Annotated in this window: 48 protein-coding genes and 1 tRNA gene (2 of these 49 running past the window's edge); 23 read left to right on the top strand and 26 right to left on the bottom strand. The window is 67.8% G+C overall.

The window, feature by feature from the left end:
• The 8 genes from L0966_RS09280 to smc form a co-directional block, all read right to left on the bottom strand.
• Nucleotides 1–822, bottom strand: the 5' portion of a protein-coding gene (locus tag L0966_RS09280) for a hypothetical protein (RefSeq protein WP_234051606.1). Its footprint begins 342 nt before the window's first position; the window shows 822 of its 1,164 coding nt (coding positions 1–822); its start codon is at nt 820–822; its stop codon lies beyond the left edge, outside the window.
• Between the two features lie 78 nt (nt 823–900).
• Complete coding sequence (locus L0966_RS22240) at nt 901–1,035, bottom strand: hypothetical protein (protein WP_255684255.1); 135 nt, start codon at nt 1,033–1,035, stop codon at nt 901–903.
• Nucleotides 1,035–1,526, bottom strand: a complete 492-nt coding sequence (locus tag L0966_RS09275) for an ATP F0F1 synthase subunit B (protein WP_234051605.1) — start codon at nt 1,524–1,526, stop codon at nt 1,035–1,037. Before L0966_RS09275 ends, L0966_RS22240 begins: the two co-directional genes overlap by 1 nt.
• Before the next feature lie 223 nt (nt 1,527–1,749).
• On the bottom strand, nt 1,750–2,466 hold the full coding sequence (locus L0966_RS09270) for a F0F1 ATP synthase subunit B (protein WP_370640680.1): 717 nt from the start codon (nt 2,464–2,466) through the stop codon (nt 1,750–1,752).
• A 75-nt stretch (nt 2,467–2,541) separates the two neighbouring features.
• A complete protein-coding gene (locus L0966_RS09265) occupies nt 2,542–2,769 on the bottom strand; it encodes a F0F1 ATP synthase subunit C (RefSeq protein ID WP_234051604.1) in 228 nt (75 codons plus the stop codon).
• Between the two features lie 75 nt (nt 2,770–2,844).
• Complete coding sequence (locus L0966_RS09260; RefSeq protein ID WP_234051603.1) at nt 2,845–3,597, bottom strand: F0F1 ATP synthase subunit A; 753 nt, start codon at nt 3,595–3,597, stop codon at nt 2,845–2,847.
• A 244-nt stretch (nt 3,598–3,841) separates the two neighbouring features.
• Nucleotides 3,842–4,231, bottom strand: coding sequence for an AtpZ/AtpI family protein (locus L0966_RS09255; protein ID WP_234051602.1), 390 nt, complete (start codon nt 4,229–4,231; stop codon nt 3,842–3,844).
• A gap of 269 nt (nt 4,232–4,500) precedes the next feature.
• Nucleotides 4,501–7,953: a chromosome segregation protein SMC gene (smc, locus tag L0966_RS09250; RefSeq protein ID WP_234051601.1), complete on the bottom strand. Its 3,453-nt coding sequence runs from the start codon at nt 7,951–7,953 to the stop codon at nt 4,501–4,503.
• 537 nt (nt 7,954–8,490) lie between these two features.
• On the opposite strand from smc, the gene L0966_RS09245 reads away from it, so the two are divergent.
• The 5 genes from L0966_RS09245 to L0966_RS09225 all read left to right on the top strand — a co-directional run bounded on the left by L0966_RS09245 (nt 8,491) and on the right by L0966_RS09225 (nt 13,258).
• Entirely contained in the window at nt 8,491–10,290 is a 1,800-nt protein-coding gene (locus tag L0966_RS09245) for an acetolactate synthase 3 large subunit (protein ID WP_234051600.1), read from the top strand.
• 90 nt (nt 10,291–10,380) lie between these two features.
• Nucleotides 10,381–10,896 (top strand): acetolactate synthase small subunit, encoded by a 516-nt coding sequence (gene ilvN, locus L0966_RS09240; protein ID WP_234051599.1) that lies wholly within the window; start codon nt 10,381–10,383, stop codon nt 10,894–10,896.
• Nucleotides 10,897–10,993: 97 nt separating this feature from the next.
• Nucleotides 10,994–12,013 (top strand): ketol-acid reductoisomerase, encoded by a 1,020-nt coding sequence (ilvC, locus tag L0966_RS09235; RefSeq protein WP_234051598.1) that lies wholly within the window; start codon nt 10,994–10,996, stop codon nt 12,011–12,013.
• A gap of 397 nt (nt 12,014–12,410) precedes the next feature.
• On the top strand, nt 12,411–12,893 hold the full coding sequence (gene fldA, locus L0966_RS09230; RefSeq protein ID WP_234051597.1) for a flavodoxin FldA: 483 nt from the start codon (nt 12,411–12,413) through the stop codon (nt 12,891–12,893).
• Complete coding sequence (locus L0966_RS09225) at nt 12,872–13,258, top strand: DUF2023 family protein (RefSeq protein ID WP_234051596.1); 387 nt, start codon at nt 12,872–12,874, stop codon at nt 13,256–13,258. Before fldA ends, L0966_RS09225 begins: the two co-directional genes overlap by 22 nt.
• Before the next feature lie 114 nt (nt 13,259–13,372).
• Here L0966_RS09225 and L0966_RS09220 read toward each other — a convergent pair whose 3' ends face one another.
• Nucleotides 13,373–13,732: a hypothetical protein gene (locus L0966_RS09220; protein WP_234051595.1), complete on the bottom strand. Its 360-nt coding sequence runs from the start codon at nt 13,730–13,732 to the stop codon at nt 13,373–13,375.
• A gap of 226 nt (nt 13,733–13,958) precedes the next feature.
• On the opposite strand from L0966_RS09220, the gene L0966_RS09215 reads away from it, so the two are divergent.
• The 3 genes from L0966_RS09215 (at nt 13,959) to L0966_RS09205 (ending at nt 16,779) form a co-directional block, all read left to right on the top strand.
• Entirely contained in the window at nt 13,959–14,708 is a 750-nt protein-coding gene (locus L0966_RS09215; RefSeq protein ID WP_234051594.1) for a transaldolase, read from the top strand.
• A 227-nt stretch (nt 14,709–14,935) separates the two neighbouring features.
• Nucleotides 14,936–16,030 carry a Ppx/GppA phosphatase family protein gene (locus L0966_RS09210; protein ID WP_370640679.1) on the top strand — a complete coding sequence of 365 codons (1,095 nt, stop codon included), beginning with the start codon at nt 14,936–14,938 and terminating at the stop codon, nt 16,028–16,030.
• Nucleotides 16,027–16,779 (top strand): RlmE family RNA methyltransferase, encoded by a 753-nt coding sequence (locus L0966_RS09205; RefSeq protein WP_234051592.1) that lies wholly within the window; start codon nt 16,027–16,029, stop codon nt 16,777–16,779. Before L0966_RS09210 ends, L0966_RS09205 begins: the two co-directional genes overlap by 4 nt.
• A 295-nt stretch (nt 16,780–17,074) precedes the next feature.
• Here the strand turns inward: L0966_RS09205 and L0966_RS09200 are convergent, their stop codons facing one another.
• The gene (locus L0966_RS09200) at nt 17,075–18,511 is read right to left on the bottom strand and encodes an MFS transporter (RefSeq protein ID WP_234051591.1); all 1,437 of its coding nucleotides are present in this window, start codon (nt 18,509–18,511) and stop codon (nt 17,075–17,077) included.
• A 295-nt stretch (nt 18,512–18,806) separates the two neighbouring features.
• On the opposite strand from L0966_RS09200, the gene L0966_RS09195 reads away from it, so the two are divergent.
• Complete coding sequence (locus tag L0966_RS09195) at nt 18,807–19,055, top strand: hypothetical protein (RefSeq protein WP_234051590.1); 249 nt, start codon at nt 18,807–18,809, stop codon at nt 19,053–19,055.
• 344 nt (nt 19,056–19,399) lie between these two features.
• On the opposite strand, the gene L0966_RS09190 is transcribed toward L0966_RS09195, so the two are convergent.
• The 5 genes from L0966_RS09190 to uvrC form a co-directional block, all read right to left on the bottom strand.
• Complete coding sequence (locus L0966_RS09190) at nt 19,400–19,948, bottom strand: hypothetical protein (RefSeq protein ID WP_234051589.1); 549 nt, start codon at nt 19,946–19,948, stop codon at nt 19,400–19,402.
• Between the two features lie 335 nt (nt 19,949–20,283).
• Nucleotides 20,284–20,778 carry a molybdenum cofactor biosynthesis protein MoaE gene (locus tag L0966_RS09185; RefSeq protein ID WP_234051588.1) on the bottom strand — a complete coding sequence of 165 codons (495 nt, stop codon included), beginning with the start codon at nt 20,776–20,778 and terminating at the stop codon, nt 20,284–20,286.
• A gap of 3 nt (nt 20,779–20,781) precedes the next feature.
• On the bottom strand, nt 20,782–21,033 hold the full coding sequence (gene moaD / locus L0966_RS09180) for a molybdopterin converting factor subunit 1 (RefSeq protein WP_234051587.1): 252 nt from the start codon (nt 21,031–21,033) through the stop codon (nt 20,782–20,784).
• The gene (gene pgsA, locus L0966_RS09175) at nt 21,030–21,656 is read right to left on the bottom strand and encodes a CDP-diacylglycerol--glycerol-3-phosphate 3-phosphatidyltransferase (RefSeq protein ID WP_234051586.1); all 627 of its coding nucleotides are present in this window, start codon (nt 21,654–21,656) and stop codon (nt 21,030–21,032) included. Before pgsA ends, moaD begins: the two co-directional genes overlap by 4 nt.
• Nucleotides 21,657–21,749: 93 nt before the next feature.
• Complete coding sequence (uvrC, locus tag L0966_RS09170) at nt 21,750–23,993, bottom strand: excinuclease ABC subunit UvrC (RefSeq protein ID WP_234051585.1); 2,244 nt, start codon at nt 23,991–23,993, stop codon at nt 21,750–21,752.
• 763 nt (nt 23,994–24,756) lie between these two features.
• On the opposite strand from uvrC, the gene L0966_RS09165 reads away from it, so the two are divergent.
• Nucleotides 24,757–25,455 carry an outer membrane protein gene (locus L0966_RS09165; protein ID WP_234051584.1) on the top strand — a complete coding sequence of 233 codons (699 nt, stop codon included), beginning with the start codon at nt 24,757–24,759 and terminating at the stop codon, nt 25,453–25,455.
• A gap of 253 nt (nt 25,456–25,708) precedes the next feature.
• On the opposite strand, the gene panD is transcribed toward L0966_RS09165, so the two are convergent.
• The gene (panD, locus tag L0966_RS09160; protein ID WP_234051583.1) at nt 25,709–26,164 is read right to left on the bottom strand and encodes an aspartate 1-decarboxylase; all 456 of its coding nucleotides are present in this window, start codon (nt 26,162–26,164) and stop codon (nt 25,709–25,711) included.
• Between the two features lie 300 nt (nt 26,165–26,464).
• Here panD and L0966_RS09155 point away from each other — a divergent pair, with 300 nt between their 5' ends.
• The 9 genes from L0966_RS09155 to L0966_RS09115 all read left to right on the top strand — a co-directional run bounded on the left by L0966_RS09155 (nt 26,465) and on the right by L0966_RS09115 (nt 40,159).
• Nucleotides 26,465–27,445 (top strand): Gfo/Idh/MocA family protein, encoded by a 981-nt coding sequence (locus tag L0966_RS09155; protein ID WP_234051582.1) that lies wholly within the window; start codon nt 26,465–26,467, stop codon nt 27,443–27,445.
• Between the two features lie 50 nt (nt 27,446–27,495).
• Complete coding sequence (locus L0966_RS09150; protein WP_234051581.1) at nt 27,496–28,644, top strand: DegT/DnrJ/EryC1/StrS aminotransferase family protein; 1,149 nt, start codon at nt 27,496–27,498, stop codon at nt 28,642–28,644.
• Nucleotides 28,645–28,831: 187 nt separating this feature from the next.
• Nucleotides 28,832–30,382 (top strand): murein biosynthesis integral membrane protein MurJ, encoded by a 1,551-nt coding sequence (gene murJ / locus L0966_RS09145; RefSeq protein WP_234051580.1) that lies wholly within the window; start codon nt 28,832–28,834, stop codon nt 30,380–30,382.
• A gap of 265 nt (nt 30,383–30,647) precedes the next feature.
• A complete protein-coding gene (locus L0966_RS09140) occupies nt 30,648–31,922 on the top strand; it encodes an efflux RND transporter periplasmic adaptor subunit (protein WP_234051579.1) in 1,275 nt (424 codons plus the stop codon).
• 13 nt (nt 31,923–31,935) lie between these two features.
• Nucleotides 31,936–35,115 carry an efflux RND transporter permease subunit gene (locus L0966_RS09135; RefSeq protein ID WP_234051578.1) on the top strand — a complete coding sequence of 1,060 codons (3,180 nt, stop codon included), beginning with the start codon at nt 31,936–31,938 and terminating at the stop codon, nt 35,113–35,115.
• Nucleotides 35,116–36,436: 1,321 nt separating this feature from the next.
• Nucleotides 36,437–37,036, top strand: a complete 600-nt coding sequence (locus L0966_RS09130) for a TetR/AcrR family transcriptional regulator (RefSeq protein ID WP_234051577.1) — start codon at nt 36,437–36,439, stop codon at nt 37,034–37,036.
• Nucleotides 37,036–38,016, top strand: coding sequence for an HlyD family secretion protein (locus L0966_RS09125; RefSeq protein WP_234051576.1), 981 nt, complete (start codon nt 37,036–37,038; stop codon nt 38,014–38,016). The genes L0966_RS09130 and L0966_RS09125 overlap by 1 nt, the downstream gene beginning before the upstream one ends.
• Nucleotides 38,016–38,999 carry an ABC transporter ATP-binding protein gene (locus tag L0966_RS09120; protein WP_234051688.1) on the top strand — a complete coding sequence of 328 codons (984 nt, stop codon included), beginning with the start codon at nt 38,016–38,018 and terminating at the stop codon, nt 38,997–38,999. The genes L0966_RS09125 and L0966_RS09120 overlap by 1 nt, the downstream gene beginning before the upstream one ends.
• Nucleotides 38,996–40,159, top strand: a complete 1,164-nt coding sequence (locus L0966_RS09115; RefSeq protein WP_234051575.1) for an ABC transporter permease — start codon at nt 38,996–38,998, stop codon at nt 40,157–40,159. The genes L0966_RS09120 and L0966_RS09115 overlap by 4 nt, the downstream gene beginning before the upstream one ends.
• Nucleotides 40,160–40,255: 96 nt before the next feature.
• On the opposite strand, the gene L0966_RS09110 is transcribed toward L0966_RS09115, so the two are convergent.
• Nucleotides 40,256–40,792: a L,D-transpeptidase gene (locus L0966_RS09110; RefSeq protein ID WP_234051574.1), complete on the bottom strand. Its 537-nt coding sequence runs from the start codon at nt 40,790–40,792 to the stop codon at nt 40,256–40,258.
• Nucleotides 40,793–40,909: 117 nt separating this feature from the next.
• On the opposite strand from L0966_RS09110, the gene L0966_RS09105 reads away from it, so the two are divergent.
• Together L0966_RS09105 and L0966_RS09100 are read left to right on the top strand one after the other, a co-directional pair.
• Nucleotides 40,910–41,596 carry a response regulator transcription factor gene (locus L0966_RS09105; RefSeq protein WP_234051573.1) on the top strand — a complete coding sequence of 229 codons (687 nt, stop codon included), beginning with the start codon at nt 40,910–40,912 and terminating at the stop codon, nt 41,594–41,596.
• Between the two features lie 231 nt (nt 41,597–41,827).
• Entirely contained in the window at nt 41,828–42,334 is a 507-nt protein-coding gene (locus L0966_RS09100) for a cyclic nucleotide-binding domain-containing protein (RefSeq protein ID WP_234051572.1), read from the top strand.
• A gap of 129 nt (nt 42,335–42,463) precedes the next feature.
• Here L0966_RS09100 and L0966_RS09095 read toward each other — a convergent pair whose 3' ends face one another.
• The 9 genes from L0966_RS09095 to L0966_RS09055 all read right to left on the bottom strand — a co-directional run bounded on the left by L0966_RS09095 (nt 42,464) and on the right by L0966_RS09055 (nt 52,881).
• Entirely contained in the window at nt 42,464–43,285 is an 822-nt protein-coding gene (locus L0966_RS09095; RefSeq protein ID WP_234051571.1) for an exodeoxyribonuclease III, read from the bottom strand.
• 140 nt (nt 43,286–43,425) lie between these two features.
• Nucleotides 43,426–43,926: a GNAT family N-acetyltransferase gene (locus tag L0966_RS09090; RefSeq protein ID WP_234051570.1), complete on the bottom strand. Its 501-nt coding sequence runs from the start codon at nt 43,924–43,926 to the stop codon at nt 43,426–43,428.
• Between the two features lies 1 nt (nt 43,927).
• On the bottom strand, nt 43,928–44,191 hold the full coding sequence (locus L0966_RS09085; protein WP_234051569.1) for a YjhX family toxin: 264 nt from the start codon (nt 44,189–44,191) through the stop codon (nt 43,928–43,930).
• A gap of 221 nt (nt 44,192–44,412) precedes the next feature.
• Nucleotides 44,413–45,123, bottom strand: a complete 711-nt coding sequence (locus L0966_RS09080) for a L,D-transpeptidase (protein WP_234051568.1) — start codon at nt 45,121–45,123, stop codon at nt 44,413–44,415.
• 194 nt (nt 45,124–45,317) lie between these two features.
• Nucleotides 45,318–46,151 carry an outer-membrane lipoprotein carrier protein LolA gene (locus tag L0966_RS09075; RefSeq protein WP_234051567.1) on the bottom strand — a complete coding sequence of 278 codons (834 nt, stop codon included), beginning with the start codon at nt 46,149–46,151 and terminating at the stop codon, nt 45,318–45,320.
• Nucleotides 46,152–46,410: 259 nt separating this feature from the next.
• The gene (locus L0966_RS09070) at nt 46,411–48,846 is read right to left on the bottom strand and encodes a DNA translocase FtsK (protein ID WP_234051687.1); all 2,436 of its coding nucleotides are present in this window, start codon (nt 48,844–48,846) and stop codon (nt 46,411–46,413) included.
• 72 nt (nt 48,847–48,918) lie between these two features.
• Entirely contained in the window at nt 48,919–50,160 is a 1,242-nt protein-coding gene (locus L0966_RS09065; protein WP_234051566.1) for an aminotransferase class I/II-fold pyridoxal phosphate-dependent enzyme, read from the bottom strand.
• Nucleotides 50,161–50,847: 687 nt separating this feature from the next.
• Complete coding sequence (locus L0966_RS09060; RefSeq protein WP_234051565.1) at nt 50,848–51,801, bottom strand: bifunctional riboflavin kinase/FAD synthetase; 954 nt, start codon at nt 51,799–51,801, stop codon at nt 50,848–50,850.
• 183 nt (nt 51,802–51,984) lie between these two features.
• Nucleotides 51,985–52,881 (bottom strand): TIGR01459 family HAD-type hydrolase, encoded by an 897-nt coding sequence (locus tag L0966_RS09055; RefSeq protein WP_234051564.1) that lies wholly within the window; start codon nt 52,879–52,881, stop codon nt 51,985–51,987.
• Between the two features lie 252 nt (nt 52,882–53,133).
• Between L0966_RS09055 and L0966_RS09050 the strand changes: the two genes are divergently transcribed.
• Nucleotides 53,134–53,208: transfer RNA gene (locus tag L0966_RS09050), tRNA-Gly, on the top strand.
• 1,058 nt (nt 53,209–54,266) lie between these two features.
• Nucleotides 54,267–56,986: the 5' end (the start) of an autotransporter outer membrane beta-barrel domain-containing protein gene (locus L0966_RS09045; protein WP_234051563.1), read on the top strand. Its footprint extends 7,549 nt past the window's final position; the window shows 2,720 of its 10,269 coding nt (coding positions 1–2,720); its start codon is at nt 54,267–54,269; its stop codon lies beyond the right edge, outside the window.

Below are 56,986 nucleotides of genomic sequence, written 5' to 3'. Positions count from 1 at the left end.
GTCCACCGCGGGGCCGGTGACCAGATACTTGCCATCTTCTTCCACGAACCCGTCCCAGACGCTGACGAAGGGCAGGCCCGCACGGGCGGCGCGCGCGCGCAGGATTTCATTCAGCCGCTCGTAATCGGCGGAAACGCTGGAATTGGCCACGGGGGCGATGCCGACGACGATCACGCGGCCGGCCTTATCGCGCAGGAACGCAAGAACCTCATCCACGCGGCGGCTATAGAGCTCGATCCAGCGGTCGGTCAGCGGCTCCAGCAGGAGCTCCCCGTCCTTGATGGGCTTCAGGTCCTCCGCCCCCAGAGCGAGGACGGTGACATTGGGGCGTCCGTTGGCGATGGCGGGGGGAGCCTTGGCGATCCAATCCACGGGGGTGGACAGGAAGCCGCTGTCGTCCACCGTGTATTCAACGATGGCGAGCCGGCCGCGATCGGGCACATAGGCATCGGCGAGGCCCTGCGCGAGCTGACCGCCCATGCGGTCGCCGAGCACGAGGGCGAATTGGCTGGGCGGCTGGCGCTTGTTCTGGGTTGCGGCGTCCGCGCTCGCATAGACGGTGCCTTCAGGCTCCGGCGGCGGCTCGCGCTTTTTCGGAGCAGCCGGGGCCTGCGGAACCGGCTCCACCTGCCGCTGCTGCGGCCCAAAGCCGGGCCACCACCCATTATTGCGGTTGTTCCGCGGGGCCTGGGGCACGGGCGCCGGCGGGCGCAGGAAGAAGAAAAGGTCGGGCTGAGCCCGTGCCGGCGCCGGCACAATGACCAGCCCAAGGGCGACGGCAAAAAGGGCAAGCAGGTGGGGCAGCAGGCCTCGGGCAGACATGCGGCGAGCCAGCCTAGACCCGCCTTCAAGCAGGGCTGGGAACGGGGCAAAGGAAAGGGCAGCAACCATCCGCATGTATCAGGTGTCGCTCAGGCTGGCGGCGATTTCAAGGAGTAGCGCGCGTGCGGATGCGCCCTTGAAACGAACAAAGCCGCCCGGGATGCGGGCGGCTTTGAGATGCGTGACTGAAACAGGTGACGGCTGCGCTGCCATCAGTTGAGCTTGGACTTGACCTCTGACAGCGCGTTGGTCACCAGCCGCTCGGCGGCGGCGCCCTTGGCTGCAGCGCTCAGCAAGCCTTCGGCTGCGCGGCTGGCGGTGTCCGCGGCGATGGCCCGAACATCGGCAATGGCCTGCTTCTCGGCCTGGGCGATCTTTTCTTCCGCCATCTTGGTGCGGCGGGAAACGAAGTCCTCAAGCTTGGTCTTGGCCTCTGCGGCGAGACGCTCGGCTTCCGCCTTGGCGGCGGTGACGATCGATTCGGCTTCGGCCTCGGCCTCGCGCTGCTTGCGCTTGAACTCGGCCACGAGCTTCTGCGCCTCTTCCTTCAGCCGGCGGGCTTCCTCGAGCTCCGCTGCGATGCGGGCACCGCGCTTGTCGAGAGCCGCGGTAAGCGAACGATGCGCGCCCGCATAGATCAGGATGCCCACGAACACCAGGAAGGCGATGGCGACCCAGAGTTCCGCCAGTTCCATCTCGTGCATGTCACGGTCCTCAAAATGGTCGGAACCTGGCTGTCGCGCCCTTCGGCGGCGGTCCCCCGATTCTCACACCTGGGTTCTTTAGTGTCTCACCTTCCTCCGCCTGCCGAGACGAAATGTGCGCGGCGCGAAGGAAGGCGTCGTTGGTACGCGATGCGTTTGCCATTTGGCATCCGCGTTACTCCGAAACGAAAGCCGATCGGAGCGGTAATTCAGCCGGCGACGGTCAGGCGGCGGTCCGCGCGGCAAGCGCGGAATCAACAGCCTTCTCAACGTCAGCACGCGGAGCGGAGCTGCCGATGAGCGTGGACACGATGGTGTCCGCAGTGTCGACGGCGATGCCGCGGACGTGGCTCATGGCGTCGGTCTTGGTGGTGGCGATGCGCTGTTCCGCGGCGACCAGCTTGGCAGCGAGGTCGGCTTCGAGCGCCTTGCGATTAGCATCCGAATCAGCCGCAAGCCGATTACGGGTTTCCCCGGCGATGGCATTGGCCTTGGCGCGCGCCTCGGTCAGAGCCTTCTCGTAGGCGGTCTGCGCGGCGTGGCTCTCGGCCTTGTGCTTGTTGGCTTCCTCGAGATCGTCGGCGATGCGGTCGTGACGCTCTTCAAGGATGCGGCCGATGCGCGGCAGGGTCACGCGGCTCATCAGCAGATAGAGAATGCCGAAGGTGATCGCCAGCCAGAGAAGCTGGGACGGAAAGGTCGTGGCATCGAACGGGGGAAACTTCACCGCGTGCGCGTCCACGGGATTGTGCTCGGCCGCGCCGTTGGCATGCTCGCCAGCGGCGGCGTGGCCGGAAACGGGCTTGGCGGGCGCCGCCGCCTTGTCCGCCGGGGCCGCGGTTTCAGCATGCGCGACCTGCGGAGCAAGGGCGAGGGGGGCGGCCATGAGGCACGCACCGGTCATCGCCACCGCGACAGTCAACTTCCACGTCTTCATCATGGCTGGCCCGCCTGACTTGAACTTGTGCCAAAAGCCCCGCGCGATGGCGCGAGGCTCTTTTTCAGCAAACCTCGATCAGGCCACGAAGAGCAGAACGAGGGCCACGACCAGCGAGAAGATGCCGAGACCTTCCGCGAGGGCCGCGCCGATGAAGGCGCGAGCGAACTGGCCATCGGCGGCCGACGGGTTGCGCAGCGCACCCGAGAGGAAGTTGCCGAAGATGTTACCGACGCCGACGCCGGCGAGACCCATGCCGAGGCAGGCGAGGCCGGCACCGACGAACTTTCCAGCTTCCGCTTCCATTGGACTGCTCCTTGAGAACCTGTTGGATTAACGAAACGGGTGGGAACTTGCTCGCGAACGCTTACGCGACCCCGGTCAGTGACCGGGGTGGATGGCGTCGTTGAGGTAGATTGAGGTGAGCACCGCGAACACGTAGGCCTGCAGCACAGCCACCAGCAGCTCGAGCGCGGTGAGCGCCACGATCATGAAGAAGGGCAGCGTGGCGCCGAACCAGCCCACGACACCCGCCGAAGCAAGGCCCACCACGAAGAAGGCGAAGACCTTGAGCGCGATGTGGCCCGCCAGCATGTTCGCGAAAAGACGAAGCGAGAGGCTGATGGGCCGCGACAGGAAGGACACCACCTCGATCACCACCAGGAACGGCAGCAGGAAGGCCGGCACGCCCGAGGGCACGAACAGGTGGAGGAAGTGGGTGCCGTGCTTGAAGAAGCCGTAGACGATCACGGTGCCGATCACCAGCAGCGCCAGAGCGGCGGTGACGATGAGGTGGGCGGTGACGGTGAAGGTGTAGGGGATGAGCCCCACCAGATTGGCCACCAGCACGAAGGTGAAGAGCGTGAACACGAAGGGGAAGAACACCATCCCCTGGCTGCCCGCCGAATCACGAACCATCTTGGCGATGAATTCGTAGCTCATCTCCGCCACCGACTGCGCCCGGCCCGGCACCAGGGTGCGGCCACGGGTGGCATAGGTGAGGAAGAAGAAGATGATGGCCACGATGCCGAACATGAACACGGCGGCGTTGGTGAAAGAGAACTGCACGCCGCTGATGTTCAGCAGGTCCACAAAGCGCTTGATCTCGAACTGATGGATCGGATCGACGGTCATCCGAACGCGCCCCCTGCCACGCGGCGCGAGCGCCGCAATTTTAAGACAAGCGGCGCGAGCGCCGCAATTCCAAGCCACGCGGCGCGAGCGCCGCAATTTCAACTCCACGACGTGTCCGCCGTGGCCGATACCCGGCGGCCGAAGCCGCCTTCAAGAACGCTGCGGCCGGGGCCGCCTTAAAAACCCGCCGGCGGCCGCGACCGCCTACCGTTCCCCCTGGATCCGAGCCGCCGCAACGGGCGCATCAGGACTTCGGGCGGTGGCGCGAGGGGCCTTCGCCCGCCGCGCGCATCATGTTCAGCACCCCGGCGCCGAAGCCGATCAGGGTGAAGACGATCAGTCCCCAGGGGGCGATCGCCAAAAACGTGTCGATCCCGTAGCCGATGGCCGCTCCCACCAGCACACCCGACACAAATTCCGCGCCCAGGCGGAAAGCGAGAGCCACGCCCGAGCGGGATGAGGTGTCGCTGGCGCCCTTGGGCGCAGGGACTTCCCGCTTCGAGCGCGCCTGGCTCAACGAAGTGTCGAGCTGCTCCAGCCGCGCGCCGAGCTCGGAATCGTCGGAACCGGGCGCCTGCGACTTGCCAGCGGCCCGGTGGCGCTCTCCAGAGGGAGAATGTTCAGGCTCAGACATGGCGCAAACCTCGGCTCCGGGGCGAAGCGGACGCTCCACCCCTCGAAACCGGGCCGCACCATAGTTGTGTCAAAATTGGGTGTCAAGGCACACGCAAAGTGACTTAAGTCTATGAAAATACGAATTAAAAATAAGGCTGCGACAACGTGGAATGCCCCTTTTTGCGCGCTGTGCGACGTCGCGGCAACAGGGGGGTAGGCGGGCACGCTGCCTGTTTGGTGTGCCGCAAGGGACTTTGCGCGGTGCGCGGGTGTGGTTTGCGCGGCGTTTCAGCTCGCTTCGCGCAGGCGTTCGGCGCTCTGGAGATCCACCGAAACCAAGCGGGAGATGCCGCGCTCGGCCATGGTGACGCCAAACAGGCGATTCTGGTGCGCCATGGTGATGGGGTTGTGGGTGATGGTGAGGAAGCGCGTGTCGGTGCGGCGCGTCATTTCCTCAAGCAGGGTGCAGAAGCGCTCCACATTGGCGTCGTCCAGGGGCGCGTCCACCTCGTCCAGCACGCAGATGGGCGCCGGATTGGTGAGAAAGACGGCGAAGATGAGCGCCATGGCGGTCAGCGCCTGTTCGCCGCCGGAGAGCAAGGAGAGCGTCTGGGGCTTCTTGCCGGGCGGGCGGGCGATGATGTCGAGGCCGGCTTCCAGGGGGTCCTCGGCGTCGGTCAGCACAAGGTCGGCCTCGCCGCCGCCGAACAGGGTGTCGAACAGCGATTTGAAATGGGCGTTCACCACGGTGAATGACGCCTGAAGCCGTTCGCGGGCCTCGCGGTTGAGGCTCTGTATGGCGCCGCGCAGGCGCTTGATGGCCTCGATCAAGTCGTCGCGCTCGGTGGTGAGGGAGGTGTGGCGGGCCTCCGCTTCCTCCAGCTCCAGGTCGGCGCGCAGGTTCACGGCACCCAGGCGGTCGCGGTCGCGCTTGGCCCGCTCCAGAATCGCCTCGATGGGACCAGGGTCGGGAAGATTTTGGTCATCGGTGATGCCGGCCTGGGTGCGGGCCACGTCCGGCGGGCCTTCCAGGGCCTCGAAAATCTCACGTTCCATATCGTCGCGGCGCTGGCGGGCGGCGTCCAGCCGGGCTTCGGCGCGGGCGGCTTCCGCGCGCGACTGGGACATGGCCTCCAGCGCGTCGCGGGCGGCCTTTTCGGCGGCGGCCAAGGCGGCCTCTCCCTCCGCCAGCCGGTCGGCGGCGGCGCGGCGGGCGGCTTCGGCTTCCTCGAGGCCAGTCATCAGGGCGCGGCGCTGGCGGATGATTTCCGAGGGGGCGTCCTCGATCTCCGCCAGTTCGGTGTGGGCCTCTTCGGCCCGGGTCTCGATGGCGGCGAGGCGCTCGCCCGCGCCCCCGGCGCGCTGTTGCCAGGAGCGGCGCTCGCCGGCAATGGCCTCCAGGCGCTTCATGCGGGCAGCACTGTCGCGGCGCACTGCGTCGGCGGCGGCGCGGGCCTCGGCCAAGGCGGCGCGGCGCTCGCCGGCCTCTGCGCGGGCGCGCGCCAGCTCGGCTTCCAGAACCTGGGGCATGTCGAGGGCGGCAAGCTCCCCCTGCACGTCCTCCATCTGCGCCTCGGCCTCCTCGCGCACGGCGGCAAGGCGGGCGCGGGCTTCGGCGATGGCGGCGAGGCGGGCCATGTGCTGGGCGGCCTTGCGCTCGGCGGCCTCCAGAACCGCGCGGGCGGTCTCGGCGGCGCGCTGGGCGGTGCGGCGGGCCTCGCGCGCCTGGGTCTCGGCGGCGGCGGCCAGGCGCAGCTCACCTTCACGGTCCGCGAGGCTCGCGCGGATCTCCTCCGCGGCCTCGTGGGCGGCGGCGGCCTCCTGCTCGATGTCGGCGAGGCGGTTGCGCTCGGCCAGGCGCCGGGCGGCGGCGGTGGGCGCATCGGCGGCGGCCACCATGCCGTCCCACCGCCACAGGTCGCCGGCGCGGGAGACAAGGCGCTGTCCCGGCTTCAGCAGAACGGCCAGGCGCGGCCCCTCGGCCGGCTCCACAATGCCCACCTGGGCTAGGCGCCGGGCCAAAGCGGGAGCCCCGGTCACGTGCCGCGACAGGGGCGTGGCTCCCTGCGGCAGCGGCGGGTCCGCCGGGTCCATCTCCACGCCAGCCCAGCGGGCGGGGGCCTCCGGCGCCACCGGCAGGTCGAGGTCATCGCCCAAGGCGGCGCCGAGGGCGGTCTCATACCCCTTGGCGACGGACAGCAGGTCGACCACGGGCGGAAAGCGGTGATCGGTGGACTGCAGCAGCTTGGCCAGGGTGCGGGCTTCCGCGTCCAGCCGGCCGAAGCGCTTTTCCGCCTCGTTCACCGCCGGGCGCAGCTCCTCCACCGCGCGGCGGGCAGCGGTGTGGGCGGCCTCGGCGGCCAGGGTCGTTTCCTCGGCCTCGGCCAGGCTCTCGCGGGCGATTTCCGCATTGAGGCGGATGTCGTCCAAGGCGGCGGTGCCAGCCTCGCGGTTCAGCCGGCCTTCCTCCGCCTCCACCGAGGCACGCTCGGCGGCATTGCGCAGCAGCCGGTCACGGATCTCCTTGGCGGTCTGCTCCAGGCTGGCGCGGCGGGCGCCGAGATCGGCAAAATGGGTGGTCTTTTCCTGGAGGAGCTGCTCGGCCTCCTCCAGCAGGGCGGCGGCTTCCTCCTGCCGGTCGGCGGCCAGCGCCGAGAGCTCGGCGGCCTCTTCCTGCTCGGCCAGCAGGGTTTCCGCCTCCAGGTCCAGGCGCTCCAGCACCCCTTCGGCATCGGCGGACAGGGATTTTTCGCGCTCCAGGTCCTGGGCGAGCTGAACCAGGCGCCGTTCCAGCTCCTGCCGGCGGGCGGCAAGGCGCGCTTCCTCCTTGTCCAGCGCCTCGCGGGCGTGGGTCAGGCGCTGCAGGGCGGCGGCGGCTTCGGCCTCGTTCTGGCGCAATGGCGGCAGCGCATGGGCGGCGAGGGCCTGAAGCCGGGCGGATTCCGATTGCACGCGCGTCAGCTCGGCCCCGTCGCGCTGGGAGGCGGAAAGCGCCCGCTCGGCCTCGGCCAAAGCGGTTGTCACCTCGCGCCAGCGCAGCCACATCAAGGTGGCCTCGCATTGGCGGATCTCCGCCGCCAGGGCCTTGTAACGCTGGGTCTGGCGCGACTGGCGGCGCAGGCTGTCCACCTGGGACGCCATCTGGGTGATGACGTCCTCGACGCGGGCGAGGTTCTGCTCGGCGCCCTTCAGGCGGTTTTCCGCTTCGTGCCGGCGGGCATGGAGGCCGGCGACGCCGGCGGCCTCCTCCAGGATGCGGCGGCGGGCATTGGGCTTGGCGCCCACGATCTCGCCGATCTGCCCCTGCCGCACCAAAGCCGGTGAGCGGGCGCCGGTGGAGGCATCGGCGAACAACAGATGCACGTCGCGGGCGCGCACGTCCCGCCCATTGATGCGATAGGCCGAGCCGGATCCGCGCTCGATGCGGCGCGCCACCTCCAGCTCGTCCCACTCATTGAAGGCGGCGGGGGCGGTGCGGTCCGAATTGTCGAGCTGCAGCGCCACCTCGGCCATGTTGCGCGCCGGCCGGCCGGTGGTGCCGGAGAAGATCACGTCGTCCATGTCCTGGGCGCGCATGGCCTTGTGGGAGCTCTCGCCCATCACCCAGCGCAGCGCTTCAACCAGGTTCGACTTGCCACACCCGTTCGGGCCCACCACGCCTGTCAGGCCGGGCTCGATGACGAGTTCGGTGGGCTCGACGAAGGTCTTGAAGCCCACAAGTCGCAGGCGGTTGAACTTCATGGGGGCCGGAGGCGGTCCGATGCAACGGGGTGGAGCCGGAATGCTGCTTCCGGCGTCAATCCCTCAAAAAGGATCTCGGCAAGAGGTGTGCCAGCGCTTTCGCGCCGCGTCAAACAGGGAGCGGACCAAGCCGCGCTCCGGTTTGCGGCGGGGCGCTTTTCGCGGGTGATGCGGGCGGGCGCGATCAATGCTTGACGCCTTGCGCGACGGTCGGTAATTTCGCGCAACTTTTGAAAGGGCCTGCGTGACCATGCGCAACATCGTTATTCTTCTCGTATCCGGGGGCGCCACGATCGGTCCAGCCTGAGAAGGCTGTTTCGAACGGACGTGGCGCGTGACGAGGGGCCCTTGGGGCCCCTTCGTCGTTTCTGAACCGCCGCGTTCCTTCGGTTCGCGGCTCGGTCGGCGCGGAGCCTGAACGATTTCAGCCCGCGCGGCCATCGATGCCGAGGCGGGATGCGTTCGCATCCTGGTGCCTCGATCCGATGCGATGACAGCCAGATTTGCGGCGCCTCCGCGCCAGGGAGTTCCAACGCCATGACCACTGCGACCGCCTCCGCGGCCACCGCCACCCCCACCGGCACCAAGATGACCGGCGCCGAAATGGTCATCAAGGCCTTCGCCGACCAGGGCGTGGCGCATATTTTCGGCTATCCGGGCGGCGCCGTTCTGCCCATCTATGACGCGCTGTTCCTTCAGGACCAGATCGAGCACATCCTGGTGCGGCACGAGCAGGCGGCCGTGCATGCGGCGGAAGGCTATGCCCGCTCCTCGGGCAAGGTGGGCGTCGTGCTCGTCACCTCCGGCCCCGGCGCTACCAATGCGGTGACCGGCCTTGCCGACGCGCTGATGGATTCCATCCCGATCGTCTGCATTTCCGGGCAGGTGGCCACTCACCTCATCGGCAATGACGCCTTCCAGGAGTGCGACACGGTCGGCATCACCCGGCCCTGCACCAAGCACAATTACCTCGTCCGCGACGTGAACGACCTCGCGCGCGTGCTGCACGAGGCTTTCTACGTGGCGCAGAACGGGCGCCCGGGCCCGGTGGTTGTCGACATTCCCAAGGATGTGCAGTTCGCCACCGGCACCTATGTCGGCCGCGAGAACATCCAGCACAAGACCTACCGTCCGAAGCTGGAGGCCGAGGACGCGCAGATCAATGCGGCGGTGGAGATGATCGCCTCCGCCAAGAAGCCCATCTTCTACACCGGCGGCGGCGTCATCAATTCCGGCCCGGAGGCGAGCCGCCTGCTGCGCGCCTTCGCCCGCGAGACCGGCGTGCCGGTGACCTCCACCCTCATGGGCCTCGGCGCCTTCCCGGCGTCCGACCCGCAGTGGCTGGGCATGCTGGGCATGCACGGCACCTATGAGGCCAATCTCGCCATGCATGATTGCGATGTCATGGTGTGCATCGGCGCGCGCTTCGACGACCGCATCACCGGGCGGCTGGATGCGTTCGCGCCCCATTCCAAGAAGATCCACATCGACATCGACCCGTCCTCCATCAACAAGAACGTGAAGGTGGACCTGCCCATCGTCGGCGACGTGGCCAGGGTGCTCGGCGCCATGAGCCGCGCCTGGGCGGCCAAGGGTCTTTCGACCGACAAGGCGGCGCTGACGGCGTGGTGGGCGCAGATCGACCGCTGGCGTTCGCGCCAGTGCCTCGCCTACCGGGCCTCCGACACCATCATCAAGCCGCAATACGCCATTGAGCGGCTCTACAATGCGGTGAAGGACAAGGACGTCTACATCACCACCGAGGTGGGCCAGCACCAGATGTGGGCGGCGCAGTTCTGCCACTTCGAGGAGCCGAACCGCTGGCTGACCTCCGGCGGCCTCGGCACCATGGGCTATGGCCTGCCAGCCGCCATCGGCGCGCAGAAGGCCCATCCCGGCGCGCTGGTGGTGGACATTGCGGGCGAAGCCTCGATCCAGATGAACATGCAGGAAATGTCCACCGCCATGCAGTTCGACCTGCCGGTGAAGGTGTTCATTCTGAACAACAAGTATATGGGCATGGTGCGCCAGTGGCAGGAGCTGCTCCATGGCGGGCGCTACTCCCACTCCTATTCGGAGGCGCTGCCCGATTTCGTGAAGCTGGCGGACGCCTTCGGCGGCGTCGGCATCCGCTGCGACAAGCCGGCCGACCTCGACGCGGCCATTCAGGAGATGATCTCGGTGAAGCGGCCGGTGATTTTCGACTGCATCGTGGACCAGCAGGAAAACTGCTTCCCCATGATCCCCTCGGGCCGCGCCCATAACGAGATGATCCTCGGCGACATGGCCGTGGATCTCGACGAAGCCATCACCGACGAAGGCAAGATGCTGGTGTGACCGGGGCTTCCCGGTCCTCTCGTCCCGCCATTCCGGCCCTCCCCCCGTGCGGGGGAGGGGTTCCCGCCGACCCCATCTTTCGAGCCATCCATGCCTGAAGCTCAAGAGCGCATCGAGCGCCATACCCTCTCGGTCCTGGTGGACAACGAGCCGGGCGTGCTCGCGCGCGTCATCGGCCTGTTTTCCGGCCGCGGCTACAATATCGACAGCCTCACCGTGTCCGAGGTGAGCGCGGAGAGCCATCTTTCGCGCATCACCATCGTCACCACCGGCACGCCCATGGTGATCGAGCAGATCCGCAACCAGCTGGACCGGCTGGTGCCCGTGCACCGGGTGCAGGACCTCACCGTTGAGGGCCATTACCTGGAGCGCGAGCTGGCCATGGTGAAGGTGCGCGGCACCGGCGAAGCCCGCTCGGAGGCGCTGCGCCTGGCGGAAGCCTTCCGCGCCCGCGTCATCGACGCCACCCGCGAGAGCTTCGTGTTCGAGATCACCGGCAAGAGCGACAAGATCGACCAGTTCGCCCATCTCATGGAGCCGCTCGGCCTGGTGGAGGTGGCGCGCACCGGCGTTGTCGCCATCTCGCGCGGGCCCACCGCTCTCTGATCTGGCCGCCAGGCCTGTTCCCTTTGGCCGCGATCCGGTGCAAGACGCCGGCGCGGCCCGCCGCCACTCAAGGACAAACGCCCACAAGGAGACACTGATGCGCGTTTATTACGATCGCGACGCCGACCTGAACCTGATCAAGGGCAAGAAGGTCGCCGTCATCGGCTATGGCAGCCAGGGCCATGCCCACGCGCTGAACATGCGCGATTCGGGCGTGAAGGATGTGGTGATCGCCCTGCGTCCCGGCTCCGCCACCGCCAAGAAGGCCGAGGCCGAGGGCTTCAAGGTGCTCTCCCCCGCCGAGGCCGCCAAGTGGGCCGACGTGGTGATGATGCTCACCCCTGACGAGCTGCAGGGCGACATCTATCGCGACAGCCTTCATGACAACATGAAGGAAGGCGCGGCGCTGTTCTTCGCCCACGGCCTGAACATCCACTTCAACCTGATCGAGGCGCGCAAGGATCTCGACGTGCTCATGGCCGCCCCCAAGGGCCCCGGCCACACCGTGCGCGGCGAATACCTCAAGGGCGGCGGCGTGCCGACCCTCATCGCCATCGCCCAGGACGCCACCGGCAACGCCCATGACCTGGCGCTCTCTTACGCCTCCGCCATCGGCGGCGGCCGCGCCGGCATCATCGAGACCACCTTCAAGGAAGAGTGCGAGACCGACCTGTTCGGCGAGCAGGCGGTGCTCTGCGGTGGCACGGTGGAGCTGATCCGCGCGGGCTTCGAGACCCTGGTGGAAGCCGGCTACGCCCCCGAAATGGCCTATTTCGAGTGCCTGCACGAGATGAAGCTGATCGTCGACCTCATCTATGAGGGCGGCATCGCCAACATGAACTACTCCATCTCCAACACCGCGGAATATGGCGAATACGTCACCGGCCCGCGCATCATCACCCCCGAGACCAAGGCGGAGATGAAGCGCGTGCTGACCGACATCCAGTCCGGCAAGTTCACCCGCGACTGGATGCTGGAGAACAAGGTCAACCAGACCTCGTTCAAGGCCACCCGCGCCCGCGTGAACGCCCACCCCATCGAGGAAGTGGGCGAGAAGCTGCGCGGCATGATGCCCTGGATCAAGGCCAAGGCCCTGGTGGACAAGAGCAAGAACTGAGGTTTTCAGCCGGCGGCTTCGCGCCGCTCGCCTCATGCGCGACCCTGGATCGGCGCCCGCCGGTCCGGGGTTTTTTGTGTCTGCGGCGGGGGGAGATGCACGGGCCCGCCGCAAGGCGTCACGCGCCGCTGGGTGGGAGATTGCGGCCTGTCGGCCGCCCAACTTAAATCAGAATAAATCAAAACAAGATTTGAATTTAAAATTGCTCTCGAAAATGCAGTGTTTCGAATGCGCTGCAAATAACATATATTTTTCTTTGACACAATTCGGTGTTGTCCTATCTTGAGGGTGCTTGCAGCGCGCATCTAGATTTCATGCGCTGAAAGTCGGGCGTCTGCCCCACCTTGCGACGTCCTTTGTTTTTGATTTTGAACAATTCAATAAAGAGACACGACCCATGAATGTTACCGTCATCTTCGGATCGGACGGCGGCGCGACCAAGGGTGTCGCCTCCAAGATTTCCAAGAAGTGTCAGGGCCGCAGTGTCGACATCAAGAGCGCCACCAAGGCCGATTTCGAGAATTGCGATCTGCTGATCCTCGGTTCTCCCACCTATGGCGACGGGACGTTGCAGACGGATTGGGAGGACAACATAGACAAGCTTCGAGAGGCGAAGCTCCAAGGCAAGAAAGTCGCGCTGTTCGGTACCGGCGACCAGGCGACCTATCCGGACTCCTTCGTGGATGCCATGGGTATTCTTTATGATGAGGTGACCGAGCTGGGCGCCGTGGTGGTGGGCTTCACCGACACCACCGGCTACGACTATTCCACCTCCACCGCCGAGCGCGACGGACAGTTCGTGGGCCTCGCCCTCGATCAGGACGGCCAGTCGGGCATGACGGAGAAGCGGGTCACGGCATGGCTCAGCAAGCTGGTGTAGACCCGGTCGCGCTCCGGCTCTTCCACCATCACCTCTATGAATATGGTCGTGGGGTGCGGGGCCTGTTCCTGATGACCCTGGGACTCCTGGAGTCCGCCCCCGTCGTCGCGAAACTTCGCGGCGACGGGATCGACCACTTCGTGCAGCGGGTGGGCGCGTCCAAGGTGAATGTGTTCTTCGGCCGGGAGGCCTATGTGGCGGTGGCGCGCAGCTTCGTCACCAAGCCACTCAACCTTCTGAGCCCGGAGGAAGACTTCATGCTCGGCACCCTGCTGGGCTACGACCGGGAGCAGCAGTGCCGCCGCTTCCTGGACAAGATCGCGGCCGAGGCGGCCCGCTGCCCGCTCGCCATCGCCGCCGAATGATCGCTTTGGGGTAATGGCTTCAGGGGGATCGCCGGCGCGACCGTCTCGCGCCGGGCCGTCAGGGCGCGCGCGACAGCACGTGGCTCCGGCGCGGCCTGAAGGCGCGGCTGCGAATCAGACGGCGGTGTCCGAGTAGCGCGTGGCCAGCGGCAGCGAGGCCGTGGCCAGGAAGGAGCGGTAGCGCCGGCGGGCATCCATGGCGGTGCCATTGTCCGAAATGGCGGCTTCCTGCAGCTCCGCGAGCGCCCAGGGATTGGGCTCCACCGGCAGCGCCACGATTTCCGGCGCGTTGTGGGATGTGATCTCGATGATGTCGTGCGCGGTCAGGGCCTGCAGCGCGTGGGCCGCGAGCTGGCGCTGATAGGCGCGGCGCTCCGGCGCGATGTCTTCCCAGGCTTCCAGAAGCGGATAGCGGGTGCGCGAAAAGGCGTGCATCGCCTGCGCCATACGCTCCACCATGTCCGCTGCGATCATCCTGTCACCCTCATGACCTTACGATCCGTTTGGACCCCAAGGTGCCCTGAAGGCGTTTCATGATCGTTGCGAAGCAGGATGATTTTGCCGCATGGTCAATGAAACATGAATGCGCCAACAGGCTCCACACCCGATCGCGTGAGCGCGGTCGCGTGGGATGGTGCCACGGCGGGGCGGCGCCCATAAGGGCGGTGACAATGTGGGCGGCGACAATGGGAGTGCGCAAATGCCGGTGACCCTCGACATGCTCAAGGTGAAGCTGTTCACCGATGGGGCGGACAAGGCCCAGATCGTGGAAATGGCCCGCCACGGGCACATTGCCGGCTTCACGACCAACCCCTCGCTGCTGCGCAAGGCCGGCGTCACCGATTACGAGGCCCACGCCCGCGCCCTGGTGGAGGCCGTTCCCGACCGGCACCTGTCGTTCGAGGTGATCGCCGACGATCTGCCCACCATGCGCCGTCAGGCGGGGCTGATCGCCAGCTGGGGCGCCAATGTCTATGTGAAGCTGCCGGCCTGCACCACCAGCGGCGAAACCCTCGCCCCCCTGGTGCGCGAGCTGTCGCAGGAAGGGGTGAAGGTGAACCTCACCGCCGTGTTCGACCTGCCGCAGGTGGAAGAGGGCGTGGCGGCCCTGGCCGGCGGCGCGCCTGCCTGCATCTCGGTGTTCGCCGGCCGGCTCGCCGACATGGGCCTGGATTACGTGCCGGCGGTGGCACGGGCGGTGGAGCTCTCCCGCGCCACCCCCAACGTCGAGGTCATCTGGGCCTCCACCCGCGAGGTGTGGAACGTGATCGAGGCCGATCGCATGGGCTGCCACATCATCACCGCCCCGGCCGATGTGCTGAAAAAGCTGCCGGAGCTGGGTACCCGCACCGCTGCGGAACTCTCCCTGGGCGCAGTGAAGGCGTTCCGCGCCGATGTGGAGGCGGCCGGCCTTTCCCTCTCCATCCCCGACCGAAACGCGGCCGCATAGCCGGCCGCCATTGCGCCGCCGGGAGGCGCTGTTAGACTTGGGCCCAAGGCGCAGCCGGGGTGTGACGCGCACACCGGGCTTGAGCGCATTTTCCGCCTTTTGGCGAGGGCATGGACATGAGGGACGAGACGCACGGGTCCGCGTCGGGCTCGGAGCCGTCTCCCCGATCTGGGAGCGAGAGGCGTGGCCCACGGCCGCCCCTCGCGCCACGGGGACCGGAGCGACCGGTGCCGCCGGACGAGGCGGTATACGCCGCCGTCGATCTCGGCACGAACAATTGCCGCCTGCTGGTGGCGCGCCCCACATCCCGCAGCTTTCGCGTGGTGGATGCCTTTTCCCGCATCGTTCGCCTGGGCGAGGGGCTGACCGCTTCCGGCCGGCTGGGTGATTCGGCCATGGAGCGCGCTGGGGCCGCGCTCGAGGTGTGCGCCGCGAAGATGGTCCAGCGGGGCGTCACCCGCGCCCGGGTCATCGCCACCGAGGCGTGCCGCGCCGCCGTCAATGGCGAGGATTTCTGCGCCCGCGTGCGCGAGCGCACGGGCCTCGACCTGGAAGTGGTGGATCGCCGGACCGAGGCGGGCCTTGCCGCCGCCGGCTGCGCGCCACTGGTGGATCCCCACAGCGACGGGGCGGTGCTGTTCGACATTGGCGGCGGCTCCACCGAGGTGGTGTGGCTCGGCCGGCGGTCTGCGGGTGATGATGGCCCGCCGCGGGCGCGCATCCGCGCCTGGATCTCGATGCCGGTGGGTGTGGTGTCGCTGTCCGAGCGCCACGGCGGCGTGCGGGTTTCACCCGATGTGTTCCGCCACATGGTGGCGGAGGTGCGTGGCATGCTGGAGGGGGTGCGCGAGAGCTGGGGCCTGCGTCCACCCCATCGCATGCACCTGCTCGGCACCTCGGGCACGGTGACGACGGTGGCGGGCATCCATCTCGGGCTGGACCGCTACGACCGAACCCGGGTGGACGGCACCTGGCTCAGCGACACCAGCATCGCCGATGTGGTGGACCGGCTGATGGGCATGTCGTTCGAGGAGCGGGTGGCCAATCCCTGCATCGGTGCCCAGCGGGCGGATCTGGTGCTGGCGGGCTGCGCCATCATGGAGGCGGTGCGCGAGGTGTTTCCGGCGGAGCGCCTGCGCGTGGCCGATCGTGGTTTGAGGGAAGGCATGCTGGTTCAATTGATGCGGGCCGATGGGGCCTGGAGGCGGCACCGCCGCGCCGAAGGGGGCGCGGCGCCAGCCGATGCCCCCGCGCCGGGCGAGCATGGCCGCGTGCGGGGCGGCGGCGATCGCGCCGCGCGCAGAAAGGATGCACGGTCGTGAGCACCCCCACCCATGGCCCGGATGGCCGCCCCCTGAAGGTGCGTGTGAAGACCGCGCGCGGCCGCACCACCTCGTCCCAGAAATGGCTGCAGCGCCAGCTCAACGACCCCTATGTGGCCCGCGCCAAGCGGGAGGGCTGGCGCTCGCGCGCCGCCTTCAAGCTCATCGAGATGGATGAGAAGGCCAAGCTGCTCAGGAAGGGCATGCGCATCGTCGATCTCGGCGCGGCGCCCGGCGGCTGGAGCCAGGTGGCGGCACGCAAGATCGGGCTCGATGCGGGGCACGGTAAGATCGTCGGCATCGATCTGTTGGAGATGGAGCCCATCGCCGGCGTTCATTTCGAGCAGATGGACTTCCTGGACCCCGACGCGCCCGAGCGCCTGCTCGCCATGCTGGACGGGCCGGCGGATCTGGTGATGTCGGACATGGCGGCCAATGCCACCGGCCACAAGAAGACCGACCATCTGAAGATCGTGGCGCTGGTGGAGCTGGCGGCGGATTTCGCCCGGCAGGTTCTGGCCCCCGGCGGCGCCTTCCTCGCCAAGGTGCTGCAAGGCGGCACGGAGGGCGCGCTGCTGGCGGACCTGAAGCGCGACTTCGCCCAGGTCCGCCATATGAAGCCGGCCGCCAGCCGCGCCGATTCGGCCGAGCTTTATGTGCTCGCCACCGGCTATCGCGGCAAGGGCGCGGCCGAGGAGGGCGGCGACGAGCAGGGTGTGGCCGAGGAGAGCGGGCACCTGGCAGACTGAGGGCAGACTCCGCGGGCCCGGCCGATCTCCGCCACGGAAGGCGCGCGAGCCGGCTCCGGGCCCGTCAGTCAGCGCTGGACGGGAGCTGTCGCGGTTGGGGCGGGTTTCCGGACCGCGCTCCGCGTGGGCGAGAGCCTTTCCGAGCGACGCGGGACCCGGTCCACCTGAAGGAAATACGGAAAACAAAGGGCGAAGCCGCTTCCGTGTTTCCATAAAAGCTGAAGCATGCCGGGGCCGCGGCTCGCCTGCGGGGGAGGCCCCGGGGCAAGCTTGGGGCATGCCTGGGCTGGCGGGCTCAGTGCTGCTCCACCTGGCTGCGCGGATCGGGCAGGTTGGGCCGCTTGGCGCGCAGCTCGGTGCCGGCATTCTTCGGCAACAGCATGAAGTGGAACACGCTGAGGGCGCTCACCACAGCCACCACCAGGAAGGCCACGTTGAAGTCCTGCTGGGTGACGTGGACCTGCTCCTGCCCGCCGCGCATCATTTCCAGCACCAGCCCGGCGAGGGCGACGCCGGTGGAGAGCGAGACCTGTTGCGCCACGCTGGCAAACGAGGTGGCGCGGCTCATTTCCTGGTCCTGCACCTCGGCATAGCTCAGGGCATTGAGGGCGGTGAACTGGAGCGAGCGCAGGAAGCCGCCGAGCAGCAGCAGCGCCACGATGAGCCAATAGGGCGTGCCGGAGGTGAAGAAGGCGCACACGGCGATGAAGCCCGAAGACACCACCGCGTTCACCGTCAGCACCCGCTTGTAGCCCAGAGCGTCCAGGATGCGCGCCGCCGTCATCTTCATGACGATGGCGCCCGCCGACGCCGAGAAGGTGATGAGCCCGGAGGAGAACGGCGACAGGCCATAGACCAGCTGCAGCAGCAGCGGCAGCAGGAAGGGCAGGGCGCCGATGCCGATGCGGAACAGCGAGCCCCCCACCACGCAGGCGCGGAAGGTGGGGTAGCGCATCAGCTTCAGGTCGAGCACCGCATGGGGCGTGTGGTGGGCATGGTGGACATAGGCGGCAAGCGAGATGGCGCCGATGCCCAGCACCGTCAGCACCACCCACAGCGGCACCAGCTCCTGCCCCAGCACGGCGAAGCCGAAGACCACGCCCGCCAGGCCGACACCGGAGAGCACCAGCCCCTTCAGGTCGAGGGGCGGCACATCCTCGGCGCGCACGTTCTCGATGAAGCGGGTGGCCAGGAACACGCCCAGCACGCCGATGGGCACATTGATCAAGAAGACCAGCCGCCAGTTGAAATAGGTGGTGATGAAGCCGCCCAAAGGCGGTCCGATCACCGGCCCCAGCAAGGCGGGAATGGTGAGCCAGGCCAAGGCCGAGACCAGCTCGGACTTCGGCACCGCGCGCAGGATGACGAGCCGGCCCACCGGCACCATCATGGCTCCGCCCAGGCCCTGGATGATGCGGTACAGCACGAAATCCGCCAGCGAGGTGGACAGCCCGCACAGCACCGAGCCCAGGGTGAAGATGACGATGGCGGAGCGGAAAACCGTGCGCGCGCCGTAACGATCCGCCGCCCAGCCGCTGGCGGGAATGAAGACCGCCAGGGAGAGCAGGTAGGAGGTCAGCGCCAGTTTCAGCGCCACCGGGTCCTCATGCAGATCGGCGGCGATGGCGGGCAGGGATGTGGAAATGACGGTCGCGTCCACCTGTTCCATGAACAGGGCGCAGGCGACGATCAGGGGAATGAGAACCTGCGGGGGCAGAATGAGGCGCGGCACGGGGGCATCCTGACGGCGTGCCGCCTCTTTAAGTCACTTTGCCCGAGGGATGAAGAGGCCATGGGGCCGGCCCCTGCGGCAGCGGGCGAGGCCGAAGTCGCGTGCCGGCTGCCAAATCGCTCGGCCGAAGCCCGTGGCGGGGGCCCTGAGATGGCCGGGCGAAGGAAGGCCGGCGCGGCGCGCGCGAATTTGCCGGGTCGCCCCAGGGGGACGCTTGCAGCGCCGACGATGCCGCCCATATGCGCAGAATGGAAATGTGTCGCGCCCATGGGGCGAGGGCGGAGGTGCGAACCCGATGATCTATATTCTCGCCGCCCTGCTGCCGCCGCTGGGGCTGTTGCTGAACGGCCAGCCGATCTCGGCCGTGGTCAACCTCGTCATGATCGTGCCCTGCGTGCTGCTGGGGCTGGTGTTCGCGCCGTTTCTGCTGCTGCCGTCCGCCCATGCGGTGATTTCGGTGCACATGAAGCGCAATGACCGCTGGCAGCGCCGCATGCTGGAGGCCATCGCCAAGCGCGACGCCCCTCCCGGCGGGCAGCCCTGAGGCGAGTCGCGTGGGGGCTTTTCAGCGATTGGGGCAAGAGGGGTACGAGAGCGGTATATGGGTAAGGTGGCGCAAGGATGCGCGATGCGCGCCCGAAAGGTGCGCTGTGGACATTCTCGTCCTGGTCGGGTGGAGACCCGAAGCGCGACGTGTCCCGATGGCGTTGGCGGCCTGTGCGCGTGTCCTGGTTTCCACTTCGCTCGGAAACGCTTAGAGGCCAAAGGGCCAAGTGCCGTGAGGGCGGCCCTGTCGCGTCCGGCGCGGAAGGGCGGGCCTGAGCCCTACACACTCCCAAAAGGCAACGCCACGCGCCCGAGGGCGCATGGCGCAAAGGTTTTACGGACTCAGAAGAAGCGGCGGCCGCCTTCTTCGTCCTGACCGGGCTCGCGGGTTAGACGCGGCGCCTCATCGCGCCGGATGAAATCCGAAAAAGGGTCGCGAGCGTCCTCCCGGGCGCTGGCAGGGGCAACTTCGAGGGTCTGGGGACGGGCGACGGGAGCGGCGGCCGGGCGGGCATTGGTGACCGGAACCGCGCGGCTCGAATCGGTGGTGCGCGAGGCCTTCGCGTCCAGCCACGGCAGCGGGAACGGGGAGGCGATGAAGGCCACGCCGTCTTCCTGCTCCCAGGCGATCATGTAGACTTCCTCGTCCACGGGCATGCCGGGCAGCGAGAACATCTGCGGCGCCTCACGGGCCGATCCGGTCCAGCCCAGGGAATGGGCGAGCTGGAAAGCCTCGTCCAGGAAGCTGCTCAGGGCCGCTAGGCGGTCGGCGCGCAGGTTCTGGATGAAATCCACGTCCAGCAGGCGGCGGAGATAGGTCTCCACGCTGTCCCCCGCGGCCCATTGGGCACCGGTGGCGAACTGGTACACATATACGCGCGGGTTTTCCATCACTCAGCTCCACCCCACAAGGACATCGTCGACCCCAGCGTGCCCACTTCTCCTTCGGATGCGGATGACGATTGGGTCTGGCCGAGTTTCTTGTACCGTCTTGTCGAGCGTTTTCAAAGAGACAGCCGGTGGATCGCCCGTTCGGAGGGGGCCCGGGCGGCTTTGGCGGTAGGTTTCAGCCGTTCGCGCAAATGATTGAGATCAAACTGTTTTTATGGAGATGGTAGGTATCGGGGCAGGTCGTTAACCACTTGTTTACGAAACCGCCCGGGCCGGTGGAGAACACCCCTGAGGGCCCGTTCACCGCGTTCTCGGAGGTGGCATGGGACGCCTGGTCAGCGCTCGCCGGCCTTGGCGGGGTCGTTCCAGCGCGCGGCCGCGTCGTCGTCGGAGCTCTTCGCCGCCACCCACCCGCCGGTCGCGGCCGCGCCGCGCTCCTCCTTCTTCCAGAAGGGCGCGCCGGTCTTCAGCCAGTCCATCAGGAACTCGGCGGCGGCGAAGGCGGCGGCGCGGTGGGCGGAAGCGGTGGCCACCATCACGATGGGCGCGCCGGGCACGATGCGGCCGAAGCGGTGGATGATGACCGCGCCCTGGAGAGGCCAGCGCCGGCGGGCTTCCTCCAGGTGGCGGGTGATTTCCTCCTCCGCCATGCCGGGATAGTGCTCCAGCACCAAGGCGGTCAGCGGCGCCTCGCCGGCATCAGCCCGGCACAGGCCGGTGAAGGTCACCAGCGCGCCCACATCCGTGCGGCCGCTGCTGAGCCGGGCGGCTTCGGCGGGGGCATCGAAGGGCTCGGCCTGTACCCGCACCTCGAAGATGTCGCCGGCCATGGCTCAGCCTCCGGTCATGGGCGGGAAGAAGGCCACCTCGCGCGCGCCGGCAATGGGCGCGTCGGGCTTTACATGGCGCCGGTCGAGGGCGGCGCGGACCACTTTGGGGTCGGTGAAGGCGGCGGCGTGGGCCTCGTCGCGCGCCGCCAGCCAGCGGGCGAGATCGGCCACGCTCACCACCGCGGCCGGCGGATCGAGCTCTTCCTCGGCAACGCCCACCCGCTCGCGCAGCCAGGCGAAATAGAGGATCCTCACCGCTCGTCCTCCACCAGATGGCGCGCGCCGGCGCGGAAATAATCATAGCCCGTGTAGAGGGTGAGCACGGCCGAGATCCACAGCAGCGTCAGCCCCGCCAGATTGATGCCGGGCAGCAGCCGCTCGCCGGCCTGGCCGGTGATGAGCACGCCCACGGCCACCAGCTGCACCGTGGTCTTCCACTTGGCGAGCCGCGACACGGGTACCGACACGCGCAGCTCCGCCAGGAACTCGCGCAGGCCGGAAACCAGGATCTCCCGGCACAAGATCACGATGGCGGCCCACAGCGACCAGCCCCGGATGGTGCCGTCTGAGGCCAGCATCAGCAGGCAGGTGGAGACCAGAAGCTTGTCGGCGATGGGATCGAGCATGCGGCCGATGGCCGATTGCTGCTGCCAGGCGCGGGCGAGGTAGCCGTCGAAGAAATCGGTGATGGCGGCGGCGATGTAGAGCGCCAGCGCCACCCAGCGCAGCCACAGGCCGCCATGCAGGATGTCCGACCAGAACAGGCAGGCGGCCACCAGCGGCACCGCCACGCAGCGCGAATAGGTGAGCAGGTTGGGCACGGAAAGGGCATGCCCCCGGCCGGGGGAGGGGGAAGGGCGCGTTGCGGCGTCGGCCATGCTTGTCACTTCGCAGAGGCGATAGGGGGTCGCGGACCCCCCTTCTTATTCCGCCGGGAGCGGAGGGGAAACCCGCTTGTGGCGGCCGGCGGCTCAGGCCGGCGGCTTCTCGTGGAAATAATCATAGACCGCCTTGGCGGTGGCGGCATTGATTCCGGCCACTTGTTCCAGGTCCGCGAGGGAGGCGCGCTCGATGGCCTTCAGGGTGCCAAAATGGCGCAGCAGCGCGCGTTTGCGGGTGGGGCCCACACCCGCAATGGCCTGCAGCCCGGCTTCCGTGATGTCCTTCTTGCGCCGCGCGCGATGGGAGCCGATGGCGAATCGGTGGGCCTCGTCCCGCAGGCGCTGGATGAAATAAAGTACCGGGTCGCGCGGCTCCATGCGGAACGGCGGATGGCCGGGAATGAAGAACTGCTCGCGCCCCGCCTCGCGGTCGAGCCCCTTGGCGATGCCCACCAGCGGCACCTCGGTGATGCCCAGTTCGTCCAGGACCTCGCGCGCCACATTGAGCTGGCCCAGGCCGCCGTCGATCAGCACCAGGTCCGGCCAGGGCGAAGCGCCCTCGGCATCGGGCAAGGGGCTGTCGGTGTCGGGGAGCTCGGCGTCCGGCAGCTCGGTGTCGGGCGGCTCGGTGTCGGGCAGCTCGGTATCGGGGGTGTCGACTTCCGGCAAATCGGGCTGGTCCGCCGATGGCTCCGGAGCGGTCGCCGCCGTCACCACGGCCGGCTCCTCCTCCTCGACGCCAGGGCGCGGGGCTTCCTTCAGCAGGCGGGAAAAGCGCCGGCGCAGCACCTCGCGCATCATGCCGAAATCGTCGCCGGGGACGATGTCCGTCGATTTGATGTTGAACTTGCGGTACTGCGATTTGCGGAAGCCTTCCGGCCCCGCCACGATCATGCCGCCCACCGCATTGGTGCCCATGATGTGGGAGTTGTCGTAGACCTCGATGCGCTGGGGCGTGCGGGGCAGGTGGAAGGCCTTGGCCACCCCCTCCAGCAGCCGGGCCTGGGTGGCGGTTTCGGCCAAAGTGCGGCCCAGCGCCTCGCGCGCGTTCTGAAGGGCGTGGTCCACAAGATCGCGCTTCTCGCCCCGCTGGGGCACGGCGATTTCCACCTTGAACCCGGCCTTTTCGGACAGCGCCTCGGCGATCAGCGCCTGTTCCTCTACCTTGTGGGACAGAAGGATGAGGCGCGGGGCCGGCTTGTCCTCATAGAATTGCGAGAGGAAGGCGCCCAGCACCTCCGATTCGTCCAGGGAGCGGTCGGCGCGGGGATAATAGGCGCGGTTACCCCAGTTCTGCCCGGTGCGGAAGAAGAACACCTCGATGCAGGTGGCCCCGCCCTCCTGGTGGCAGGCGAACACGTCGGCTTCCTCCACCGAGCGGGGATTGATGCCCTGGCTGCCCTGCACGGCCGAGAGGGCGGCGAGACGGTCACGCAGGCGCGCGGCGCGCTCGAACTCCAGCACCTCGGCCGCCTGCTCCATCTCCTTGGCCAGCTCTTCCTTGATGGCGCGGGAGCGGCCGGAGAGGAAGGCCTTCGCCTCGCGCACCAATTGGGCGTAATCGGCGGGCGTGATCTCGCCGGTGCAGGGGCCGGCGCACCGCTTGATCTGGTGCAGCAGGCAGGGGCGCGAGCGGTTTTCGAAATAGCTGTCGGAGCACGAGCGCAGCAGGAAGGCGCGCTCCAGTGCATTGATGGTGCGATCCACTGCCCACACGCTGGCGAAGGGGCCGTAATAGTCTCCCGGCCGGTTGCGCGCGCCACGATGCTTGGTGATCTGCGGGGCATCATGGTCGGCGGTGATGAGAATATAGGGAAATGACTTGTCGTCGCGCAGCAGAACATTGAAGCGCGGCTTCAATTGCTTGATGAGGTTCGCTTCCAGCAGCAGCGCTTCCGGCTCGGTGCGGGTGGATACGAACTCCATGGAATGGGTGGCCGCGATCATCCGCGCGATGCGGTTGGTGTGGCCCACGGGGCGGGTATAGCTGAGCACCCGTTTCTTGATGCTCTTGGCCTTGCCCACATAGAGCACCGTGCCGTCCGCCCCCAGCATGCGGTAGACGCCGGGCCCCGCGGGCGCGAGCTTCACCGCCCGCACGATGGCGGCGCGGCCAAACGCAAGCGTCGCCTCGGCCGGGGCTTCCGCTTCATCCGTCAGCTCGATGAGCGGGATCTCAGCCGGCTCCGCCTCCGGACCCGCCGGCGGCTGCTCGCCTTGCGCCGCCTCGTCGCGGGGCGCGGCTGTCACGCTTCTGTTCGGCCCGCCGGGGATGGCGGGTGCGGCGTCAGAAAGCTGGAGTTCGGGTGGGTCCTTGGGGCGTCTGCCGGTCATGGGCGCAACTTAGATCATTTCCTCATTCCGCGGAAACGGGGAAATGATCTAATTTGTTGACTTAACGCGCTTTCTCCACGCGCACCGGGAACCCTTCCGCCCGAATGCGCTTGCGCCAATCGCAGGTCGCAGGGGCCTTGCGGCATCCACCGCACTCTTAAGCAGCGGTCAACCATTCGAGCGCAAAAGCGACGCCCGAATGCGGCCTGGCGTTCGCGGGATGTAAAAATATACATATAAATCAATGGAATATGGGATTTACCCCGCGTTCAGCATAGGTGGTGGGAGTTGGGGGCTTGCCCAATTTGGTCAGCTTTCGGCGCTCAGATTGAGGGCGAAACCAGCAGTCCGCTGTCGTCTTGCACTCGGGTGGGCGCGACAGGTTGCAGGGGTAGGGTGTGGGTTGAGTATCCGGAGGTAATTACCCTTCGGAATATCGCATTCACGCCTTTTGTCTCTGGCTGTGCAGCCTGTGGACAGAATATTACCTTCCAAAGTTTCAACTATCTGTTCAGTTTTCGGGTGCATTGGAAGGTATCGCAAATAAGGCGCAACTGTGGTCATGCCCATGTTGGGCCTTGTTTGACAGAGCGGCTGCTGAGTGTTGTAAGGAACGGGAAACGTTTTGCCACATCTCAGCCGTTTTTGATTTATCCGGTGTGGCGCAATCGCTACAGACGTGCGCGGCTCCGGTCTGTATGAAGTCTCCCATGGTCGGCCGTCGCTTTCGGGCGAGCCGAAATGAAGCAAGAAGGTATTCGTCATGTTGAAGCGTGCCCTCCTCGGCGTGTCCGCCCTGGCTCTCCTGGCTGGCTCCGCCTCTGCCGCTGATCTCTCCGGCCGCTATGCTTATCCCGTGAAGGCCGCCGTGGTCCCCGTGCCGATGTTCTCCTGGACGGGCTTCTATATCGGCGGCAACGTGGGCTGGGGCTGGGCCGACAACGCCTTCGACTACACCACCGGCGGCTTCTCCTACGGCTATGACGTGGGCAATTCCAACGGTGTGTTTGGTGGTCTGCAGGCCGGTTACAACTTCCAGTTCGCCAACAATGTGGTGCTCGGCGCCGAGGCGGATCTGGAATTCTCCAGCATCAGCAACAGTAACCTGCTGCTGGGCGGCCCGGTGGGCGGCAATGTGGTGTCCAGCAACGTGGACAATTTCGGCACCATCCGCGGCCGCGTGGGCTATGCCTTCGACCGGTTCCTGCCCTACTTCACGGGCGGCGCGGCCTGGGCCAACACCTCTCTCGATGCCCCGTGGGGCCTCAGCCAGAACAGCACCCGCTGGGGCTGGACCATCGGCGGCGGCGCGGAATACGCGATCACCAACAACTGGACCGTCAAGGCCGAGTATCTCTATCTCGACTACGGCAACAAGAACGTCACCTACATCAACGGCGACACCGCCACGAGCGGCCTGAACATGAACACTGTGAAGGCCGGCGTGAACTACAAGTTCTGATCGCCGCGCATCTGAAAAAAAAGGGGGCTCTCCGGCCAGTGCCGGGGAGCCCCTTTGCTTTGGGCGTCGCTGCCGTTTTGATGGGTCGCGGCACGCACCGCGATGCCGCTGCCGGCGTCGTCCTTGGTGAGCACCCCCCAAAGTGAGCCCCCAAGTGGGTGCTCAGGTGGGTGCTCAGGTGGGGGCTTCAGGGCCGCGCTCTGGCGCCGCGCGAGCCTGGGCTCGTGGCATGCGCGGCCCACGCGCCCTAGCGTCAGCCGCGCGGGGCGCTGCGCAGGGGAATGGGCTGGGCGGTGCCGCTCTCGTCACGGATGGAGAAGCGGTAGCGGCCGTCCGCCTCGCGCTCAACCTCGTAGACGAGCCGGCCGGTAACGCGGTTTTCCCGGTCGAAGGTGAGCACGCGCGGCTTCAGGGCCGGGATCTCCTCCTCGCTCACATAGACCGAGTTGCAGATGATGACCTCGTCGCCGGGCTGGCAGGTGCGGGCGGCGGCGCCATTGAGAACGCAGCAGCGCGAGCCGCGCTCGCCCAGGATGACATAGGTGGAGATGCGCGCGCCGGAGTTGCGGTTCCAGATCTCCACGAATTCCATCGGCAGAATGCCGGCTTCCTCGCAATGGTCAGGGTCGAGGGTGATGGAGCCGTGATAGTTGAGGTCGGCTCCGGTGACGGTGATGCCGTGAAGCTTACCGGCGACAATCTTGCGCATGGGGGATCCTGCCCGTTTTTCGCGATGCTGCATCGCGCGTGGCGCGTCCCTTAATCTCATGGCGGCCGGGAGGGAAGTGTTCGCCCCGCCGGCGCACGTTGAAGCGGGCGGCCGTGCGCGGGATTTCAAGCCTTGCCAGCCTCTTGCCGGCCTTTGCCCGCCGCAACGTCAGGAGGGGCGCCGGTAACACGGGGACGCAATTGTTGAACGCGGTGGGCGGGACACTTTCGCCGCTTGCCTCGCTTCTTCCTCGATTGTCGTGCTAGGAGCCGGCACCGTGAACAAGAAATGAGGGCTGTCATGGCTCATCCGGCTGCGCCCGAGCGCGCCCTTCGCGTCGGTGTCACGGGCATCGGCATTATGGGTTCCAACCACGCACGCGTGCTCTCCGAGCTGCCGGGCGCTGAACTGGTGGCGGTGGCCGATCCAGATCAGGCCCAGGCCGAGCGCGTCGCCAGCTTCCTCGGCTGCAAGGCGGTCGACAGCCATAAGGCGCTGCTCGATCTCGGCCTCGACGCGGTGATCGTGGCCGCCCCCACCCACCTGCACCATCCGGTGGCCCTGGACGTCATCGGCGCCGGCTGCGCGGTGCTGGTGGAAAAGCCCATCGCCTCCACGGCGGAGGAGGGGCGCGAGATCGTCGAGGCGGCGCGCGAGAAGGGCGTCACCCTCATGGTCGGCCATGTGGAGCGCTTCAATCCGGCCGTGCGCGCGGTGAAGGAGGCCATTCGCGGTGAGGACATCCTCTCGGTGGCCTTCACGCGCGTCGGTCCGTTCCCGCCGCGCATGTCCAATGTGGGCGTGGTGATCGACCTTGCCGTGCACGACATCGACCTCATCCGCTGGCTGACCGATTCGGAAATCATCGAGGTGCAGCCGCAGACCTCGGCGGCGCTGGCGGCGCGGGAGGATATCGCGCTCCTGCAGTTCCGCACCGCCTCCGGCGTGCTGGCGCACATCAACACCAACTGGCTCACCCCCTTCAAGGCGCGCACGGTGCATGTGGCGACCGCCAAGAAGTATGTGATCGGCGATCTGCTCACCCGTCAGGTGACCGAGCATTTCGACTACCGGCCGGACGGTTCCTATTCCACCCGCCACCTGCCGGTGGCTTATGCGGAGCCCCTGCGCGCGGAGCTGGAGAACTTCCTGGCCGCCGTGCGCACCGGCCGCACGCCGGAAGTGACCGGCGAGCAGGGCGTGGCGAGCCTCGACATTGCCATTTCCTGCCTCGCCGAGCACGGACCGGCCCAGCCGGCCCAGCGCCGCGCCATCGGCTGATTCGCTTTCCTCCCGGGTTTCCCGCCCGGCTTCATTCCAGGACTTGGCTCATGACGTCTCCCGCGACCGCCGCGCCCATCGCCTTCATCGACCTTGCAGCGCAGCGCGCCCGCATCGGCCGGACGATCGATGACGCGGTTCAGGCGGTGCTTTCCTCCTGCCGCTTCATCAATGGGCCGCAGGTGGGTGAGCTCGAACAGAAGCTGGCGGCGTTCGCCGGCTCGAAATATGCGGTCAGCTGCTCCTCGGGCACCGACGCGCTGGCGCTCATCCTCATGGCCTGGGGCGTGAAGGCGGGCGACGCGGTGTTCTGCCCGGCCTTCACCTTCTGCGCCACCGCCGAGGTGGTGCCGTGGGTGGGCGCCACCCCGGTGTTCGTCGATGTGAAGGAAGACACCTTCAACATGGACCCGGAGAGCCTGGAAGCCGCCATCGCCGTGGCGGTGGAGCAGGGGCTCACCCCCAAGGCGGTGATCCCGGTGGACCTGTTCGGCCAGCCGGCGGACTATGATGCCATCCTGCCCATCGCGGAAAAGCACGGCCTGAAGGTGCTGTGCGACACTGCCCAGGGCTTCGGTGGCACCTGGAACAACAGGCGCACCGGCTCCATCGGCGATGCCACCGCCACCTCCTTTTTCCCCGCCAAGCCGCTGGGCTGCTACGGCGACGGTGGTGCCATCTTCACCGATAGCGAGGAGCTGGTGACCATCCTCAAGAGCCTGCGCGAGCATGGCCAGGGGGTGGACAAGTACCAGAACGTGCGCATCGGCATGACGGCGCGCCTCGACACCATCCAGGCGGCGGTGCTGCTGGAGAAGCTGGCCATCTTCGAGGAAGAGATTGCCGCGCGCGACAAGGTGGCCCGCCGCTACAACGCGCTTTTGAAGGATGTGGCCACGGTGCCGGCGGTGGACCCGCGCGCCACCTCCGTTTGGGCGCAATACACCCTGCGGCTTCAGCCCGGCGTGCGTGACGGCCTGGCTGAGAAGCTGAAGGCGGACGGCGTGCCGACGGCGGTCTATTATCGCCTGCCCATGCACCTGCAGCCGGCCTATCGCCACTATCCGGCGGTGGGCGCCATCCTGCCCGTGTGCGAGGCGCTGGCGGAGGAAGTCATCTCCCTGCCCATGCACGCTTATCTCGACGAGGCGACGCAGGATCGCATCATCGCCGCCGTGCGCCGGGGCCTCGGCGCCTGAGGGCTTTCGCGGGTTTTGACCCGGATGTGATAGCGGTGATGGCGCCCTCAGGGGCGCCATTGTCATTGAGGGGCAGGGTTTTTGACGAGCGCCCGCAGGTGCGCGCGCCGGGCGCGGCGCGACGCTGGCGCCGGGGCCCGTGACCGGCTAGCTTCCGCTCCGCATTTCTCACGGCGCGCCGGGCCCCATGTTTCGCTCCATTCTCTCTGTCGGCGGCTTCACGCTGCTCTCGCGCCTTGCCGGCTTCATCCGCGATGTGGTCATGGCCGCGGTGCTGGGCGCGGGGCCGGTGGCGGACGCCTTCCTGGTGGCGTTCCGCCTGCCGAATCATTTTCGCGCCATCTTCGCGGAAGGGGCCTTCAACGCCGCCTTCGTGCCCACTTACGCCCGGCTGAGGGAGCAGAGCGGGGTGCCGGCGGCGCGGCAGTTCGCGGACGAGATCCTCACCGCCATGATGCTGGTGCATGGCGTGCTGCTGGCGCTGGCCCTGGGCTTCACCCCACAATTCGTGAGCCTGCTGGCGCCGGGCCTCGCGCTCGATGGCGAGCGTTTCGACCTGGCGGTGACGCTTACGCGCATCACCTTTCCCTATCTGGCGCTGATCTCAGTGGCGACGCTGGTTTCCGGCGCCCTCAACGCGTCCGAGCGGTTCGCGGTGGCGGCGGCGGCACCCATTCTGCTCAACATCTGCATGGTGAGCACGCTGCTGGCGGCGGCCCTGTTTCCCACCGCCGGCCATGCGGCGGCATGGGGCGTGCTCATTTCCGGCGTGGCGCAGCTGTTCGTGGTGGGGCTGGATGCCGAGCGCCACGGCATCGGCCTGCGATTCGGCCGGCCCAAGATGGATTCGGGCACGCGCCAGTTCCTGAAGGCCCTGGGGCCGGCCATCATCGGCTCGGCGGGGGTGCAGATCGCCCTGTTCGCGGACACCATCATCGCCACCTTCCTGCCCATCGGCGCGCTTTCGGCCCTGTATTACGCGGACCGCATCAACCAGCTTCCCATCGGCGTGGTGGGCATCGCGGTGGGCACGGTGCTGCTGCCGGAAATGGCGCGCCGACTTGCCGTGAAGGACGATGAGGGCGCGGCCCATGCCCAGGCGCGCTGCATCGAGCTGGCGACCCTGCTCGGCATTCCCTTCGTAGCGGCTGCGTTGGTGGTGCCGGACCTGACCATGCGCGCATTGTTCGCCCGCGGCGCCTTCACCGCGGCGGACGCGGCGGACGCGGCGGCGACCCTGCGCGCCTACGGCTTCGGCCTGTTGGCGTTCGTGGTGGTGCGGGCGTTCATCGCGCCCTTCCATGCACGCGGCGACACGCGCACCCCCATGATTGCCTCGCTGACGGCGGTGGCGCTCAATGTGGCGCTGAAATTTGCGCTGATGGGCACGCTGGCCCAGGTGGGCCTTGCCTTCGCCACGGCGGTGGGGGGCTGGATCAACGTGAGCCTTCTCATCGTATTCGCGCGGCGGCGGGGATTCCCGCTGGGGGATGAAGCGCTCGGCGGGCATCTGGCGCGGCTGGGCGCGGTGCTGGTGGTGGTGGCTGCGGCGCTGTGGGGCACACAGGCCTTGGCTGCCTGGCTGCTGCCGCCGAACCTTCCCGCTCGCGCAGAAGTGATGCTGGCCCTGGTCGTGCTCGGCGGAGGCGCCGTCTACGCCGCTGCTGTCGTGCTGCTGCTGGGCCGGCGCTTCCTGGCGGGGGTGATGGGCCGACGCCTGCCGGCGCTTCCGATCTGAGGCGGATTGGCCGGATTTCGGCGCGGACGGCGGCGCTGCGGCAGCGTTGCCAGAAAGTCACGGCTTACCGTTCGTCGTGTCCCAAGGTCGGGTGGAAAGGGGTTTTCGGCAAGTCAGCCGTTTTGCATCGCAGCGGCTTATGCTATCGGAACGCCTCTCATTCCGGTTTCGGCTCGTCGGTTGCGGGAAGTGCCGAACCCTTCGCCCCAAATCCCTTGACGGGAATTTTCGCGGATCACCAAGGATCCGCCAGGAGCCGGATTTGATGACGCATTCCATGCGCTCAAGCCTTTTCTATGCGCCCGCCGCTCTCGCCCTGCTGCTCGCGGGGTGCGGCGAGCAGGCCGCAGCGCCTTCTGGCCCGCCGCCGGCGCCGCCGGTGACGGTGGCTCATCCCACCACCCGCACCGTTACCGACCAGGACGAATATGTGGGCCGCTTCGTCGCCATCGACGAGGTGAACGTGCGCGCCCGCGTGTCCGGTTACCTGGATGCGATCCACTTCAAGGACGGCCAGGCGGTGAAGCAGGGCGACCTGCTGTTCACCATCGACCAGCGCCCGTTCAAGATCGCCCTGCAGCAGGCGCAGGCCAATCTGGCCCAGGCCCAGGCCAATCTGGACTTCACCAAGACTGATCTGGAGCGCGCCCGCACCCTGCTGGAGGACCGCAACTCCACGGCCATTTCCAAGCAGACCTTCGACCAGCGCACCCAGGCCGAGCGCACCGCCGCCGCCACCGTGCAGTCCCAGGAAGCGGCCGTGCGGTCCGCGCAGCTTGATCTCGACTTCACCGAGATCAAGGCGCCGGTTTCCGGCCAGATCGGCGATCGGCGGGTCTCGGTGGGCAACTATGTGACCGGCGGCACGGGCGGCACGCCCACCCTGCTCGCGGTCATCGTCTCCACCGATCCCATCCGCTTCGAGTTCACCATGGACGAGGCCGCTCTGCTGCGCATCCAGCGCCGCAAGGCCGACATCAAGGGTGAGCCGGTGGCGCTGAAGCTCATTGACGACAAGGGCTTCGTGCACCAGGGCAAGATGGACTTCATGAACAACGTGATCGACCGCGAGACGGGCACCATCCGTGGCCGTGCCGTGTTCGATAATCCCAACGGCCTGTTCCGCCCCGGTATGTTCGCGCGGCTGCGGCTCAACTCGTCCGACCCGCACGAGGTTGTCGTGGTGCCGGACATGGCGGTGGGCACCGAACAGGTGAAGAAGTTCGTTTATGTGGTGGGCCCCGACAACAAGGTGAGCCAGCGCTTCGTCACCCTCGGCTCGCTGTCTGGCGACCAGCGCGTGGTCCTGGAAGGGCTGACGCCGCAGGATACGGTGGTGGTGAACGGCCTGATGCGCGTGCGCCCGGGCGTGACCGTGACCCCGCAGATGGCCGAGGCGCCCAAGGCTGATGCGCCCAAGGCTGATGCGCCCAAGGCTGACGCTGCGAAGCCGGAGCCCGCGAAGACAGAACCGGCCAAGCCTGACGCTGCGAAGTCCGACGCTGCAAAGCCTGCCGCCGATTCCGCGACCTCGAAGTGAGGGGGACGCATCCATGCGCTTTTCCCACTTCTTCATTGATCGCCCGATCTTCGCGTCGGTGGTCTCCACCATCGTCATCATCCTGGGCGCGGTGTCCTATCTGCGCCTGCCGGTGGCGCAGTATCCAGAGATCGCCCCGCCGGTGATCACGGTCACGGGCCAGTATCCCGGCGCCTCCGCCGAGACGGTGGCCGACACCGTGGTCGCGCCCATCGAGCAGCAGATCAACGGTGTGGAGCACATGCTCTACATCTCGTCCAACTCAACGGCGGACGGCCGCTTCTCGATCCAGGTGACGTTCGACCTCGGCACCGATCTCGACACCGCTCAGGTGCAGGTCCAGAACCGCGTGGCCATTGCCGAGCCGCGGCTTCCCGCCGAGGTGCAGCAGGTGGGCGTGGTCACCGCCAAGTCATCGCCAGACATGCTGCTGGTGGTGAACCTGTATTCGCCCGACGGTTCGCGTGATCCGCTGTTCATGTCGAACTTCGCCAACATCCAGATCAAGGATGTTCTTTCGCGTATCGACGGTGTCGGCTCCATCACGGTGTTCGGCTCGCGCGAATACGCGATGCAGATCTGGATCGATCCGGACCGCCTGTCGCAGCTCAACATCACCTCCAACGACGTGGTGGCGGCGCTGAAGGCGCAGAACGTGCAGGTGGCCTCGGGCATTCTGAATTCGCCGCCGGTGCCGAAGCAGAACGCCTTCCAGATCGCCGTGCGCACGCTGGGGCGCCTGTCGACGCCGGAGGAATTCGGCCAGATCGTCATCAAGCAGACCGAGCAGGCCCTGGTGCGGCTGAAGGATGTGGGCCGGGTGGAGATCTCCGCCCAGGACTACGCCTCCACCTCGTTCCTGGACCGCTATCCCTCCATCGGTCTCGGCATTTTCCAGCGCCCGGGCTCCAACGCGCTCGCCACCGGCAACGCGCTGGTGGAGGAGATGAAGCGCATCCGCAAGACCTTCCCGGAAGGTCTTGAATACGGCATCTACTACAACCCCACCGAGTTTATTCAGCAGTCCGTGGACGCGGTGGTGCACACCATCGGCGAGGCCATCATCCTGGTGGTGGTGGTGGTGATCCTGTTCCTGCAGACCTGGCGGGCGGCGATCATCCCCATCCTGGCCATCCCGATCTCGCTGGTGGGCACATTCTTCGTCATGGCGCTGTTCGGCTTCTCGCTGAACAACCTTTCGCTGTTCGGCCTGGTGCTCGCCATCGGCATCGTGGTGGATGACGCGATCGTGGTGGTGGAGAATGTGGAGCGAAACATCGCGGCCGGGCTCTCCCCGCGCGATGCGGCCTACAAGACCATGGACGAGGTGGGCGGCGCGCTGGTCGCCATCTCGCTGGTTCTGTCCTCGGTGTTCGTGCCCACGGCCTTCATCACCGGCATTTCAGGCGCCTTCTACCAGCAGTTCGCGCTCACCATCGCGGGGTCCACGCTGATCTCGCTGTTGGTGTCGCTGACGCTCTCGCCCGCCATGTGCGCGCTGCTCCTGAAGCCGCACAGGGAGGGGCACGAGCATCACGCCTGGTATGCGTGGCCCGTGATCGGCTTCTTCCGCATCTTCAACCGCGGATTCGAGGGGCTGGGCAACGGCTATGCCTGGATGACCTCGCGCCTGGTGCGCGTGGTGGCCCTGGTGCTGATCGTTTATGCGGGCATCGTCGCCTTCGGCGGCTACCTGTTCACGACCACGCCGCAGGGCTTCATTCCCCAGCAGGACCGCAGCTACCTGATCGTCGTCGCGCAGTTGCCGCCGGGGGCCTCCATGGAGCGCACGGAAGCGGTGATGAAGCGTGCCGGTGACCTCGTGCTCGGCACGCCGGGCGTGGCGCGGATCGTGAACATCGTCGGCTTCTCGGGCGCCACTTTCACCAACGCCCCCAATGCCGGCGCCATGTTCGTGATCCTGGAGCCGTTCTCGGTGCGCGGGGGCGATCCCAGCCGCTCGGCCGGGGCGATCCAGAAGCAGCTGTTCGGTAAGATGGCTTCCATCCAGGAAGCGCAGATGATCGTGGTTGCGCCGCCGCCCGTGCAGGGCATCGGCAATGCCGGCGGCTTCCGTATGATGGTGGAGGATCGCGACGGCGCCGGGCTGCTGGCCCTACGCAACGCCACCTACGCCATGATGGGCGCGGCCGCCCAGACCCCGGGGCTGCAGCAGGTCTACACCCTGTTCGAAACCTCGACGCCGCAGCTCTATCTCGACATCGACCGCGAGAAGGCGCAGCTGTTGAAGGTCAATGTGAACGAGGTGTTCACCGCGCTCCAGACCTTCATCGGCTCCACTTATGTGAACGACTTCAACATGTTTGGCCGCACCTTCCGGGTGCAGGCGCAGGCTGACGCGCCGTTCCGCATGGAGCCGAAGGACGTGCTCGCCATCCGCGTGCGCACGGCCAATGGGGATACGGTGCCGCTCGGCTCGTTCACGACCGTGCGCGACATTTCCGGCCCCTATCGCGTGCCGCGCTACAACCTCTATCCGGCGGCGGAGCTCGACGGCTCGCCGGCGCCGGGCTACTCGCAGGGCCAGGCCATGAAGATCATGGAAGGCCTCGCCCAGAAGATCCTGCCCCAGGGCTTTGCCTATGAGTGGACGGGCATCGCCTTCCAGCAGGAGCGGGCGGGCAACACCGCCATCTTCGCCTTCGCGCTGGGTGTGGTGTTCGTGTTCCTGGTGCTGGCGGCGCAGTATGAGAGCCTGACCCTGCCGCTGGCGGTCATTCTCATCGTGCCCATGTGCCTGGTGGCGGCGCTTATCGGCGTCATCATGCGGGGCATGGACAACAACATCCTCACCCAGGTGGGCTTCATCGTGCTCATCGGCCTCGCGGCCAAGAACGCCATCCTCATCGTCGAGTTCGCCAAGCAGCTCGAGGACGATGGCCATGGCCGGCGCGAGGCGGCGGTGGAGGCGGCGCGGCTGCGTTTGCGGCCCATCATCATGACCTCGCTCGCCTTCATCCTGGGCGTGGTGCCGCTGGTGTGGGCCGTGGGCGCCGGCGCCGAGCTGCGCCAGGCCCTGGGCACGGCGGTGTTCTCGGGCATGATCGGCGTGACGCTGTTCGGCCTCGTGTTCACGCCGGTGTTCTACGTGTTCGCACGCTGGCTCGCGAGCTTCCGAGGGCACGGCGCCAAGGGCGCGCCACCGCCGCAGCACCCCGCCGCGGCGGAGTGAGGGCCACCAAGCCAAGATCTTCTGGGGCCGGATGCGTGAGGCGCGTCCGGCCCCAGTTGCATTTGGGGGGCCACGCGATGCCGCTGCCCCGGCCCTCACCCTGGAACACGCCCGGCGACGCGAAGGCACCGGCATCTTGAGCTGAAGCCTCCGCATGGCGCGCGGCGGCTGCGCCCGAATGCTTCGGGGCCGTCGGCTGCCAGGGGGAGGGCGGTGCCGTTTCAGCGCGGGGCCGTGGCAGAGGCATGAAGCTGTTCCGGGCTCACCGCGCGCCGTCTCCCGCACCGGGCCTTTCGCTACAGGGGCAGGTAGTGGCGGGATGGCTGTGACTGCCGTCTGTTGTCGAAACGGCGCGGCTGGCGATGCTGCCGCCGAGTTCCGCAGCGGGCGTCGCGGCGCGGGGATTGGCGGCCGGCGTTGAGCGGGTCGGCCGTCGGCACAATGGGAGCATGTCGCGGCTCAGGTGGGTCGAACCCCGTGCGGCAAGGGGCCAGCCCAATCGTCCCTCGGCCCGCTTCAGCCGTTGCTGCTCTAACGATGGCCGGGGTTCTCGGACCTGCGGCCGGAAGCGCTCGCGCTGGATCGGGGCGGGAGAGGGGCGGGGGCAAATGCTGCGAAGCGCACGATGCGGCGACAAGCAGGCCATTGGAATGCCGCGAAGCACCGGCGCCCGGAGTGACGGCCCGGCGCGCCTTTGCTCCTCCGTAGTTGGGGATGTCGGAGCGCTCTGCCACCGCGTTATGGCGGAACGCTTTTGATCCCGGACGGATGCCGGCACAGCGGCCGTCGCTCACACCACAGCCTCCTCTCCCATTTGCGGCGGAAGCGCGGCGGCGGGACGAATACGGGATGAGCCGGCCGCTCCCGAAGGCGATTGCACCTTCAAGCTTTCCCGCTGAATGGCGGCTGCTGCCCCGCCTCTGGCTCGCGATGGGAGAGGCCAGGAGCAGGGAGAAGACTGAACGCGGCTTGCCACTGCGAGTGTCTTGAGCCGCCATTGCATATGGGGCCTGCACGGCGGCGCGAACCAATCGAAGAGGGGCCTTTCCTGCCCGGGGCGGGTGCTGCGGCCCCACCGGTGTTTGGATCCGGCCAGATTTCGACGGGTTCCACAGCGCGAAGCTGTGTCACGCTCCCTCTGTCTGGTATATGACTGACGGGTCAGTCATGGTGCGGGATCGGCAGGGTCATGGCCAGGAACGAGACATCGTCCGAGGAGAAGAGACCGGCGGGACGCCAAGCTGGGCTGGAGGGGCCGCGCCTGCCGGTGGCCGGTGCGCGAGAAAGCGCTACGCTCTCACCGCGGCGCCGTGCGGCCCCTATGGCCCGCGAGGCGCGCCGCCGGGCCATTCTTGATGCGGCCCTGGTGGAGTTCACGACCCATGGCTTCGCCCACACCAAGCTCGATCAGGTGGCGCGCCGGGCGGGCGTCGCCAAGGGCACCCTTTATCTCTACTTCACCGACAAGGACGCGCTGTTCCGGGCCCTGGTGGAGGCGAATATCACGTCCGTTCTCTCCGATGCCGGCAGCCTCGTCGCCCATTTCCCCGGAACCACGGCCGAGCTGCTTGAAGGTTTGTTGGGCCTGATGGCGGATCGCGTGCTGGAAGGGCCGGCGGCTCCCCTGGTGCGCCTGATGCTTGCGGAAGGCGCGCGCTTTCCCGAGCTTGCCGCGTTCTATCACCGCGAGGTCGTCTCACGCGGCCTCGCGCTCATCCGCCAGGTGGCGCAGCGCGGCCTCGATCGGGGCGAGCTGAAGAGCGACCTGGCCATTCGTTTTCCGCAGCTTGTGGTGGCGCCGGCCATCCTGGCGGTGGTGTGGAACGGGCTGTTCGCGACGCTCGATCCGCTCGACACGCGGGCGTTGCTGGCGGCCCATCGAGATCTTCTACTGGCGGGCCTGGGAGGGGGATGCAGCTGATGCGCCAATGGCTTCATTCGGTGTCCCGGCGCGCGCGCCTCGCTCCGCTCGCATTCGCTGCGCTTCTCATCGCCGGCTGCGATGGCGGCGCACAGCGCAGCTTCTCCGGCTATATCGAGGGCGATCTCATCTTCATCGGGCCGAACGAGCCGGGCCGCGTCCGCGCCCTTGCGGTCAAGGAGGGCGATGCCGTCTCGAAGGGCGAGGTGCTGGCCACGGTGGAGGATGACCTTCAGGTGGCGGACCTCGACAGCGCCAAGGCCCAGTTGCGCGAGGCGGAAGCGCGCCTGGCCAATGCCCAGGCGCCACTGCAGCGGCCCGAGGAGATCGCGGTGCTGGAGGCGGCGGAGCGGCGCGCCTCGGCGGCGCTCGACCTCTCGCGCATCGAGCTTTCCCGCCAGAAGGACCTGGTGCCCAAGGGCGCGTCCTCGCAGGCCAATCTCGACAACGCCCAGCATGCGTTCGAGCAGAACCAGGCCGCCTTTGATGAGGCGCGCCGGCGCATCGCGGCCGCCCGCATCGCCTCGCGCACCCAGGAGATCGAGGCGGCGGAGGGCACCGCGCGCGCGGCCCGGGCGGCGGTGGCCGCCGCCGAGGTGCGCCTTGAGCGGCGCACCCTGAAGGCCCCCGCGGCGGGCGCGATCCAGACCGTCTATTATCGCGTGGGCGAACTGGTGCCCGAGGGGCGCCCGGTGGTTTCGCTGCTGCCGCCGGGCCTCGTGAAGATCCGCTTCTTCGTGCCGGAGGAGGTGCTGCCGAAGGTGTCGGCGGGCCAGAGCGTTACCGTCTCCTGCGATGGCTGCCCGCCCATCACCGGCAAGGTGAGCTTCATTTCCGCGTCGGCGGAATATACCCCGCCGGTGATCTACAGCCGGGAGGAGCGGGCCAAGCTCGTCTATCTCATCGAGGCGCGGCCGGATGAACCGGCCCGCGCCCGGCCGGGCCAGCCGGTCACCGTCAGCCTTGGCGGCGCGCCATGATGGAGGCCGCCGCCAGCGCGCGGATGGAGCCGCCGCCCGATGTCGCCATCTCGGTGGAGGGGCTCTCCAAGAGTTTCAGCGGCCACATGGTGGTGGACCACCTCACCATGCGTGTGATGCGCGGCCAGATCTACGGCTTCCTTGGCCCCAACGGCTCGGGCAAGACCACCACCATCCGCATGCTGTGCGGCCTGCTCACCCCCGATTCCGGGGAGGGCACCTGCCTTGGCATGAACATCCGCACCGAGGCGCGGAAGATCCGCGAGCGGGTGGGCTACATGACGCAGCGCTTCTCCCTCTATCAGGACCTCTCGGTGCGGGAGAATCTGGAGTTCGTCGCCCGCGTCTATGGCGTGCCGCAGCCGGAGAAGGCGGCCACCGCCGCACTGGAGCGGCTGGGCCTTGCCGGGCGCGGCAAGCAGCTTGCGGGCTCGCTCTCGGGCGGGTGGAAGCAGCGCCTCGCGCTGGGCGCCTGCATCCTGCCCAGCCCCGATCTGCTGTTGCTGGATGAGCCCACGGCCGGCGTCGACCCGAAGGCGCGGCGCGAATTCTGGGCGCAGATCCACGATCTGGCGGCCGATGGGCTCACTGTTCTGGTCTCCACCCATTACATGGACGAAGCCGAGCGCTGCCACGAGATCGCGTACATCGCCTATGGCAAGCTGCTGGCGCAGGGCACGGTGGCCAACGTCATCGCGGCCTCGGGCCTCAGCACCTGGACCGTGGAGGTGACAGGGGTGGAGGGGCATGCGGCCGGCCAGCTCGTCTCGTCCCTCTCGCGCAGCCTGAGCGCGCGGCCGGGAGTGGACATGGTGGCGCCCTTCGGCACCCAGCTTCACATTTCCGGCCGCGACGCGGTGGCGCTGGAGGCGGCCATCGCGTCCTTCCGGGGCGACCCCAGGCTCGTCTTCCGCAAGGATGCGCCGACGCTGGAGGATGTGTTCATCGACCTCATGGGCCGGTCCAAGGACGATCTGCGATGAGCGCCCCCGACCACGCCCACCCCCACGGGCCCGTGGCGCACGCTTTGGGCGTGGTGCGGCGCATCTCGGCGATGATCGTGAAGGAGTTCATCCAGCTGCGGCGCGACCGGGTGACCTTCGCCACCATGATTATGATCCCGCTGCTGCAGCTCATTTTATTCGGCTATGCCATCAACACCACGCCGCGCCATCTGCCCACGGCGGTGTTCGCCCATGAAAACAATGAGATCAGCCGCGCCATCCTCGCCGCCTTGCGCAACACCGCCTTCTTCGCCTTCGTGCGCGAGGTGCAGAGCGCGGATGAGGCCGAGCACCTGATCCGAGCAGGCGACGTGCTGTTCTTCGTGGAGATCCCCGCCGGCTTCGAGCGCAGCCTCAGGCGGGGGGAGAAACCCCAGCTGCTGGTGGCGGCCGATGCCACCGATCCGGTGGGCTCGGCCAATGCACTGGCGGCGCTCTCCGGCGTGGTGGGCACGGCCCTTGCCCGTGAGCGGTTCGTGGACGCGGCGGGCGCGGCGGCGTTCGAGATTGTGCAGCACCGGCGCTACAATCCGGCCGGCACCAGCCAGCTGAACATCGTGCCCGGCCTGCTCGGCACCATCCTCACCATGACCATGCTCATCTTCACCGCCCTCTCGGTGACGCGGGAGATCGAGCGCGGCACCATGGAAAGCCTGCTGTCCATGCCCATCCACCCGGTGGAGATCATGCTGGGCAAGATCGTGCCCTATGTGGCGGTGGGCATCCTGCAGGCGGTGCTTATCCTGTCGGCGGGCATGATTTTGTTCGGCGTGCCGGTGGAGGGCTCGCCCTGGATGCTGGCGGCGGCGACCCTGCTCTTCATCACAACCAACCTCTCCATCGGCTACACCTTCTCCACCCTGGCGCAGAACCAGCTCCAGGCGGTGCAGATGTCCTTCATGTTCTTCTTGCCGAGCATCCTATTGTCCGGCTTCATGTTTCCGTTTTCGGGCATGCCCCTGTGGGCGCAATGGGTGGGGGAGGTGCTGCCCCTCACCCATTTCCTGCGCATGGTTCGCGGCATCCTCCTGAAGGGCTCGGATTTCGCCGATCTCAGGGGGGACGCGGCGGCGCTGTTTGCCCTGATGCTGGTGGCCATGGGCATCGCCGTCGCCCGCTTCCGCCAGACCCTGGATTGAGCGGCTCCGCCAATGGCCCGTGAGCCGCCCTCATGGGTTTTCGCTCAAGCCCGCGCGGAGACCCTCGGCGCCGGTCCGGCACCGGGGCCAAGGGTTTCAGGCGTGAATGAGGATCTCGGCGCCGGGCGTCAGGCGGGCCAGCAGCCGGCGCATGTCCGACCGCCGCAGCGCCACGCAGCCCTCGGTGGCCGCAAATCCCGGCCGGGCGAGATGGATGAACACCGCCGAGCCCCGGCCCATGATGCGCGGGCGCGTGTTGTGGTTCAGCACCAGGACCAGGTCATAGACGGCATCGTCCCGCCACAGCCGCTCGTGGGAGGCGGAAAAGGGCAGCCGTACCGGGTGGTTATAGAGCCGGTGGCCGCTCGCGTCGCACCAGCCATCGCGGCGGCCGATGGGCCGGCAGGGCAAAGCGGTGCGCGGGTGCGGGCCGGCATCGGGGCGATAGAGCAAACCGAGGACGCGCCAGCGCCCGGCCGGCGTGCGGCCGTCGCCCTCGCGCTTGTCGGGGCTGATTCCCGAGCGGCCGATGGCCACGCGCATGGCGCGCTCGCCGGCCTTCAGCACCCCCTCATGGCGGTGCCCGGGGCGGCGGTGGACGTGCAAGAGGGAGATGCCCACAGGATGTTCCATGCGACGACCCAGCCTGTTACCGCTCGCTGTTGATTCTGTTATGGGAAAATTTGCACCGCGCCTGAGCCGTGCTGTACTTGCACCATGAGCGTGTCCGCAAGGGCACAGGAGGATTCGATGGCGAATGCGTGGAAGATCCTGGTGGTGGAGGACGACCCGGAGCTGCGCGATGCCCTGATCGAGCAGCTTGCCCTCCAGGAAGAGTTCGAACCCGTTCCGGCCGACTCGGCCGCCGCCGCCATCGAGGCGGCAAAGAACGGTGCGGTGGACCTCGTCATCATGGATGTGGGCCTGCCGGACATGGACGGCCGCGACGCGGTGCGGCAGATCCGCCGCAATGGCTTCAAGGCGCCCATCATCATGCTCACCGGGCATGACAGCGACAGCGACACCATCATGGGGCTGGACGCCGGCGCCAATGATTACGTCACCAAGCCCTTCCGCTTCTCGGTGCTGCTGGCGCGGCTGCGCGCGCAGATGCGCTCCCACGAGGCCAGCGAGGACGCGGTGTTCGCCATCGGGCCATATTCCTTCCGGCCGGGGGCCAAGCTGCTGCTCACCGAGCGCGGCTCGAAGATCCGCCTGACCGAGAAGGAAACCGCCATCCTGCGCTATCTCTACCGGGCCGGAAAGACGCCGGTGCCGCGCGAGACGCTGCTGCAGGAAGTGTGGGGCTACAATTCCGGCGTCACCACCCACACGCTGGAAACGCACATCTACCGCCTCAGGCAGAAGATCGAGCCTGATCCGGCCAATCCGACCCTGCTCGCCACCCAGGCGGGCGGCTACAAGCTGGTGCCCTGAGGCGGCGGGCGCATTTTCGAGGGAGGCGGCTGGCGCCTCGCGTCCGGAAAATGCGCCGTCGCACGGACCTGGAGCGTGGTTCGCGCGCGAAGGCGGGCGGAGCGCGCGAGGGTGACCCCATGGGCATGGGTTCGCGCGAAGAGAGTGCGTCGACGCGGAAGCCCGGGGCGTGCCCCGATGCGCGCGGAACGTGCTCCAGGGCCGCCGCGCCGGCCGCGAGGAGGACCGCCCGTGGACCGGGAAGACGAGCTGGATAACGTGCCGGAAGAGGATGTCGCGCTGCTGCGCGCCATCTCCACTTTCTCAGCGCTGGACGACACCGTTTTGGCCCATCTGGTGGCGGCGGGCCAGCGGGTGGCGCTGGCGGAAGGCGCAACCCTGTTCCATGCCGGGGAGACCGCCGATTGCGGCTATGTGCTGCTGAGCGGGCGCATGGAGCTGTCCGACATCCGCCGCGACGGCGTGCGCCGGGCGGTGATGGCGGTGGAGCCGGGCGCCCTCATCGGCGAGATTGCCCTTGTGGCGCCCACCCCGCGCCCCGCGACCGCGGTGGCGGTGGAGCCATGCGAGCTCCTGCGCATCGCCCGGGCGGATTTCATTTTGGTGCTGGAGCGCCATCCCCGGGCCGCGGCGAAGCTGCGCCGCGCCATTGCCAAGCGCCTGGAGCAGACCATGCGGGCGCTCGACGGCGTGCGTGCCGAGTTGGAGCGGTCCCGCCCGGCTCCCCGCCGCCGCTGAGGCAACCCGCCGCCGCGTGACGCGCGGGGCCTTCCCCGTTTCACGGAATTTGCCGAACAGCCAGCCGGTTGGGCCCGCATGGTTGCGTCACGCGCGCCGCGGCTCGCGCCGCTCGAACACCCTGTGACCTCAGGCGAAGGTGAGGGCGACGGGCACGTGGTCGGAGGGCTTTTCCCAGCCGCGCGCATCCTTCAGCACGGTCATGGCGGTGGCGTGGGGCGCCAGAGTGGGGCTGGACCAGACATGGTCGAGCCGGCGGCCGCGATCATTCACCGTGTAGTTGGGCGAACGATAGCTCCACCAGGTGAACAGCTTGTCTTCCGGCGGCACGAAGCGGCGCATGGTGTCCACCCAGCGGCCGGCGGCCTGCCAGCGGGCCATGCGCTCCACCTCGACGGGCGTGTGGCTGACCACGCTGAGCAACTGCTTGTGGCTCCACACATCACTTTCCAGGGGCGCGATGTTGAGGTCGCCGACGAGCACCGCGTGGCGGTCCTCGGCGGTCGCGTCGGACAGAAGCTGCGGCCAGGCGGTGACCTCGTCCAGGAAGGCGAGTTTGTGGGCGAACTTGGGGTTCAGCTCCGGGTCCGGCACGTCGCCACCGGCGGGCACGTAGAAGTTGTGAATGGTGATAGGCTTGCCGAGCCCATGCTCGGGCGCCAGCGTCACCGCCACGTGGCGGGCATCCCCCTTGCCGCAGAATTCCTGGCGCGTGACCTCAGCGAACGGCCGGCGCGAGAAGGTGGCCACCCCGTGCCAGCCCTTCTGCCCGTGCAGGGCGATATGCTCGAACCCCAGGTCGCGGATGGCGGCGAGGGGAAACTTGTCGTCCTGGCACTTGGTTTCCTGCAGGCACAGGACATCCGGCTTCAGCGCGGCGACGGCCTCGCGCAGAATATCGAGCCGGATACGAACGGAATTGATGTTCCAGGTGGCGATGGTGAGGGACAAGGCAGCAACGGCTTGAAAAATGGCAGGGAAGCTTAGGGGTAGAGCAGGCGAGGCGAGGGCGCAAGGGTGGAGCCCGAGCCTGATGCGGGGCGGCGATGAATGGCCGGGCGACATCCCTTGAGTTGCCGCCCGGCTTGGCGTCACTCCTGCTGGTGCAGGCCGAATGCGGGATGATGAAAGAGTTCCCCGCGCGGCTCAGCGCCGTCGAAGGGCTGCGCCTGGACCACCTCGGGCGGGCAGCCTGCTACGCCCAGGCCGGGAAAGGCGCGGAAGCCGAAGCGGCCGTAATAAGCGGGATCGCCCACCAGCGCCGCGCCCCGGCAGGTCTGGCGCAAGCGGCGGAGGGCCTCCGCCATCAGGGCCGAACCGATCCCCTGGCGGTGTCGGGACGGCAGGACGACCAGCGGGCCGATCAGCCCCCAGCCGTCCTGCGCGCCGATCCGTGCCGCCGAGGCGGCCAGATAGCCGATGACGGCTCCCTGGTCCTCGGCCACCAACGAGAGGGTGAGCGCGCCCTCCGCGCGGAGCCTCTCGACGATGCCGGCCTCAGTCCCAGTGGCCTGTGGAAGCAGCCGGAGGGCTTCGGTGACAAGCTGGCTGATGGCCGGGATATCTGCGGCCGCTTCGTTGCGGATCAGCATGTCATGCCCCCTGATTGTCCAGTTGGGCGCGAACAAAGGTGCGGCCGCGTTTCGAGATGCGATACGGGCGGCCTGATCGCGACTCGATCAGCCGCTTCCGGCGCAGCCGCTTGAAGATCTCAAGGTCGAAGTCAGCCAGCACCATTCCCTCGCGCGTGACACAGGTCACGGACGTGATCTTGGGGCCGTCGTCGCGCGCGTGCAGAATGCCGCCGCCAAGCGCCAGCACGTGCAGCGCACGTTGTTCATGTCGTGAAATATTCATGGATGTCTCGTGTGACAGACGTGAAAAAACACCCCGGTGCGCGTGCACCCGGCGGTTTCCAGTTCACGCGGCTCTCTGAGATTCAGAGAGCCTCTTCACACAAGCTCTGACATCCACTCTCCATCGAACGGGCCGCACCCGTGGGCGCCACCCGTGTCGGTAATATAGGAAACACACGTGTTCGGAACAAGCCCGTCCGTGACGGGCGCTCCCACCCGCTACTATGCCGGCAGCACGACCACCTTGGTCTTCACCGGGGTGCGGGAATACAGGTCAATCATGTCCTGACTCAGGAGGCCCACGCAGCCGCTGGTGACGCCGGTGCCGATCGATTCCGGGTCGCTCGTGGCGTAGATGGTGTAGAGCGTGTAATTGCCGTTCTGGTACAGGTAAAGCGTGCGCGCGCCCAATGGGTTATCGAGGCCGCCGGGCATGCCGCCGGCATATTTGGCGGCTTCCGGCTGGCGCTTGATCATTTCCTTGGGCGGGGTCCAGGTCGCCCATTCGCCCTTGCGGCCCACATAGGCGTCGCCGCTCCACAGGAAGCCGGAACGGCCCACATTGGCGCCGTAGCGCGTGGCGTATCCGTCTTCCTCGATGCGGTAGACGTAGTAATTGCCGGGATCCACGATGATCGTGCCGGGCGCTTCCTTGCTTTCATAGCGCACGGTGCGGCGGTAATACTTGGGGTTGACCTTGCTGACATCCACCCCGGGAATGGGGAACTTCTCGGTGGGGACAGGCCCGTAAAGCTTCTCCGCCTCGGCGACGCTCATGCCGTCCAGGCCCGCGCAGCCGGAGAGCCCGAGCGCGCCGAGGCCGATGGCGGAGCCGAACAGAAACGACCGGCGGCTCAGAGCCCCCGAGCGGAGCCCGTGCTCAGCAGCCGCGTGATCCTCGCCAGCCGCGGCATTCCCACGTTCCATGATCATGATCCGGCAGTTTCCCATGTCCAGTCGCCCGGTGAGACGATGCTCCGGCATACACCCGCCAAACGACTTGTCGAGCGGAGATTGCCGCCACATGGCGCCGCTGGCAAGCGCGGCCGGCGCGTCACACGCTGGATGTGGTATTTTAGTGCCGTTTGACCGCTGGGGAACTGGCGGGGCCGCCGCCAGCGCGCGCCTTACTGCAGCATCCGCTCGAAATTGATGACGAAGAGGCGCGGGTCGGGGCGCTTGTTCACGTCCGCCTTGTTCAGTGTCACCTGGGTGTCATAGCCCTGGGGGTCGGTGACCACCCACTGCTTCAGGGCCGAGGTCTTGGCGTCGAACAGGATCAGCAGGCGGTAGGTGCCCAGCATGGGCACCTGGTGCTGCATGGTGACCGTGATGAAGCGGTCGTCCTGGAAGATGCCGGTCACGTTGGGATCGTTGGCGAGGTCCACCCGCTCCGCCAGCAGAAAGCGCAGGGGCGTCTGGTCCAGGGGGGTCACGTCCTGGGTGTTCAGGCTGCGATCGCGCACCGCCACGGACTGGCCGTTGGCGATCAGTTCCACCGGGCTCGGCGGGTCATATTCAAAGCGCACGCGGCCGGGCTTCTGCATGTAGAAGTCGCCGGTGCGGCGCGTGCCGTCGGGATCCGTCTGGGTGAAGGTGCCCGTCATGGACTGCACGGAATTATAGTAATTGGTGATGCGCGCCACTGTGGCAGGGCTTGCCCGCCCATCGGGCAGCGCGGGCGTTGGCGCGGCGGCGGGTGCGGTCGGTCGCACCTCGGCTGTGGTGGTGTTATTGTAGGGCGCATTCGGGCGGCGCGGGGGCAGCGGGGCCGAGGGCTGGCCCGCCGCGGGGGCCGAAGCGCTGGAATTGCCGCCGCCATCCAGGGGCCCGCCCCACAGCGAGCCGGGCGGCAAGGTGCCTTGGGCGCAGCCGGCGGTGGGCGCCGCCAGCGCCAGGGACGCCGCCAGCCAGAGGCTTGCTGCCATCACACGCGGGACAAAGAAACGGCTCGGCATCATTCACGGTCTCTGAAAGAGGGCGGCACCTGGGGCAGCATCTGTCCGGAAAGCCGGGTGCGCACCGGGCCGAATCCCGGAGCCGGCTGGCACAGACGCTGCAGCATAGCCCCTAGCGGCAGCCTATGGCGATCCTGTGGCCCGGTGGTCACAGATGCAAGAGCGATGGTGGGAGCGAGGCGCGTTGCCGCCTTTGCCCGCCCGGCGTCCGCGACCGTCGCGCGGCCAAAAGCGGCGTGGCGGGCGGCGGGGGCGCCGGGGCTCATTCCGCCGCTTCCTCCGGCAGCAGGATCTCGCGCTTGCCCGCATGGTTGGGGGCGCCCACGAGCCCCTCATTCTCCATGCGTTCCACCAGGGAGGCGGCGCGGTTATAGCCGATCTGCAGGCGGCGCTGGATGTAGGAGGTGGAGCACTTGCGATCGCGCATCACCACCGACACGGCCTGGGAGTAGAGATCCTGCCCTTCCTCGCCGAAGCCGCCCTTGTCGAACACCGCGCCGTCCTCGTCGTCATCGTCCGGCTCGGCGGTCACGGCCTCGATGTAAGCGGGCACGCCCTGGGCCTTGAGGTGCTTCACCACGTCCTCAACCTCCTGGTCGGACACGAAGGGCCCATGCACGCGGCGGGTGCGCCCGCCGGCGGCCATGTAGAGCATGTCGCCCTGGCCGAGCAGCTGCTCGGCGCCCTGCTCGCCCAGGATGGTGCGGCTGTCGATCTTCGAGGTCACCTGGAACGAGATGCGGGTGGGGAAGTTCGCCTTGATGGTGCCGGTGATGACGTCCACGGACGGGCGCTGGGTGGCCATGACCAGATGGATGCCGGCGGCGCGGGCCATCTGGGCGAGGCGCTGGATGGCACCCTCGATTTCCTTGCCCGCCACCATCATCAGGTCGGCCATCTCGTCCACCACCACGACGATGTAGGGCAGGGCATCCAGGTTGAGCTCCTCGCGCTCATAGATGGCCTCGCCGGTGTCGTGGTCGAAGCCGGTCTGCACGGTGCGGGAGACGGTTTCGCCCTTTTCGGCGGCCTCGCGCACCCGGGCGTTGAAGCCGTCAATGTTGCGCACGCCGAGCTTGGACATCTTCTTGTAGCGGTCTTCCATCTCCTTCACCGCCCACTTCAGGGCCACCACCGCCTTCTTGGGGTCGGTGACAACCGGGCAGAGCAGATGGGGGATGCCGTCATACACCGACAGCTCCAGCATCTTGGGGTCGATCATGATGAGGCGGCACTGCTCCGGCTTCAGCCGGTAGAGCAGCGAGAGGATCATGGTGTTGATGGCCACCGACTTGCCGGACCCGGTGGTGCCCGCCACCAGCAGATGCGGCATGCGGGCGAGGTCCACGATCACCGGATCGCCGCCGATGGTCTTGCCCAGGCTGATGGCCAGCTTGTGGCCGGAATCGCCGAAATCCTTGGTGGCCAGCAGGTCGCGCAACAGCACCTTGTCGCGCTTGTCGTTGGGCAGCTCGATGCCGATCGCGTTGCGGCCCGGCACCACCGCCACACGGGCCGAAATTGCGCTCATGGAGCGGGCGATGTCGTCGGCGAGGCCGATGACGCGGGAGGACTTGATGCCGGGCGCGGGCTCCAGCTCGTACAGGGTCACCACCGGGCCGGGGCGCACGTCCACGATCTCGCCGCGCACGCCGAAATCCTTCAGCGTGGCTTCGAGCAGGGCGGCGGTTTCCTTCAGCGCCTCGGGGGTGAGGGCGGGGGCCTTGCTGGCCGCGGGCGGAGCCAGAAGATCGAGCGGCGGGAACTGGTAGTGGCCCTTGCGGCCGGCCTGCTTGCGGGCCCCGCGGCGGCGCCGGGTGGTGGCGCTTTCGGCGATCAGCTCCGCATCCTCTTCCAGCTCGGCCTCCTCGCCGCCCCGGTGCGGCGCCTCGCCGCCCAGCCCGCTCATGCGCGGTTCCACGCGCTGGTCGGAGCTGTCGCGCTCGCGCGGGTCGCGGGCCAGGCCCGAGGGCGCCAGCGCGGCCAGATTGTGGGAGCCGAGCACGCGGGCCTTCAGCGAAAGCATGGTGTGGGTGAGCGCGCCCAGGGACACGGAGGTGCCGTCGTCCTCGTCTTCGTCATCCTCGTCCGCGTCATCGCCGTCGGACAGGGCGTCCGCGGGCTTGAGCGGCGTGCGCCGCCCGCCGGCGAAGGCGAGGAAGAGCGCGCACGCCCCAACTACGCCGCCGATGGCGCCCACCAGCGTCTGGCCGACGGGTTCCACCATGCCGGTGCCGAACAAGCCCGCGATGCGGCCGAACAGGTCGCCGATCACGCCGCCAAGGCCGGTGGTGGTGGGCCACGTGCCCAGCCGCGGCACGGCGCTGAGAAAGGCGCAGGCCCCCACCACGCCCACTGCCCAGGCGGTGATGCGCAGCTTGGCGCGGCCGAAGGGCCGATGGGTCATGAGCCGCCAGCCCCAGTAGACGAGGGGCAGCACGATGGCGAGACAGGCGAGCCCGAACAGCTGCATCAGCAGGTCGGCCAGGATCGCGCCGGGCCGGCCCAGAATGTTGTGAACCGCCGAGTCGGTGGCGTTGGAGAAGCTCGGATCGGAGGCCGACCAGGTGACGAGCGCGGCGGTGGCGAGCACGCCGGCAATGGCGAGCCCCACGCCGATGATCTCGCGGCTGCGCCGCTTTACCCCCTGCCGCAGCACTTCGGGGATGAGGTCGAGGCGCGCCGTCTGCGGCTGCATGCGCGTATGCATGACCGCGTCTGCGGAGCGGCGGGCGGTGCTGGAGGTCGCGGGCATGGGCGCAGATCTCCTTCAGTCCGATCCGGCGGCGAGGCCGGCGACGAGGCGCTTCAGCACCTCTTCCGAGGTGGGAATGTCATGGACCAGCGCAACGCGCAGCCAGTCCTCGGCTGGGTTGGAGCCGGAAAGATCACGGCGGGCGAGGTAGCCGCCGGGCACCGTGCGCAGCCCCTGTTCGCGCCACAGCCGCAGCGCCGCGGCTTCGCCACCGGTGTGCGCCGCTCCCCGCAGGTGGGAAGCATCGAGCCACAGGAAGAAGCCGCCGCCGGGCCGTGAATAGCCGAAGCGATCGCCAATGATGGTGTCGGCGAGATCGAATTTCGCACGGTAGAGATCGCGGGAATGGGCCACGTGGGCCTCATCCTCCAGCGCGGCCACGGCCACCGCCTGCAGCGGCTCGGGCACCTGCGGCGCCGCCACCCAGCGGAAGGCCAGGAATTCCTTGAGGAAGGCGGCATCGCCGGCGCAGAAGCCGCAGCGCAGGCCGGGCAGGGAAGAGCGCTTGGACAGGGAGTTGAAGGCGATGGCCCCGGTAAAGTCGCCCTTGGCCACCTCCAGGATGCCGGCCGGCTTTTCCGCGCCGAGATAGATCTCGGAATAGCACTCGTCGGAAAACAGGAACGCCCCGTGGCGCCGCGCCAGCTCCAGCGCCCGTTCGAGATAGGCGGGGGAGGCGATGGCCCCCTGCGGATTGGCGGGGGAGGCGAGGTAGATGGCCACCGTGCGGTCGAGCAAAGCGGGGTCAAGGGCGTCGAGGTCTGGCAGCCAGCCGCTGGCGGCAGTGGTGGGCAGCACTGCGGCCTCGCAGCCGGCCGCCTCCGCGCCGGCGGCATAGGCGGCATAGAATGGATTGGGCAGCAGCATGGCCGGCTTCTGCCCGGGCCCCAGCTTGCGCGGGGCCGCCAGGCGCTGCGCCACAATGGCGGCGGAGAACAGCCCCTCGCGGGAGCCGTTGAGGGCCAGCACCTCGCGATCCGCGTCCAGCGGCCGGGCGAGGGCATAGCGCCGCTCCAGCCAGCGGGCGGCGGCGGCGCGGAAGGTCGGGGTACCCTCGGCTCGGGGATAGCGGCCAAAACCGGCGAGGTTGCCCGCCAGCACCGGCCCCACGAAATCGGGCATGGTGTGCTGCGGCTCGCCCACCGCGGCGCTCAGTGGCGCGCGACCAGGCTCGATGCCGGCGAGAAGCTCGGCCAGGCGGATGAAGGGCGAGCGGCGGTCCTCCACGGAGGCCGGCGCGGGAACGGGGGCGGGCAAGATGGGCAGCCTCGGCGCACGATCGACGATGATTGCGGCCACTGTGCGCCCAATACGGTTAAGGTGCGGCTAATCACTCGGCGCCGCGCGAGAGGAGATCTCAGGCGGCGGGACGCGTCGTGCGTAATCTCAAGACTGCGCGATATCAACGTGTTAGCGCATTCCCGCAGCTGTGTTGCGGGCAGCTTGCCCACGGTCGGAGGCGTTCGCCCGATGCTGAGCCGCTGCGTGTCTGGGGGCGTCCGGGCGACGAGACCCCGGAGCGACTCGGTCGCAGCGGGCGCCGCGAAGGCGGAGAGGCGCAAGACGGCGGATATCCAAGGCTTCTGCTACCCAAGGCCCGAATACCCCAGGCTCCGAATGCCCAAGCCCCCGGGTCCGATCGACATTTAAGAGGCACGGTTTGCCGGGGCGCGTTGCCTCTTCCGCTTGCGGGGGAGGGTGAGGGCGGGGCAGGACCGCCTCGGTCCAGACCGCCTCGGTCCAGACCGCCTCAGTGGCGCAGAGACTGGAACTTCAGCACTTTTGAGACTTTTCGAGGCGTTGCCCTTCGTCGCGCCGCCGGGGCCATCTTTTCAGCGTGTTGTCCACCCCAGCCCTCCCGCCGCAACCGGGAGAAGGGGCTGCGCCATGAGGAGCACGGTCGTGGGACATTAGCCGCGCCACGCGCGCTGGATGTCGATCCGCCTAGACCTTGGCCAGCACCTCACGGGCGCGGCGGGCGTCCTCGACGATCTGGGCCACCAGGGCGTCGATGCCGTCGAACTTCAGCTCCGGCCGCAGATAGGCGTGGAACTCCACTTCGATGCGCTGGCCGTAAAGATCGCCGGCAAAGTCGAAGATGTGCACCTCCAGCAGGGGCGCGCCATTGTCGAAGGTGGGGCGGCGGCCGAAATTGGCCACTCCGTCATGACGCTGTCCGTCGGAAGTGGTGATCCGCACCGCATAGATGCCGAAGGCGAGCTCGATATTGCCGGGCAGCGCCAGATTCGCGGTGGGAAAGCCGATGGTCCGTCCGCGCTTGTCGCCATGGCGCACCTCGGCATTCACCGAGAAGGGACGGCCCAGCATGTGGGCGGCATGGCCCACCTGGCCGGCGGCCAGCGCCTTGCGGATGGCGGTGGAGGAAATGGGGTCGTCCTCGTCGCGCATGGGGTCCACCACCGTCACGTCGAAACCGTGCCGCCGCCCCGCGCCTTCGAGAAAGGCGGGAGAGCCGGCGCGCGCCCGGCCGAAATGGAAATCAAACCCCACCGAAATGCCGCTGACCCCGTAACGCCCCACCAGGATGTCGCGCACGAAGGCTTCCGGCTCCATGGTGGCAAGGGCGTGGTCGAACGGCAGCACGATGGCGCCGGCAAGGCCCGTCGCCTCGATCTGCCGCAGCTTGCTCGCTTCCGGCGTCAGGCGGAAGGGCGCGGTCTGCGGGCTGAAGAAGCTGCGCGGATGCGGCTCGAAGGTGAGCGCGAGCGCCGCCACGCCCTTGGCCTGCGCCATGGCCAGCGCGGTCTCGAACACGGCGCGATGGCCCCTGTGGACCCCATCGAAATTGCCGATGGCGAGCACCGGGTGCGACAGGCTGTCCGGGAGCCGATCCGGCCCCCGCAGGACGAGGAAGGCGTGAGAGGGGGAAACAGGCATCGGCGGCGTGCGAACCCTCGGCGGCGTGGGAACCCGATGTGGGCGGAACACTGTTTTAGCGGCCCTGCGGCGTCTCCGGCCACACAGCCTTTCGGACCATGGCGCCCCTGACGACCGCAGGCTCTAGGCACAGGCGGGCAGGCCCGTCAAGGGAAGCCTGCGCCGGCCGGCGCTTGCGCGGCCTCACCAGGCAAGGCGTGGCATCACCCCGCGCGGGTGGGCATGGCCTTCGAACAAGGCGGCGAGCGAGGCGGTGTCCGGCACCGCGCCATCCACGGCCTTCAGCTCCGCCGCATGGATGCCGCCGGCGATGAAGAGGCTGTCGAAGCCGGCCCCGTTGGCGCCCGCGATATCGGTGCGCAGCGCATCGCCGATGCCCAGCACGCGGGCCTTGTCCACCGGCCCCTTGCGCAGCTTCTCCGCCAAGGCGAGTGCGGTTTCGTAGATGGGCAGATAGGGCTTGCCGCAATAGACGGTTTCGCCGCCAAGATCCTCATAGGCCTTGGCGATGGCGCCGGCGCAATAGACCAGCCGGTCGCCGCGCTCCACCACCAGATCGGGATTGGCGCAGATGAAGGGCAGATTGCGCGCCTTCATCTCGCTGAGCATGCCGGCGTAATCGTCCGGCGTTTCCACATTGTCGTCGAACAGGCCGGTGCAGACCACCACATCGGCGCTCTCCAGCTGGCTCAGCACCACGTCGAGCCCGTCATAGGTGCTGAGGTCCCGCTCGGGGCCCAGATGGAACACGCTGGCCTTGCCGCGCGCGGAAAGCAGGGTGCGGGTGACATCGCCGGAGGTGATGATGCCGTCATAGCTGGTGCGCGGCACGCCGAAGCCGTCCAGCATGGTGACGATGGCGCTGTTGGGCCGCGGCGCATTGGAAACCAGGATCACGCTGGCGCCACCCGCCCGCGCGCGGCCGAGCGCCGCGCAGGCTGCGGGAAAGGCATGCACGCCATTATGCACGACGCCCCACACGTCGCAGAGAATGATGTCGTACTCTCCGGCGAATGTGGAAAGCCCGGCAATAAGGGGGGGCGCGCCGACCGGGTTCGCCGCCGGGATGCCTTCAGCCATGCCAACGTCTCCTTTTGTGCGGCGCACAGGTGCCACGGGTGGCGCCCGATCACAAGAGCCAAGGGAGAGGGACGCGCCCGCCCCGCAAGCAATGCGGGCTGCGCCGGGGACAGGATGCGGCTGCGCGGCCGCGGACGGAAGCGCGGACCGAGCGCGATGGCGCCACCATTGGCGTGGGTCCACGAAGCGTGTGGGCAAATGCGGCTTGGCACTTGCTGAGAGGCGGGAGCCTTGTCTATGGTGCGCTTCGATGCGGGCGTAGTTCAGTGGTAGAACGACAGCTTCCCAAGCTGTATGTCGTGGGTTCGATTCCCATCGCCCGCTCCAATTTCGCGAGCTGTGACAAGGGCTTGTCGGACTGCCGTTGAGCTGAACGGCGGGCGCCGCGTTTCTCGCTTGCGTTGACGACTTGCTCCGCTTCTCCTTGCGAATGACGCAGCCTTGCGGCTCTTCCCGATGGTTTCATGTCGATAGCACGCCGTTGTCGAAGCTTCGGTGTGGCCTGTCGTGGGGTGGACCGCGGCGAGATCAGCGTCCGCTCCGCTTCGCAGATGCCAATATCGGCGCCTCCCACCGTGAGGGGTTCCCGTTCGCCGATCACGTCGCTTTGGCGTGCGGTCGTTTCGAACTGGACTGCCGCGCCGGGCACCAGCGCGCCGCCCCGTTCCTGCCATCGGGAAAGGCTTGGCCGGTGATGGAGTGGGGCCCGCTTGAAGGCCTTCCTGGAACGATCCTTGGAGGTGGCTTTCATGGCGGATCTCGCCAGTGGTTGCCGATTTGGGCGGGCTGGCCGAGGCTCGGAGCATCCCTTGCGACAAAACGTGTGCCGGTAACGTTGCTGGCTACCGGCATGCCAGCTCCGCACACCGATGCGACCGCGCGTAAAGCCATGCGAGGGCGTGGCTACATCATTCTTGACCAACCTTCACGGGGCGGCTCCGCCGCGCCCTGCCCCAGGTGGGGATCTCTTTGCGGGTTTCGTCGATGGCGGAAGGCTCCACGCGAAAGTCATGAAATACATGCCTGCGGGTCGGGGCGGAGAATTGCCTGCCCATGCGTCCCCTGGCCGCTCTGCGAGCAAGGCGTGGCCTCCATATACATTTCGGAAGGCCAGTTAGTGTCCCGACTAAATAATATAATTTCATCATAAAATTACGCATATAGTCCGTAAATATAAAGTGTACTGACATTTAATTTCCAGTGGTGCCCGCGGTGCTCGTTTTCGCTCATGTTTCGTTGCGTCTGGACGCTGGGGCATCGGGTTAAAAATCGGCATCGCCCCGCCGCGCTGTTCCGGCCTAGCTTCTAAAATCGAGGGGCTGCGTATTGTTGGGCTGGCAAGTCGTGCCTGCGGCATTTTGCGTGGCAAAAGGCGTGGGGCGGTCATGTCGCGCAAGAGCTTGTCGAACACTGCCGCGGATGGGCTCAACGGGCTCGCGGTTCTGGCGAGTGTCGTGCCTCTCGCCCTGGCGTCGAGCGGCCTGTCCGCCTACGCCCAGACCAGCAACGTCACCGTCGGCCCGAACTACTACATTCCCAAGGACGAGGCACAGGGCTCGGGCGGGAGTGCGGGATACAATTGTCCGGACAGCAACGGCCTCTACGCGAATGTCGGTGGCGGCCATTCGGGCTCGCCTGGACCGGACATCACGGAAACCTATACCAACGATCTCTCCGCCGGCGGCAGCTATGACGGTACATTTGCCCTGATCGGCAGCACCGGCGGGTCCGGTGGCACCGGTGGCCACAGCAATTGCACCGGCGGCAATTCCGGCGAGGTCAATGGCGGCAATGGCGCCGGTGGCGAGCCGGGCGGCACCGTGACGATCACCACCAAAGGTGGCTCGGGCAACGCCTTCTCCGGCAGCGGCATCATCGTCTACAGCCACGGCGGCCAGGCCGGCAATGGCGGTAATACGGAGTCCATGAACGGCTGGGGCGGTTCGGGCGGCACGGGTGGCGACGGCGGCACGGCGCAGCTGACCAATTCCGTGTCCATCACCACCACCCAAACCGGAGCGGTGGGCATCGCCGTCCTGAGCGCGGGCGGGAATGGGGGCGCCGGCGGCGATGGCGATGGCAGCGGCAAGGGCGGCAATGGCGGCTGGGGCGGCGTGGGCGGCGCGGCCATTCTCGACAACACCGCCGCCATCACCGCCCAGGATGCCATCGTCATCTATGCTGAGAGTGTCGGCGGCTATGGCGCCAATGCGGGCAGCGGCGGCAGCGGCTATTGGATCTTCGGCGGCGGCGGCAGCAGCGGCTCCGGTGGCTATGGCGCCAGCGCGGGCACGGTCACTGTCACCAATTCCGGCGCGCTCACCTCCAATGGCGCGGGCTCGCGCGGCATCGAGGCCCAGTCGGCCGGTGGCGGCGGTGGCGATGCGGGCATTTCCTATGGCCTGAACGCCTTGGGCGGCACTGGCGGCCCGGGGGGAAGCGGTAGCGCCGTCTCGGTGACCAATTCCGGGTTCATCAACCTCACCAACGCATCGGCCATCGGCATCGCCGCCCAATCCATCGGCGGGGCCGGCGGAACGGGTGGGCTCGCCTTCAGCGACGGTGTCACGGGCGTCCTGCTCGGCGGCACGGACACGGGCGGCGATGGTGGCGGCGGTGGCGATGCCGGCACGGTGGGGGTGATCAATAGCGGCGTGATCTGCACCGGCAATGCCTGCAGCACCAGCACCCCGCCCTCCAGCAGCGCCGGCAGCGCCTTCGGCATCCAGGCCCAGTCCATCGCCGGCGGCGGTGGCACCGGCGGCTTCGGCATTGCAAGCTCAGTGGTGGGCAGCTCGATCGCGGTGGGCGGGGCGGGTGGCAATGGCGGCGATGCGGATTCCGTCTTCGTCTCCAACTCGGCTTCGATTTCCACGCTGGAAGTGAATTCCGCCGGCATTCTCGCCCAGTCCATCGGCGGCGGTGGCGGCGCGGCCGGCGGCGCGGTCTCGCTGGCGCTGTCGGCGGTCGCGGCGGTGGCCATCAGCCATGGCGGCTCGGGTGGAAACGGCGGCGACGGCGGGGCGATCGCTGTGAACTGCACCAGCGTGTCCGGCCTGCTGGCGACCTCCGGCAATGCGGGCACCTGCGCGGGGACCTCGTCGGCCTATTTCCAAAGCTCGCTCCTGTCCGGCGTCACCATCTCCACCGGCGGGGCGGTCTCTCCCGGCATCATCGCCCAGTCCATTGGCGGTGGCGGTGGTGAGGGCGGCTATGCGGCGTCCCTGTCGGGCAGCGCGGGCGGGGCGGTGGCCCTGTCGTTTGGCGGCTCGGGCGGCTCCGGCGGCGCGGGCGGCATCATCTACGGCGGCACCAACGGCACCAACATCACCACCCTGGGTGATGATTCCATCGGGCTTCTCGCCCAGTCCATCGGCGGCGGCGGCGGCTCGGGCGGCGCCAGCTTCTCGGGCGATGTGGCGTACGCCGTTTCGATCACAACCAGCATCGGCGGCTCGGGTGGCGCGAGCGGTGACGGCAATGTGGTCATCGCGGAAAATCCCGGCGGCGTCATCACCACGAGTGGCGTCCGGGCTCACGGCATCCTGGCCCAGTCCATCGGCGGGGGTGGCGGTTCGGGCGGATCGAGCATTTCCGGCGGCGGCAGCGGCGCCCTTGCGGTGGGCATCTCCATCGGCGGCTCGGGCGGCGCCGGCGGCGCGGCCAACACGGTGGTGCTCTATAATGAGAGCAATCTGTGGGGCTCGTCCTTCGGCACCGGCGCCATCACCACCACGGGCGTCGGGGCGAGCGCGCTGGTGGCCCAGTCCATCGGCGGGGGCGGCGGCACTGGCGGCAACAGCATCGACGGGGACGTGTCCCTTTCCGCGGCGGTCGCAGCCTCCATCGGCGGCAGCGGCGGCAGTGGCAATGATGGCGGCGAGGTCACCATCGCCAATTGGGGGGCGCTCACGGCCTCCGGCGGCGGCGCGGCGGTCATCCTGGCCCAATCCATCGGCGGCGGCGGCGGCGCGGGCGGCTTTGCCGCCACCGGCAATGCCAGCCTCGACGGCTCGGCGAGCCTGGCGGTGGGCGGCAGCGGCGGCGACGGCTCCTCCGCCGGTGCGGTGACGGTCGACAATTACAACTCCATCATCGTGCCGAG

This window comes from Xanthobacter sp. NM-59 (genome assembly GCF_021401125.1).
Lineage (GTDB): Bacteria > Pseudomonadota > Alphaproteobacteria > Rhizobiales > Xanthobacteraceae > Xanthobacter.
This window is presented reverse-complemented; position numbering and strand designations above follow the sequence as displayed.

Bases quoted from the DNA above. Each gene is read 5' to 3' on its own strand.
- L0966_RS22240 (WP_255684255.1), bottom strand. From the start codon at position 1,035: ATGGCAGCGCAGCCGTCACCTGTTTCAGTCACGCATCTCAAAGCCGCC.
- L0966_RS09275 (WP_234051605.1), bottom strand. From the start codon at position 1,526: ATGCACGAGATGGAACTGGCGGAACTCTGGGTCGCCATCGCCTTCCTG.
- L0966_RS09270 (WP_370640680.1), bottom strand. From the start codon at position 2,466: ATGATGAAGACGTGGAAGTTGACTGTCGCGGTGGCGATGACCGGTGCG.
- L0966_RS09265 (WP_234051604.1), bottom strand. From the start codon at position 2,769: ATGGAAGCGGAAGCTGGAAAGTTCGTCGGTGCCGGCCTCGCCTGCCTC.
- L0966_RS09260 (WP_234051603.1), bottom strand. From the start codon at position 3,597: ATGACCGTCGATCCGATCCATCAGTTCGAGATCAAGCGCTTTGTGGAC.
- L0966_RS09255 (WP_234051602.1), bottom strand. From the start codon at position 4,231: ATGTCTGAGCCTGAACATTCTCCCTCTGGAGAGCGCCACCGGGCCGCT.
- smc (WP_234051601.1), bottom strand. From the start codon at position 7,953: ATGAAGTTCAACCGCCTGCGACTTGTGGGCTTCAAGACCTTCGTCGAG.
- L0966_RS09245 (WP_234051600.1), top strand. From the start codon at position 8,491: ATGACCACTGCGACCGCCTCCGCGGCCACCGCCACCCCCACCGGCACC.
- ilvN (WP_234051599.1), top strand. From the start codon at position 10,381: ATGCCTGAAGCTCAAGAGCGCATCGAGCGCCATACCCTCTCGGTCCTG.
- ilvC (WP_234051598.1), top strand. From the start codon at position 10,994: ATGCGCGTTTATTACGATCGCGACGCCGACCTGAACCTGATCAAGGGC.
- fldA (WP_234051597.1), top strand. From the start codon at position 12,411: ATGAATGTTACCGTCATCTTCGGATCGGACGGCGGCGCGACCAAGGGT.
- L0966_RS09225 (WP_234051596.1), top strand. From the start codon at position 12,872: ATGGCTCAGCAAGCTGGTGTAGACCCGGTCGCGCTCCGGCTCTTCCAC.
- L0966_RS09220 (WP_234051595.1), bottom strand. From the start codon at position 13,732: ATGATCGCAGCGGACATGGTGGAGCGTATGGCGCAGGCGATGCACGCC.
- L0966_RS09215 (WP_234051594.1), top strand. From the start codon at position 13,959: ATGCCGGTGACCCTCGACATGCTCAAGGTGAAGCTGTTCACCGATGGG.
- L0966_RS09195 (WP_234051590.1), top strand. From the start codon at position 18,807: ATGATCTATATTCTCGCCGCCCTGCTGCCGCCGCTGGGGCTGTTGCTG.
- L0966_RS09190 (WP_234051589.1), bottom strand. From the start codon at position 19,948: ATGGAAAACCCGCGCGTATATGTGTACCAGTTCGCCACCGGTGCCCAA.
- L0966_RS09185 (WP_234051588.1), bottom strand. From the start codon at position 20,778: ATGGCCGGCGACATCTTCGAGGTGCGGGTACAGGCCGAGCCCTTCGAT.
- pgsA (WP_234051586.1), bottom strand. From the start codon at position 21,656: ATGGCCGACGCCGCAACGCGCCCTTCCCCCTCCCCCGGCCGGGGGCAT.
- uvrC (WP_234051585.1), bottom strand. From the start codon at position 23,993: ATGACCGGCAGACGCCCCAAGGACCCACCCGAACTCCAGCTTTCTGAC.
- L0966_RS09165 (WP_234051584.1), top strand. From the start codon at position 24,757: ATGTTGAAGCGTGCCCTCCTCGGCGTGTCCGCCCTGGCTCTCCTGGCT.
- panD (WP_234051583.1), bottom strand. From the start codon at position 26,164: ATGCGCAAGATTGTCGCCGGTAAGCTTCACGGCATCACCGTCACCGGA.
- L0966_RS09155 (WP_234051582.1), top strand. From the start codon at position 26,465: ATGGCTCATCCGGCTGCGCCCGAGCGCGCCCTTCGCGTCGGTGTCACG.
- L0966_RS09150 (WP_234051581.1), top strand. From the start codon at position 27,496: ATGACGTCTCCCGCGACCGCCGCGCCCATCGCCTTCATCGACCTTGCA.
- murJ (WP_234051580.1), top strand. From the start codon at position 28,832: ATGTTTCGCTCCATTCTCTCTGTCGGCGGCTTCACGCTGCTCTCGCGC.
- L0966_RS09140 (WP_234051579.1), top strand. From the start codon at position 30,648: ATGACGCATTCCATGCGCTCAAGCCTTTTCTATGCGCCCGCCGCTCTC.
- L0966_RS09135 (WP_234051578.1), top strand. From the start codon at position 31,936: ATGCGCTTTTCCCACTTCTTCATTGATCGCCCGATCTTCGCGTCGGTG.
- L0966_RS09130 (WP_234051577.1), top strand. From the start codon at position 36,437: ATGGCCCGCGAGGCGCGCCGCCGGGCCATTCTTGATGCGGCCCTGGTG.
- L0966_RS09125 (WP_234051576.1), top strand. From the start codon at position 37,036: ATGCGCCAATGGCTTCATTCGGTGTCCCGGCGCGCGCGCCTCGCTCCG.
- L0966_RS09120 (WP_234051688.1), top strand. From the start codon at position 38,016: ATGGAGGCCGCCGCCAGCGCGCGGATGGAGCCGCCGCCCGATGTCGCC.
- L0966_RS09115 (WP_234051575.1), top strand. From the start codon at position 38,996: ATGAGCGCCCCCGACCACGCCCACCCCCACGGGCCCGTGGCGCACGCT.
- L0966_RS09110 (WP_234051574.1), bottom strand. From the start codon at position 40,792: ATGGAACATCCTGTGGGCATCTCCCTCTTGCACGTCCACCGCCGCCCC.
- L0966_RS09105 (WP_234051573.1), top strand. From the start codon at position 40,910: ATGGCGAATGCGTGGAAGATCCTGGTGGTGGAGGACGACCCGGAGCTG.
- L0966_RS09090 (WP_234051570.1), bottom strand. From the start codon at position 43,926: ATGCTGATCCGCAACGAAGCGGCCGCAGATATCCCGGCCATCAGCCAG.
- L0966_RS09085 (WP_234051569.1), bottom strand. From the start codon at position 44,191: ATGAATATTTCACGACATGAACAACGTGCGCTGCACGTGCTGGCGCTT.
- L0966_RS09080 (WP_234051568.1), bottom strand. From the start codon at position 45,123: ATGATCATGGAACGTGGGAATGCCGCGGCTGGCGAGGATCACGCGGCT.
- L0966_RS09075 (WP_234051567.1), bottom strand. From the start codon at position 46,151: ATGATGCCGAGCCGTTTCTTTGTCCCGCGTGTGATGGCAGCAAGCCTC.
- L0966_RS09070 (WP_234051687.1), bottom strand. From the start codon at position 48,846: ATGCAGCCGCAGACGGCGCGCCTCGACCTCATCCCCGAAGTGCTGCGG.
- L0966_RS09060 (WP_234051565.1), bottom strand. From the start codon at position 51,801: ATGCCTGTTTCCCCCTCTCACGCCTTCCTCGTCCTGCGGGGGCCGGAT.
- L0966_RS09055 (WP_234051564.1), bottom strand. From the start codon at position 52,881: ATGGCTGAAGGCATCCCGGCGGCGAACCCGGTCGGCGCGCCCCCCCTT.